This window comes from Nocardia asteroides, assembly GCA_019930625.1.
In the GTDB taxonomy this organism is placed as follows: domain Bacteria; phylum Actinomycetota; class Actinomycetes; order Mycobacteriales; family Mycobacteriaceae; genus Nocardia; species Nocardia sputi.
The window spans coordinates 2,300,018-2,356,767 of the sequence record CP082844.1; the positions used below are offsets into that span (position 1 = coordinate 2,300,018).

Consider the following 56,750-nt stretch of genomic DNA (forward strand, 5'->3'; position numbering starts at 1 on the left):
TTGCCGCGATTGGCCCGTCCGGGCAGCGCGAGCCGCAACGGGTAGCGCGCGCTCTCCGGGGCGACCAGATCGTCCCCGTCGAGCCACCAATCCGGTTCGGGGCGTTGGAAGTCTGCACCGGTACTGCGCCAGTGCGCGCCCTCCCAGATGATCGGCTCGCCGCTGCGCGGGCAGCTGGTCGCGTCCATCGCCCAGCCGCTGCCCGCCGACACCCACACCACGTTGGGATGGTCGTAGGCGATCGAGGTGACGAGCACGTCGTCACAGTTGGCGATCACGACGGTCGCCGGGTGCTTCGCCAAGCCCGCGCGCAACTTGCGCTCGATCATGTTGATCTCGCCGACCCGGTCGAGCTGGTCGCGGCTGAGGTTCAGCAGGATCACCGCCGAGGGGTTCAACGAATCGGTGACGTGCGGCAGGTGCAGTTCGTCCACCTCGATCGCGGCCAGCGGCGCGCGCCGGTGCGCGTTGAGCGCGGCGACGATGCCGGCGTCCATATTCGCGCCGTCGGCCTGGGTCGCGACCGCGCCCAGCGTGCTGAGCGCGGCGGTGGTCATCCGCGTGGTGGTGGACTTGCCGTTCGTGCCGGTCACCAGCACGGTGCGCCGCCGGCGTCCCAGCTGGTCCATCACGGTCGGATCGATCTTCAACGCGATCAGGCCGCCGATCATCGAGCCCTTGCCGCGACCCGCCTTCTGCGAGGCCCAGGACGCCGCGGCGGCCGCCGCGAGCGCGAGCCGTCCGCGCACCGATATGTCTGCCACGTCGCGAGTCTATGTTCGCCCCGCGATCCGGGCGCGCCGCGGTCGGGTGGCGTGGGCCACGCGGCTCAGTCGCGGTAGAGCTTGGCCTCGTAGTTCTCCGGCGAGTAGTAGCGCTCCAGCTCCTCCACCGTCTCGGTGACGTTCGTATATACCTCTTTGACCAGGCAGGCAGCGCTCGGCAAGGTGTCCTGCGGCCACTGTTCGGGCTCCCACAGGTGGCTGCGTATGAACGCCTTGGCGCAATGGAAGAAGATCTGGTCGATGTCCACCTCGACCGCGAGGATCGGGCGGTGACCGCGCACTACCATGTCGTCGAAGTACGGCGCGTCGCGCACCAAGCGGGCGCGGCCGTTGATCCGCAGCGTCTCCCGGCGGCCCGGGATCACGAACAGCAGGCCGACGTGCGGGTTGGCCAGGATGTTGAGGTAGCCGTCGGCGCGCCGGTTACCGGGGCGCTCCGGGATGGCGAGGGTGGTGTCGTCGAGTACCCGCACGAACCCCGCCGGATCGCCTTTCGGGGAGGCGTCGCAGTTGCCGTTCGCGTCGCTGGTGCTCATCACCAGGAACGGAGAGGTCGCGATCCACTCCCGGTCCCTGGCATGCAGTGCGGTCCGCTCCTTGGTGGCGGCGCGCGGCGCCACCTCGCCGAGCAATTCCCGCAGGTCTGCCGCGTCGGTGATCTCGTTCGGGACGGTGCTCTCGCGCATATCTCGATTCAAGCATCGTCCCGGGCCGTTGGCGATCGAATTCGATTCGGGCGAAGAGAGTTCGACCACGTGCCGTTCACGCAGGGGCGTCGAACATGTTCGGCTGTCCGGCCGCGTAGCGGTCGGCGTCGATCCGGCGCAGCGGTTCCAGTTCGGGCGCGCGGTAGAGGGTGTACATCCGGCAGCGCTCCGCGTTGGAGCCGGCCACGTCCAGCAGCGCGTTCACCGCGGCTCGCGCGGACTCGTTGGCGCCCTCCATGGTGGCCAAGTCCACATTCGTGCGCACGTAATCACCCGCCAGAAACAGGTTTTCCAATGTTCCGTGCGCCTGCGGACGGTACTCCCACGACCCGGCGGTGTTGATCAGCAGCGGGTCGGCGTTGGCGTTGCGCCGCTGCCCCTCCTGCCAGGTGATGCCCGGGTCGAGGAACCAGGAGTGCAGGTCGGCGTCGCTCAGCACCTCGCCGCGATCGTCCAGGTGGACCCTGATCTGGGCCCACGCTACGCGAGCGATCTCCTCGTGGGTGCACTCCTTGGCCGGTTTGCCGAACAAGATGCCGGGGGTGTTCCAGTCGGAGATGTCCACCGACAGGCAGTCCTGCACACTGCCGTCGCCGAACTCGGTCAGCTTGCGGCGCCACAGCTGGTTCTGGGTGATCGAGGTGAGCGACCAAGGCGCGTCGATGTAGGCGGTGTGGCCGCGCGAGATGTCTGCCGGTCTGCGCAGATAGAACTGGATGCCGTTCATCCAGTCGGTGGACAGGTTGTCCATTCCCGCCAGTTCGGGCCAGGCGGCGAGCACTTGCGGCGACCACAAGGTGCGCGCCCGTTCGGCGGGCAGCGCCACGACGAAGTAGTCGGCCTCGATCGTGCGCTGGACGCCGGTCTCGTCCACGACGCGCGCCGCGGTGATCCTGCGGTCGCGCACCTCCAGCTCGCGCACCTCGGCTCCGAGCACGAACTCCGCGCCCAGTTCGCGGATCCGCCGCATCCACGGGTCGATCCAGACCGCGTTGGTCGGGCCGTTCAGTACGCGGTCCAGGCCGCCGTCGTTGCCGATCCCCAAGGGATTGCCGAGGAACTGCTCGCCCATCGTGCCGATGGTGCGCACGCTGGCCACGTTCTCCTTCGCGGCGACCATGATGCTGGTCAGCGTGCGCGAGAGCAGTGCGCGGAACTCGTGCGAGCGCACGTGGCCGCCGACGAAGTCGTGCCAGGAGGTGGCCTCCCACTGGCCGAGGCGGCGCGCGTCGCAGCTGGTGTTGAAGACCAGCAGCCGTCCGGCGAAGTAGACGCCCTCCGCCGGCGGCAATTTCAACGTGGTCGACAGCGCCGCGCCGAGCGTTTCACGGAAGCCATCGGGATCGAATGCCGTGCGGGCGCGCGGACCCAGCGGAACGCGGAAGTCGTCACCGCCGCGCCGGGCGAAGCGCGCTTCCGGCACCGCGACGAGGTTGTCCCAGACGCCGTTGGCATTGTTCGGGAACGGGATTCGGCGCATCGTGTCCGGCACGTGCTGGTAGAAGCCGGGGAAGAAGCGGAAGCCGTGTTCCCCGGGCAGGTCCGGGCGCCCGTTCGCTCCGGTGCCCGGCACGCCGACGCTGCGGGCTTTACCGCCCCACGCGCGTTTTTCGTAGACGGTGACCCGGAATCCGCGTTCGGCCAGTTCATGCGCCGCGGTCAGGCCCGCGACACCGCCACCGAGTACCGCGACTCGTCTGCCGCCGTGATCCGCCGCGGCCGGCGTCGGCCGCAGCGCACCCGCCGCCAGTACCCCCGCCGTCGCCACCCCCGCTGCGACCGTGTTACGAAGCAATGCTCTTCGCGATACGGTCCACTGATTGTCTGCCATGCGCCGCTCTGCTGCCTAGCCTAGGGACCAACTTCCACGCCGGGCACTACCTTAAAGCGGCAAACCGATCACCGAGCACCGACCCCGTGAAGCGCCCGTGCGGATCGCGGCGACTGTGCGGTCGAGCACCCGGCGGGGAGGTGTGACCGCCCGCTCAGGCCGGTTGCCCGGTGATAGCGACCGTTCTCGGTGTCTCGAGGCAGGCGTCCGCCGTGACCGCACGCGGCCTGCTCGACGTGGCCGCGAACGCGCCCGCCAGCACCACTACTCCACCGACCAGCGACAACGGGGTCGGGGTCTCGCCCAGGAAAGTCCACGCCGCCGCGATCCCGACGATCGGAACGAGCAGGGAGAACGGCGCGACCAAGCCGGCCGGATAGCGACCGAGCAGGTAGGTCCACAACCCCGTCCCCACCACGGTGGCGAGGACCGCGATGTAGGCGAGTGCCAGCAGGGCGGGCCTGCCCGCCGGTGCGAACGCCTCGACCAGGGCGCGAGCCCCCGTGGTCGGCCCCTCCACGAGCGCGGAGAGCGCGAACAGCGGCACCGGCGGGATCGCGGTGGTCCACAGCATCAGGTGCAGCGGGTTGACACCAGGGGTCTCGGTCCCGGCCAGGCGCGCGCCGATATTGCCGAAGGCCCAGCCCAGGCCGCCCGCCAGCGTCAGTAGCACCGGCAGCAGTGTGGCGTGTGCCAGCCGGTCCCAGCCGATCACCGCCATGCCCGCCACCGCGACGGCGATGCCCGCGACCTGGGCCGGGTGCATCCGCTCACCCAGCAGCAGCGTGCCGAGCAGCACGGTGAACGGCGCGGAGGATTGCAGCACCAGCGAGGCCAGTCCGGTCGGCATGCCCACCCGCATGGCGGTGAACAGGAACGCGAACTGCAGGATGCCGAAACCGGTGCCGTACAGCAGAATCCAGCGCATCCGCACCGGAGGGCGCGGAATGAACAGCAGCGCGGGAACCGCGAGCACCGCGAAGCGCAGCGCCGCGAAGAAGAACGGTGGGAAGTGGTCGAGCCCCACCCGGATGGCGAGGAAGTTCAACCCCCAGAGCAGGACGACGGTCAAGCCGAGCAGGCGGTCACGGTTGGTCACGCCATTCATCGTGCGGCCCGCTAACAATCAGAACAATCGAATAATTATGGATCAATGATGTAGCTTTTCTTAATGGAGTTGGAAGATGCAACCGCCGCGCCCGGCCCGCCCATGGCTCTGGAAAGACTGCGTGTGCTGCGTGAGCTCGCCGACCGCGGCACCGTCGCCGCCGTGGCCGCGGCGCTGTCCATGACGCCCTCCGCCGTCTCCCAACAGCTCAAGGTGCTGGCCAGGGAAGCGGGCGTGGCCCTGCTCGAACCCGACGGCAGGCGGGTCCGGCTGACCGACGCGGGCCGCGCCCTGGTGGTGCGCGCCGACGAGGTGCTCGCGGCCATGGATCGCGCGGTCGCCGAGATGGCCTACTACCGCGGCTCGCCGCGCGGGCGGGTCCGCGTCGCGGTGTTCCCCTCGGGCGGTGCGTTGCTGCTGCCGCACGTGTTGCCCGGCATGGTGGACAGCGGTGTCGAGGTGATCGCGCGGGACGAGGACGTGCCACCCTCGGAAGTGGCGCGACTGCTCGCCGACTACGACGTGGTCCTGACCCACCGCGACGAACGCGCCGCGCCGATCACCGACCCGCGCGTCGCGACCCAGGTGCTCATGCGCGAGCCCATCGATGTCGTGGCCGCACCGACCCATCGTCTCGCGGGCCGCTCGTCGGTCGCACCGGAGGAATTGGCCGACGAGACCTGGCTGAGTGTGCGGGGCGGTTTCCCCGTCGACGACGTGCTGCGCTCCATCGCCACGGTGACCGGTGTGCAGCCGCGCATCGCGCAGCGGCTCAACGATTTTCGCGTCATCGAGACGTTGGTCGCCACCGGCTACGGCGTTGCGCTCATGCCGCGCTACGCCGTCGGCCACCCCGCGCTGGCGGTGCTGCGGCTGTCCGGCGTGCGTGCCGCCCGGTTGTACGAACTGGCCACCCGTCCGCGGGCCGACGCCCGTCCGGCGATCGCGGCCGTGCTCGCGGCGTTCGAGTCCGCCGCCGCGCTGGCGACCGCCGACCCTGAGACGAGGAACGGAAAGGACACCGCCACACGAGGATGATCACCGGCGGCGGTGCCGAGCCGATCAGAACCCGTGCGGTGGCTGATTCCGGTAGGGGTGCTGGGCCTGCGCGCTGACGTAGCCGAAGTCGTCGGCGACCATCGCCGCCAATTCCAGCAGCGCCCGCCGCGTCGGCTTGCTCACCAGTTCCAGATCGATCTCCGCGCCTTCGGCGAGGTGGTCGTCGAACGGCACCACCTGCACCGCGCGGGTGCGGTCGAGGAACAGCTTGCGCAGCTGGTCGAGATCGACGGTGGACGCGCCGCGCCGGGAGGCGTTGACCACCACCACCGTTCGCTCCACCAGCTTGCCGTAGCCGTGGTGGTCGAGCCAGTCCAGCGTGGCCGACGCGCTGCGCGCGCCGTCGATGGCAGGCGAGGTGACCAGCACCAGCGAGCTCGCCATATCCAGCACGCCCGCCATCGCGGAGTGCATCAAGCCGGTACCGCAGTCGGTCAGGATGATGTTGTAGAACGACTGCAGGATGCTGATCGCCTTGCGGTAGTCCGCTTCGCTGAAGGCCTCGGAGACCGCCGGATCCTGTTCACTGGCAAGCACTTCCAAGCGGCTCGGCGCCTGCGAGGTGTGCGCCCGCACGTCGGAGTACCTGGTGATGTGCTGATCCTCGAGCAGATTGCGCACGGTGGAGCGGGTCTGCCGCGGCACCCGGTGCGCGAGCGTGCCCAGATCGGGATTGGCGTCGATCGCGATCACCCGGTCACCGCGCTGCGAGGCGAAGGTGGAGCCGAGACCGACCGTGGTGGTGGTTTTTCCGACGCCGCCTTTCAGCGAGAGGATCGCGATCCGGTAGTCGCCGCGCACCGGCTGGTTCACCCGGTCGACGAGGTCCTGGTAGACGATGTCGGCCGCCGACTCGCCCGGGTTGATCATGCCGCCGGACGCCTTGTGCACCGCACGGCGCCAACCACTGCGCGGCGCCCTGCGAGCCCGTCTGAGCAGATTCAGGTCGTTCACCGAATGTCCCGGCTGGCCGGGCTGCGGCACATGCTGCGGTTGGAACGGCGGTGCGGACTGATGCGGGGCAGGCCCGCCCTGCCAGCTCGGCACCTGCGGTTGCCCGATCGGGTGCGGCGGCGGTTGATGCTGGTAGGCAGGCGGCGGAGGCTGATGCGTCACCGGCGGGGGCGGCGGCGCCCAGCTGTAGATCGGGCCGCTGGGCTGATCGGGCTGCGGCGCAGCGGGTTCGGGCTGCGCGGAGTCCATGGGCACACGCCGGACCAAGCCGTCGCCGCCGATCTCCTGGCGGTACTCGCCGTAACCGGGATTGGGCCCGTCCGGCGGCGTGGCTACGGGGTGGTTACCGCTGTGACTCGACGGTGGCTGAAATGCGCCGGTAGGGAACGTCTCCCCGGGAAAGGGCGACGGTGGCGGGTACGCGCCAGGGCTCGGCGGGGCGTACGAACCGTAGGGTTCGGCAGGCCCGGCCTGCGGGGGAGCCCAGGACTGCGGCGGCACGGCCGCTTGCGGGTAGACCGTGGTCTGTTCCGTCGAGCCTTGCGGCTCCGGCTGTTCGGGCTGTGCGTCCGGCTGGGCCGGCCCATCCGCCACGTCGGGTTCCTTCGCTTCCGCGCCGCCGATCGCCTCGGCCGATGGGACGGTGGCCGATGACTCCGCGTCGCTGACTTCGGCCGTATCCACGGAATGACTCTGCAGCCAGGGCGGAGAGGTCGGATTGTGGTCGTTTGTTGTCACGGTTCCCCCATCTGCTCGGGAATTCGAGCAGAGAGCTCGGCGCTTGGAGTGCGAATCCAACGCTAGCACGGGGTTCGCTACGCCGCCCTGCGGTAGGCGTGCCGGACGTGGGGAGCGACCGGCCACCGACAAGTGGTCTGCGCCAGCACGATCGGGCGCCGCGCGGCAGAACCGTCACGACGCCCGATCGGATGTGTCGCCGAGGCGCTGTCAGTGCGCCCGATTCACCGCCGACACCACCGCGCGCAGCGACGCGGTCGTGATCGAGGTGGCGATGCCGACGCCCCACACCACCCGGTCGCCGATCGCGCACTCCACGTAGGCGGCGGCCTGCGCGTCGTCGCCCGCGGACATGGCGTGCTCGGAGTAGTCCAGCACCTCGACGTCGAAGCCGACCGTGGCGATCGCGTCGACGAACGCGGCGAGCGGCCCGTTGCCTTTGCCGGTGATCTCCTGTTCGACGCCCTCGACCTTCACCACGGCCACGATCGAGTCGACCCCGCCGTCGGTCTCCGACGCGGTGACCTTCTGGCGCATCCGCTCCAGCGGGCGGATCGGGCTCAGATACTCCTGGTGGAAGACATCCCACATCTCCTTGGGCGTCACCTCGCCGCCCTCGCCGTCGGTGATCTTCTGGATCGCCTGGGAGAACTCGATCTGCAGCCGGCGCGGCAACGCCAACCCGTGGTCGGTCTTCATGATGTAGGCGACCCCGCCCTTGCCGGACTGCGAGTTGACCCGGATGACCGCCTCGTAGGTGCGGCCGACGTCCTTCGGGTCGATCGGCAGGTAGGGCACCTCCCAGACGATGTCGTCGACATCGGACTCGGCGGCGTCGGCCGCCGTCTTCATCGCGTCCAGGCCCTTGTTGATGGCGTCCTGGTGGCTGCCGGAGAACGCGGTGTAGACCAGGTCGCCACCGTAGGGGTGACGCTCGTGGACCGGCAGCTGGTTGCAGTACTCGACGGTGCGGCGGATCTCATCGATATCGGAGAAGTTGATCTGTGGGTCGATGCCGCGGGAGAACATGTTCATCCCCAGCGTGACCAGGCAGACATTGCCGGTGCGCTCGCCGTTGCCGAACAGGCAGCCCTCGATCCGGTCGGCGCCGGCCTGGTAGCCCAGCTCGGCGGCGGCGACGGCGGTGCCGCGGTCGTTGTGCGGGTGCAGCGACAGCACGATCGAGTCCCGGCGGGCCAGATTGCGGCTCATCCACTCGATCGAGTCGGCGTACACGTTCGGGGTCGCCATCTCCACGGTGGCGGGCAGGTTGATGATCAGCGGCTTCTCCGGCGAAGGGGCGATGATCGCCGAGACCGCGTCGCAGACGTCCTTGGCGTATTCCAGCTCGGTGCCGGTGTAGGACTCCGGGCTGTACTCGTAACGCCAGTTGGTGTCCGGGTAGCGCTTCTCGATCTCCAGGCACAGCGTCGCGGCGTCGGTGGCGATCTTCTTCACCGATTCGCGGTCGGCGCGGAACACCACCTTCCGCTGCAGGATCGAGGTGGAGTTGTAGAAGTGCACGATGACGTTCTGCGCGCCCGCGCAGGCCTCGAAGGTCCGTTCGATCAGCTCCGGACGGCACTGGGTCAGTACCTGGATCGACACGTCGTCGGGGATCGCGCCGTCCTCGATGATCTCGCGGACGAAGTCGAAATCGGTCTGGCTCGCCGAGGGGAAGCCGACCTCGATCTCCTTGTAACCCATCCGCACCAGCAGATCGAACATGCGGCGCTTGCGGGCCGGGCTCATCGGGTCGATCAACGCTTGGTTGCCATCGCGCAGGTCGACCGCGCACCAGCCGGGCGCCCGGTCGATGACCTTGTCCGGCCAGGTGCGGTCGGGCAGCGTGATCGGCTCGACCTCCTCGGCGAACGGCCGATAGCGGAACGTCGGCATCGAGGAGTTCTTCTGCTTGTTCCAGCCGGGTTGATCGGCGGGGGCGGGTTTGCTCGGCGCGGTGATGGTGCGGGCGCCGGATACGAAGGCGTCAGCAGGGGACATGGGCGGTTCTCCCGAGGATGTCGTTTTTCCCAATGGGCTGGGTCGACCGGCGCGGCAATACCCCGCGACGGGAGCCGGTCCGATCAGACCCCGTCGCGGCGGTCGAGAAGAAGTGCCCGCTGCATGATGTCCGCGAGTTTACCGTGCCTCCCTACCGTCGGGAAGGGAGGTCCCGTCGTCGGGTGATCCGACGACACCACTACCGTCGGTCCGCAGTGGACAACGCTGGTACGGGCCTTGCCCTACGGGACGTCTAAGGATTGGTATGACCTGGCTGGAGCAACTGGCCGTCTTCGGTGCGGGTATCGCGGCGGGCGGCATCAACACCATCGTCGGCTCCGGCACACTGATCACGTTTCCCGCGCTCCTGGCGTTCGGCCTGCCGCCGGTGACCGCGAACGTCTCCAACACCATCGGGCTGGTCCCCGGCTCGATCAGCGGCGTCCACGGTTACCGCCGCGAACTAGCAGGTCAGCGCGACCGGCTGCTGCGCTTGGGCACCGCGTCACTGCTCGGGGGCATTACGGGTGCCGTGCTGCTGCTGGTATTGCCGGCCGGCGCGTTCAAGGCGATCGTGCCCATTCTGATCATCGTGGCGCTGGTGCTGGTCGTCGTGCAGCCGCGACTGGCGAGCTGGGTGAAGCGCCGCAGGGAGAACGACGGCGCTCCCGCGCCCGTGCACGGTGGCCCCATCCTGTTCGCCGCGATCTTCGCCGCCGGCGTCTACGGCGGCTACTTCGGCGCTGCCCAAGGCGTGCTGCTGATCGGGTTGCTCGGTGTTTTCGTGCACGACGACATCCAGCGCCTCAACGGGGCGAAGAACGCGCTCGCCCTGATCGTGAACGCGGTGTCGGCGCTGATCTTCATCGTCGTGGCGGAGGTGGACTGGCGCGCGGCGGCGCTGATCGCGCTCGGCTCGATCATCGGCGGACAGCTCGGCGCGCGGATGGGCAGGCGAATGCCGCCGACCGTGCTGCGCGCGGTCATCGTCGTGGTCGGCCTGATCGCGGTGACCCGCCTTCTGACGTCCTAGGAGGCCGCTCATGGCACCGGAAACGCGCACGCCGGAGTCGCGGGGGACGGCCCCGCGCGCATGTGCCCGTACCCATCGGGCTGACGCCGACTCTCGGTGGCGATGGCGCGGTGCGGGCGGTGGGACGCCGAATCGACGGCGGCTGCCCGGACTGTCGCGGTGAGCCGCGCCGCGATCTCAGGGTCGGATGTCAATCCTCAGGGTGACGACGCCCGCCCGCACGGGGGCACAGGATGAATGCCGTGCCTAGCTGGAAGATCGTCATCGTCGCCGTGCTCGCCGGGCTGCTTCCCGCGGTGAGCGGCTGCGGCGGACCGCCGAGCCGACACGAGTCAGCGGTCGCGGACCTGGTCGCGCAGGCCGACGCCGCGCCGACGCCGCGGCTGGACTGGGTGCCGTGCACCGAGCCGGGGATGAGCGGGTTCCAGTGCGCGACCGCGCAGGTGCCGGTGGACTACGCGCACCCCGACGGGCCGACCCTCGGGCTGGCGGTCGTGCGTCAGCAGGCTACCGACCCGCAACGGCGGATCGGCACTTTGTTCTCCGCCGTCGGCGGGCCGGGAGGTTCCGGACTGCGCTGGGCGGCGCAGGGGGAATTGCTCGGTGGCGAGCTCGCGCGCCGCTTCGACGTGATCACCTTCGATCAGCGCGGAGTCGGCCGCAGCGGGCAGGTGCGGTGTTTCCCGGACGCCGAGCGGCAGCGACGGTTCTGGTCCGGCGTGTTGCTGCCGCCGGTGAATCCGGAGCAGGAGCGTGTGGCCGACGCGGCGAGCCGAGAGCTGGCCGCCGGGTGCGCGGCGCACGGCGGCGCCCTGCTCGGGCACTTGACCACCGTCGACGTCGCGCGCGATCTCGACCTGCTGCGCCGCGCGGTCGACGACCCGCGGCTGACCTACACAGGCGGTTCCTACGCGAGCTATCTCGGTCAGGTATACGGCGCGCTGTTCGGCGATCGGGTGCGTGCGCTGCACCTGGCTTCGATGATCGACCCGGAGACCTACACCAACGACACTCGCAGCTCCATCGAGACCACCGCGGCCGGGACCGAAGAAGTACTCGGTGAATTCCTGCGGCTGTGCGCGGAGGCGGGCCGGGCGCGCTGCGCCTTCGCGGCGGACGGCCGGAGCGATGCCGTGGTGCGGCGCGCTGCGGACGACCCCGTCCGCCCTGACGATCTGCGGGCTCGCAATGATGCTGTGCTACAACGGCTTCGCGCGCAGCCGGTGGTGGTGGGGACCGGCGAGCGGGCGCGTACGGTCACCTACGCCGAGGTGGTGTCGTCGCACGCGCTGTTGCTGTACGACCCGGAACAGGGCTGGCCCGCCCTGGCCCAACTGCTCGCCGAACTGGAGCGCGGACCCGCGGGCGACCCGGACGCCGTTGGCGAGATCCTCTCGGCCACCGAGGAACCGTACGACTTCCTGGAGTCGTTCATCGCGATTTCCTGCGCGGACAACACCTTCCCGCGCGATCCGGGTCAATGGTCCGCGCTGGCAAGGGAACTCGCGGGCATCAGTCCGGCTTACGGCCCTTTCTGGCTGTCGCTGCGCCAGCCGTGCGCTTCCTGGCCGTCGCCGCCCGAGGGCTATGCCCAGCGCTATACCGGGCCGTGGATCCTGCGGTCGGACACCCCAGCTCTGTTGGTCAACAATCGATTCGACCCGGTTACCCCGCTCAGCGCCGCGCGGCGCGCGCAGCAGGAACTGGTCAACGCCCGGTTGGTCGTCGTCGACGACGGCTACGGGCACACACCGCTCGGCGACTGCGCCCGGAAGCTGCGCGAGCGTTATCTCATCGACTTGCAGTTACCTGCTCCCGGCGCGACCTGCCGCGTGGATGAGCTGCCGTTCGACTGATAGCAAAAACGGATATCTATTCACAAATCGGGAATACCGGTAATCTGCGCACGCTAAGCCTGATGATGGAAGGTGACCGGTGCGTAGACGTGCCCTGTTCAAGGCGGCAGGCACGGCCGCCCTGCTCGGTGCTGTAGGAACGTTGGCGGGTAGGAGCGCGGCGTCCGCGGATCCGGCCTGGGAGGCCCTGTTCCGTACCTGGGTGCCGGAGATCTTCGCCCCGATCCCCGACCCGCCGGAGCACTCCCCAGCGATCGTCATCGGCTCGGGTTTCGGCGCCGCGGTGACCGCGTTGCGTCTGGCCGAGGCGGGGATCGGCACCACTGTGCTCGAACGTGGTTCGCGCTGGCCGAACGACCCGTGGCGGGAGATCTTCACCGGCGACGACCTGCCCGACGGCCGCGGCTTCTGGCACCGCACCCACTTCACCGGCGTCACCAAGGTGCCGATGCATTTCGCCAGTTTCGGCGGCGTGCTGGACTGCACCGAGTATCCGGGCATAGATGTCTGGCGCGCGGCCGCGGTCGGCGGCGGCTCGGTGATCTTCAGCGGAGCCATGATCGCCCCGGAACGCCGCTTCTTCGACCACGTCTTCGGCGGTACGGTCGAGTACGGCGAGATGGAGCGCGTCTACTACCCGCGCGTGCGGGAGATGCTGCGGCTGAGCCCGATGCCCGCGGACATCTACAACTCCTCGCCGTTCGCGCATTCCCGCGCCTGGGACGACCAGGTGCGCAAGGCCGGCTACCAGCCGAGGGCGAACGACTCGATCTTCAACTGGGACATCCTGCGCGGTGAACTCGCCGGCGCCACAAGGGCTTCGGCCACGGCGGCCAGGAGCAATCTGGGCAACTCCAACGGCGCCAAGTTCGACCTGAACCAGAATTACCTGGCGTACGCGCAGGGCACCGGCCGGTGCGGAGTCTTCCCCGGCCACCGGGTCGACGCCATCGCGCAGGAATCCGGCGGCCGCTACGCGGTCACCGTGACGAAGCTGTCGCCGACCGGTGACGTGCTGGCCACCCGGACCCTCACCTGTGATCGGCTCTTCCTCGGCGCGGGGTCGATCGGCACCTCCGAACTGCTGGTGCGCGCCCAGGCCACCGGTGCGTTGCCGAACCTGAACGAGCACATCGGCGACGGCTGGGGAACCAACGGTGACGTGGTGCTCGCCCGCGGCGCCAGCGCGGTGGCCGGTCAGGGCCAGGGCGTGCCGAGCGCGAGCCGGATCTTCGACGAGTCCGGCGTGCCGCTGACCCTGGAGAGCTGGTACATCCCGGGTATCCCGTTCGAAACCGGCGCGCTCGCCTCGCTCGGCATGGTGCTGGATCCGACCCGCACCCGGTTCGGCTACGACCGGGCTTCGAACCGGGTCGGGCTGAGCTGGTCGGTCAAGAACCGCGACGACACCGTGGCGGCGGCCAGGGCGGTCGACCGCCGGATCGCCGAGCGGGCGGACGCCCTCGTCGAGTACAGCGCTCTCGGCTACGACGCGAACGCGCTGTTCACCGCGCATCCGCTCGGGGGAGCGGTGCTGGGACGTGCCACCGACGGCCACGGCCGGGTACACGGCCACCCCGGCCTGTACGTGATGGACGGCGCGGCGATCCCTGGCAGCACCGGAACGGTCAACCCGTCGCTGACCATCGCCGCACTGGCCGAACGCAATATCGAGGCGATCGTCCGCGCCGGTCGCTGATTCGCGGGCGCCGGGCGGAGAGTTCCTCCGGCTCCGCTTCCGGGGTATCGCCAACCGTGCCGGGCATGCTCTGCGCGTACTAATGTCGGCGGCACCGTTCGGCGTCGAAGGGATCCGCAGTGTCCGCTCCCACCACCAGCTCGGGCAGCGAGAGTTCGCCCGTCGACAGATACGGTCTGCGGGAACCGGCGCAGCCGCAGGACTATCCGCGCAAGCCGCCGATGCTGTGGACCGACTTCCTGATGCTGGCGCTGGCCATCGTCTCCGTGGCGCTGGTGGCCTGGATCACCTTCTTCCCGGTGTCGGGGCACACCTACCGCGTGATCGTGGTCGTCGATTGGGCGTTGTGCGCGGTGTTCGCGGCCGAGTTCCTGTGGCGCTGGCGCCGCGCGGGCTGGCCGTGGACCTTCCCGCTGGTCTACTGGTACGAAGTCCTCGGCATGATCCCGGTGACCAGCCCGTTCTTCCGCGGCTTCCGGTTGTTGCGGATCGTGGTGATCCTCGTCCGGCTCGCCCGGGTGGCCGACCGCGTGTTCGGCGACCGGGTGACGGCCGCGGTGGTGAACCGGTTCGTGGCGACCATCGTCGACACCATTCGCCGTCCGATGACGATCGCGGTGATGGACGAGGTGGCGCATGTGCTGCGCACCGGCCACTACACCCGCAACATCGCGGCCGCGCTGGAGGAGAACCGCGCCGAACTCGACGAGATGATCCTCGAGTTGATCAAGAAGGACCCGCAGGCGGGCCGGGTGCGCTACATCCCGTTCCACGACGAGATCATCCGGTTGATCGCCGACACCACGTTCCGCATCGTGTTCCAGGTGCTGGAGGACCCGCGCACCGACGAACTCGTCGCGGACATGTTGCGGGAGAACATCGATCAGATCCGCGACGCGGTCCGCGACGGTGTCCGGGTGCCGCCGTCCGCGTACGGGCGGACACCCGACGAGGACTGCGTGCGCCACCACGTCACTCGGGTACCGCGTGCCTGATCTCGTCTCGTGGCTGCGCCAAACGCACGGTCTCCCAGGCGATCAGCGCGATCAGGACGGCGCACAGCAGGGACAGCGAAGCCAGCGCGGGCAGGGCGCAGGCCAACGGGATCAGCGCGAGCACCACCGCCACCGCGACGACCCGGGGCGCCGTGATGTGCCCCGTCGCGTAGTGCTTGAACCCCACCAGTGCGATCAGATAGAGGGCGACGCCGCCGTACAGGGCGTAGAGCGGAATTCCGTACAGCGCGTCCGTCAGGGTGTGATGTGAGGAGTCCCCGACGTAATAGAGAACCTTCTTCAGTCCCAGCGACAGCGCGATGATCCCGACGATCATCGGGAAATGCCAGAAGGTGTAGGAGGCCTGCGCGATCTCGATCTGCCGTTTGCCCTTGGCGCGGATGAGTTCGTGCTCCACCGCGAGGGCGGCGACGTCGAAATACGCCCACCACAGCAAGCCGGAAATGGCGAGGCCGAGCATGGAGCCGAGCGCGATCGGCCAGGAAATCGGGAGGCCGGCCACCCCGATGCCGATCGAGACGATCGATTCGCCGAGGGCGACGATGATGATCAGCCCGTATCGCTCGACGAAATGAGTGGCCGATTTCAACCGCCAATCGGTCCCCGCGAACAGCGTCCAGAGGTAGTCGCCCACGATCGCGGCGATCCACAGCGCGATCTGCACGCGACCGGTGGTCAGCGCCGCGACGACCAGTAGCGTCGTGCCGAGGGTGATCGAACCGAGCGCCCAGCGCAGCAGCTGGTTGCGCAATTGCGAGTCTCCGGAACTGGCCAGCCAGAACATGCCCAGGTGCACCAATCGCACGATCAGGTACGCGATGGCGAAGACCAGCGGGCCGAACCATCCGCCCGGCGCGTCCTGGAATGCCTCGGGGATGGTGAGCGCGGCGAGGAACGCCCCGCCCATCGCGGCGAACATCGCGACCCGTGCGATGCCCTCGTCGGCTCGGACCACATTGCCGAGCCAGGAATACGCGATCCACAGCCACCACATCACCGCGAGCACCAGCAGCGCACGCACCATGTTCTTCGCGCTGGTCTCCTCGGCGGCCGAGGCGGTGACCATGGTGAACGCGAAGACGAGCACCAAGTCGAAGAACAACTCGAGCTGGGTCACCGAGCCGCCTTCGGCCATCGGCTGGAAGCGCGCCCGTTTGGAACCGATCATGACGCTCATCGTCGCACCCCGGCCCGTCCGGCGCCGGGTGGCTGCGTCGCCCAGCCACCGGTTTCGCGCAGAGCGCAGCGTCGCGGTCGCCTATACGGGTTGATAGGTCTCCGTTTCGGGGAACCGCTCGGCGAAATCGATGAAGCACTCCACGACCACTTCGTTGGCCTTGCGGAAAGTGCGTTTGACGAGAAATCCGGGAACCGGGAGGGGCAGATAGAGTTCGACGTGGTACCAGACGTGCGTGCCGTCGACGCTGTCGGACACTTCGAAAAAGCCGCCGCCACGCACGCCCCTGGTGCTGTCGGCGACGATCCAGGAGGACCGGTCGTCGGTCCAATCGTATTCCAGCACTTGCAGATCCGAGCTGCCGAGCAGCTCCGCCTTGACGAAGACGCGCCTGGGCCTGCGAAGCGCGTCGCGTGTCGCGACCCGGACATCACTGTAGGAGGTCGACCATTCCGGGAGCGATTCGACGGCCGTCAGAGCGTCCATGACCTGTTCGGGATCGGTGTCGACGAAGAATCGGATATCCGTTTTGGTGCGCATGGCATACTCCCGACCCCCGGTTGGACAAGTCGGCCGATTGTCTCCGCGCTTTGACGGGTTCGTCAACCTGACTGTGCCAGACCGATTCTCGGCTAACCGGATAACGTGCCGTTATCAGGTCGAGATCGGGGATCGGCAACCGCGGGAACAACTTCCGAGTGGAAGGATGCGGCCGATCGGGGCTCGTGCGCCTACCATCGAGCCCTAATGGACGCCGGTTTCCGGCGTCCTCGGTCCGGGCGGGAGGTTGTGATGAAATACGCCGAACTGCTGGCACAGGCGCGGGATGTGATCACGGTGCGCCGGGTCTACGGAGACCCCTACGAATCCGGCGGGGCGATCGTCATTCCCGCCGCCTCGGTCCGGGGCGGCGGTGGTGGCGGTGGGGGCGGCTCGAACGGCGCGGACGGAGAGGGCGAAGGTGAAGGCGTGGGCTTCGGGGTGAGCGCCAAGCCCGTCGGCGCGTACGTGCTACGCGACGGTCAACTGACCTGGCACCCCGCCGTGGACGTCAACGCGATCATCGAAACGGCAGGCAAGGTGCTGGTCGCGGGGCTCATCGCCCTGGCGCTGACGCGCTTGGGCAGGCGACGCGCCTAGCGGGCGACCGGACGCCCGCGCCGGGCCGAGCGAAGGCAGCCGCCGACGCTCGGCCCGGCGCGACGTTCATCTCGGGGCGACGTTCATCTCGGGGCGGCGTTCATCTCAGGGCGCGTTCATTCCGACGTGGCGGGCTCGACGATGGCGTCGGGCCCTGGATACACCAGCGACTCGTGACCGTCCGAGTAACGCACCACGTAGGGTGGCGTCCCGTCCGGCCCGCGGACCTCGATGATCTCGGCCAGGTGATCCACTTCTCCCACCACGTGTCCGTGCACGCAGAGTCGATCTCCTACATGTGCCATCATCGCCCCATTATCGAACGCCAGTGGTGTGCGTCACAACCGTTCGCGCAAGGTGCGCCCGATCCGATTCAGTCCTCCGCGCCGATGACGCGCTCGACCGCGGCTTCGATCAATTCCAGGCCCTGTTCCTCGGTGAACACTCCAGGCAGTGTGAGCCGATCGACGATCAGCCAGTTCAGCGCGAGGTAGAGCAGCAACACCGATTTCTCGTCGCCGGGCAGCCCCGCCTCCAGGTGGTTGCGCACGTTGTACTCGATGTCCTCGCGCACCCGGGCGGTCAGCACCTCGCGCAACTCCGGTCGCCGGGTCGCCTCCAGGCGCAGTTCGAGCAGCGCCAGGTAGCCGGTGCGGAAGGCCTCGATGCGTCCGGCCGTCTCTTTCATCAATTCCAGGATGTTCGCCCGGGTCTTGGGACCCTCGGTCAGCTGGGCGATGGTCGCTTCGCTCGGCTGTAGCCGCTCGTAGAACCGCCTGCCCGCATGGGTGAGCAGGTCGTCGCGGTTGGCGAAGTAGTTGGATGCCGTGCCCACCGGTACCTGGGCCTCCTTGTCCACCGCGCGGAAGGTCAGTCCCCGTGCGCCGTCGCGCGCGAGGATTTCGATCGCGGCGTCGACGAGCGCCTGTCGTCGTTCCGGGTTGGTCCGCACTTGACACCACTCCATTCGTAGTACTACATTTCAGATCACTACGGACAGAGTACAACGAGTTAGGCGGTATGGGTATGCGAAAGCTTGTCTACTACATAGGTATGTCCGTGGACGGTTACATCGCCGGCCCTGCGGGGGAGTACGACTTCTATCCGTACGACGACGAGATGGCGGCCTGGATCAACGCCTCGTACCCGGAATTCGTGCCGAGCCATGTCCGCCCGCACGCGGGGATGCCGGTGGACGAACCGAACAAGCGCTGCGACAGCGTCGTGATGGGTCGCGGCACCTACGATCCGGCCTTGGCCATCGGCGTGACCAGCCCGTACGCGCACCTGAAGCAGTACGTGGTGTCCAGCACGCTCGGGCGGATCGATGACCCGGCCGTCGAGCTGGTCGACGGCGACCCCGTCGAGTTCGTGCGGGAGTTGAAGCGGGCCGAAGGCGGGGACATCTGGCTCGCGGGTGGCGGCAAACTCGCCGCCGGACTGCTCGGCGAGATCGATGAAATGATCCTCAAGTGCTACCCGGTCGTCGCGGGCGCCGGCGTACCTGTCTTCTCCGGCGCGTTCCGTCCTACCTTGTTCACCCCGGTGCAGCGCAAGGAGTTCGGCAACGGCGCGCAGGTCGTTCGGTTCACGCGGGCCTGACCCTCCGGCTTCCTATTCGATAAGGATTCTCATGCGAGAACTCGTCTACTTCGTCGGGCTCTCACTCGACGGCTATATCGCTGGGCCGAATGGTGAGGTCGACTTCTACCCGCTCGTCGATGACATGTGGGCGTGGCTGCGCGCGGAGTACCCCGAGACGCTGCCCACCCACGTGCGGCCGCATGTCGGCCTCGCCGTGGACGCGCCCAATCAGAAGTTCGACACGCTGGTCATGGGGCGCGGCACCTACGATCCGGCCTTGGCCATCGGTGTGACCAGCCGCTATGCCCACATGAAGCAGTACGTGGTGTCCAGCACGCTGGGCCGGATCGATGACCCGGCCGTCGAACTGGTCGAGCGCGACCCGCTGGGGCTGGTCCGCGAGCTGAAGCAACGGGACGGGATGGACATCTGGCTGGCGGGCGGCGGCAAACTCGCCGCCGCGCTGCTCGAGGAGATCGATGAACTCGTGATCAAGAGCTATCCGGTCGTCGCGGGCGCCGGTGTGCCCGGCTTCGCCGGCGAGTTCCATCCGACGACGTTCCGGCCGACCGAGCGCATCGAGTTCGGCAACGGTGTTCAGGTCAGCTGGCTGACCCGCGCCTGACGTCCGGGTGAATGCGGGGTGTCGGCCTCCGTGGTTGCACGGACACCGGTCGAGGTCAGCCCGCGTCGGAGAGGAACGACAGCCGCACCTGCCGGTCCGGGTTGTCGACATTGAGATCAACCAGCGCGATCGACTGCCAAGTGCCCAGGGCGAGCTTTCCGTCCAGGACGGGGACGGTGGCGTACGGCGCGATCAGGGCGGGCAGAACATGCGAGCGCCCGTGCCCACGCGAGCCGTGCGCGTGCCGCCAGCGGTCGTCGGCGGGCAGGAGATCGCGCAGTGCGGCCAGCAGGTCGTCGTCGCTGCGCGCGCCGAGTTCCATGACCGCGATCCCGGCGGTGGCGTGCGGTACGAAGACGTGCAGCAGCCCGTCGCCGCCCGCTGCGCGCGCGAAAGTCGCGCACTGCGGCGTGATGTCCTGTACCACTTCTCTGTGGCCCGTTCTCACCTCGAGCAGCGTGCTCTTCATGCGCCCATCGTCCCTCATCCGAGGCGGGCCGTGCGGGGCGACCGGGATGGGATGCGGCTGTGGGGTTTTCCACAAGCCGGGTAGGTAGCGGCAAAACTCCTGGCCCCGGGCCGGTAGTCTGAATGACTGTTACCAGTTTGTTGTCGATCTTGGAGGACCCTGTCGTGGCTCTCGTGGTTCAGAAGTACGGAGGATCCTCGGTGGCGACCGCCGAGCGTATCCGGCGCGTCGCTGAACGGATCGTGGAGACCAAGAAGCAGGGCCACGATGTGGTGGTCGTCTGCTCCGCCATGGGTGACACCACCGACGAGCTGCTCGATCTCGCTCAGCAGGTGGCGCCGTCGCCGCCAGCCCGCGAGATGGACATGCTGCTCACCTCCGGTGAACGCATCTCCAACGCGCTGGTCGCCATGGCCATCCATTCCCTCGGCGCCGAGGCCCGCTCGTTCACCGGCTCGCAGGCGGGCGTGATCACCACGGGCGCGCACGGCAACGCGAAGATCATCGACGTGACCCCCGGCCGCGTCCGCGCCGCCCTGGACGAGGGGCTGGTCGTGCTGGTCGCCGGTTTCCAGGGCGTGAGCCAGGACAGTAGGGACGTCACCACGCTGGGCCGTGGCGGCTCCGACACCACCGCAGTCGCGTTGGCCGCCGCCCTGCAGGCGGACGTCTGCGAGATCTACACCGACGTGGACGGCGTCTTCACCGCCGATCCGCGGATCGTGCCCGACGCGCAGCGGCTCGAGCAGGTCTCCTACGAGGAGATGCTGGAATTGGCGGCCTGCGGCGCCAAGGTGCTGATGCTGCGCTGCGTCGAATACGCCCGCCGCTACAACGTGCCCGTGCACGTGCGCTCGTCCTACACCGACAAGCAGGGCACCTACGTTTACGGATCGATGGAGGAGATCCCCTTGGAGCAAGCAATCCTCACTGGCGTCGCGCACGACCGCAGCGAGGCCAAGGTGACCGTGGTCGGGCTGCCGGACGAGCCGGGTTACGCGGCCAAGGTGTTCCGCGCCGTCGCCGACGCGGAGATCAACATCGACATGGTCCTGCAGAACATCTCGAAGGTCGAGACCGGCAAGACCGACATCACCTTCACGCTGCCCAAGACCGAGGGCGCCCGCGCGGTGGAGATGCTGACCAAGCGTCAGTCCGAGATCGGCTTCTCCCAGGTGCTCTACGACGACCACATCGGCAAGGTGTCGCTGGTCGGTGCGGGCATGAAGAGTCACCCGGGCGTCACCGCCACCTTCTGTGAGGCGCTGGCCGAGGCGGGCGTGAACATCGACTTGATCTCCACCTCGGAGATCCGGATCTCCGTCCTGGTCAAGGACACCGAACTGGACGAGGCGGTGCAGGTGCTGCACAAGGCATTCGACCTGGGCGGCGACGAGGTCGCGGTCGTCCACGCCGGAACGGGGCGATAAGTCATGGGAGTGCGCGTAGGAGTCGTCGGCGCGACCGGACAGGTCGGCGCCGTCATGCGGAAACTGCTGGACGAGCGCAATTTCCCGGCCGACGAGCTGCGGTTCTTCGCCTCCGCCCGTTCGGCGGGCAAGACGCTGCCGTGGCGCGGCCGCGAGATCGTGGTCGAGGACACCGAGACAGCCGATCCGTCCGGGCTGGACATCGCGTTGTTCTCGGCGGGCGCCACCATGTCGCGCGTGCAGGCGCCGCGGTTCGCCGCGGCGGGCGTCACGGTGATCGACAATTCCTCGGCGTGGCGCAAGGACCCCGAGGTTCCGCTTGTGGTGAGCGAGGTCAACCCGGAGCAGACCCGCAACTTGGTCAAGGGCATCATCGCCAATCCGAACTGCACCACCATGGCGGCCATGCCGGTGCTCAAGCCGCTGCACGACATCGCCGGCCTGCGCCGCCTGATCGTTTCCAGCTACCAGGCGGTCTCCGGCAGCGGCTTGGCCGGTGTCGAGGAGCTGGCCGGACAGGCCCGCGCGGTGATCGCGGACGCCGAGCAGTTGACCCACGACGGTCGCGCCGTCGACTTCCCCGCCCCGCACAAGTACGTCGCGCCGATCGCGTTCAACGTGCTTCCGCTGGCTGGTTCGCTGGTCGACGACGGCTCCGGAGAGACCGACGAGGATCAGAAGCTGCGCAACGAGAGCCGCAAGATCCTCGGCATCCCGGATCTGGCGGTGAGCGGCACCTGCGTGCGCGTACCGGTCTTCACCGGCCACTCGCTGTCGGTGAACGCCGAATTCGCCGAGCCGCTGTCGGTCGAGCACGCCAAGGAGATCCTGGCCAAGGCGCCCGGCGTGAAGCTGGTGGACGTGCCGACCCCGCTCGCCGCGGCGGGCATCGATGATTCGCTCGTCGGCCGCATCCGCCAAGACCCGGGTGTGCCGGACGGTCGCGGGCTCGCGCTGTTCATCTCGGGCGACAACCTGCGAAAAGGCGCTGCCCTCAATACCATCCAGATCGCCGAAGTGCTGCTCAGCGAGCGCTGAGAATTCCTCGATCGAACGGGCCGCGGGATTCCCGCGGCCCGTTCGTCGTCGTGGACCTGGTCGGCCGAACGGCGCTCGTGGCCGCTTCTGTCGCAGTAGACCTAGCAACAGTGGTACCATATTTCGTACTACTGGCCAGGAGGGATCATGGCTGCCGCGATTACCGCTAGTGAGGCGCGCAAGAATCTATTCCCCTTGATCAGGAAGGTCAACGAGGATCACGACACAATCGAGATCGTGTCCAAGGGGGGGAACGCCGTGTTGATATCCAAGGAAGACTACGACTCGCTGATGACGACCGTGGAGTTGTTGAGCGGGCGTGACGGGGCGCGGCTACGCCGATCGATTCAGGAACTCGAGGGTGGTGGCGGCGTCGTACGCGACCTCATCGAATGAAGGTCGTTTTCTCCGAGTCCGCTTGGGAGGAATATTCGGCGTGGCTGCAGCGCGACCGGCTTGTTTTGAAGAAGGTCAATGTGCTGATCAAAGCCATTCTGAGCGACCCCTTCGAAGGCATCGGTAAGCCCGAGCCGTTGAAGCACGACCTGTCGGGCTATTGGTCACGCCGGATCACGCAGGAGCATCGCATCGTCTACCGGGTCGTCGACGATGCGATATGGATTGCCAAGGTCGGCAAGCACTACGACTGACGCCTGTATGGTCCCCCCCGAAAACGTCTCGCTCGTCGCGTAGCGCGGCTGTTAGCCTGCGCCGATGGCTTACCCTCATCCTCACGTGTATCTCGGCGACCGGATTGTCGCGGCTGACGCGGCCACGGTCGGCGTCGCATCGTCGGCGGTGTTGTACGGACTCAGTGTCTACACCGTCTTCCCCGTGCACGTGGATGGGGCAGCGCGTACCGCCTTCCGACTGGACGATCACTTCCGTCGGCTCGAGGAATCCTGCAAGATCATCGGGATCGATCGGTTCGCGGCGGAGTGGGATTACGAGCGGTTCCGCGCGGCGGTTGTGGAGCTGATCGCGACCAACGCTCCCCGTGAGGACGTCTTCGTCCGGGCGACCGTCCACGTCGTCGAGTCCATTCCGGGCACGCGGGTGCGCGGGTGCGCGATTCGGATGAGCATGTTCGTCTACGACGCCGTGCCCATCGTCCCGCAGAACGGCATGCGGTTGAAGTCCAGTCCGTGGCGGCGCATTCCGGACAACGCGATTCCGTCCCGGGCGAAGGTCAACGGGGCATATGTGAATTCGGTTCTGGCCAAGCAGGACGCGATCGACAGCGGCTACGACGACTGCGTATTCCTCGATGGCAACGGACACGTCTGCGAACTCAGCGCGGCCAATATCTTCCTCGTCCGCGGCGGCACGCTGATCACCCCCGATGTCTCCTGCGACATTCTCGACGGCATCAATCGCAGGACCGTGCTCACTTTGGCGGCCGAAGACGGCATTCCGGTGGTGGAACGCACCGTCGATCTCACCGAGTTGTACATCGCCGACGAAGTCTTCGTCACCGGAACGTCGGCAGGCGCGGCGCCGGTCGTCGAGGTGGACGGCCGTGTGGTCGCGAACGGCGTGCCCGGCCCGATCTCCCAGGTGCTGCGCAAACGCCACCATGCGGCATTGCGCACCGACGAGATGCACGGCTGGGTCACGAGGATGTCCGCGGCCGGGTAGTCCACGGCGAGGCGGCTCAGCGAATGCCCGGGGTGCGCGGATCGGGTCCGAGACACACCAGGATGGCGCAGCCCGGCGGGGTGTTGGCGAACGGCGGGTCCAGCGGCTGATTCAGGCAGGCGAAGACGTTGCAGCCCGGATAGGCGGCGGGCCCGATGCCGAACACCGCGATCAAGATGTCCGTGTCGATGAAGCGGCGGGGATCGAGGCGCAGCGGCGGCTCGACGTAGGGGCCCGGGTCGGGCACGGGCCTCTCGTCGAACGCGTCGAACAACCTGCGGAAGAACTCGTAGGGCAGTTCCTGCGTGTTCTGCACGACGCCCGACAGGCCCTGGCTGCTGACGTTTCCGAAGACGCCGGTCCAGACCACCGTGAGATCGAGACTCGGGATGACGAAGACGTTCTGCATCCCCAGTCCCGCCATCGCGTACACATCGTCGGGCAGGAAGTCGGCGATCTCGGCGCAGCCCGCTCCGAGCCAGAACAGGTATCCGTAGCATTCGTTCGTGGGTGAGGGCGTGCGGGCCATGCGCAGATAGTCGGCGGAGACGATCCGCTCTTCGCCCCAGCGCCCGTCGTTGCCGACCAGGAGTCCGAGCTTGGCGAAGTCGTTCGGCGGAATCATCAGGTGCGCGTAGCCGTAGGTGTGCCCCGAGCGGTCCTTCGCCCAGAAGTAGTCGCCGCGGGGAATGCCGAGCGGATCGAACAGCTCCCGCTGCGCGAATTGTTGCAGTGGTTCGCCGACGGCCAGTTCCAGCACGTAGGCCAGCAGGTCGACGTTGCGCTGGCTGTAGGTGAAGACGGTGCCCGGCGGATTGTCCAGCGGCACACCGAGCGCCTGCACCGCGCTGTCCGGGTCGATCGGAATCACGCCGGTGATGCCCTCGGTCAGCACACCCACCCGCATGCCGGAGGTTTCGGTGAGCAGATCTTCGGCGGTGATCGACCGGTGCTCCGCGTCGCCGAGCCGCGCGGGGAGGTACCGGTCTATCGGTGCGTCGAGATCGAGTTTGCCCTGATCCCAGGCGATTCCGGCGAGCAGGGAGACGACGCTCTTGGTCGAGCTCCAGATGTTCCACGCCACATTGCCGGTCTGGGCGTTGGTCGGCCCCTCGCCGATGAGACAGTTGTGCCGGAACACCTGCACGTTGAATCGGTTTCGTCCGGCCGCGAACGTCATCGCGTCGCGCACCTTCGTGGAATCCAGCCCCACTTGTTCCGGTGCCGCGCGTTCCAGATCGCGTCCCGAGGTGACCGCGCACCGCACGTGGTCGTCAGGCGCGGCGACCGCGTTCGCGGCGAAGAGATTGCCCGCCACCAGCGAAACCGCCGCGATTCCCGCCAGGAATCCACCGAAACGCCCCATGCGCAAAAGGCTAGCGCTCTGCGGCGGATTCGCGCGGTCAACAGGCGGGGTTCGTGGCGGGAAACTGGACATCCGATTCGCGCATCGGTCCGGAAACGGACTCCATCGCCTGCCGATCGGCATGAGCGGTCAGGGGGATGATGGGGCTTCTCGACCGTAGCGCTTGCCCGATACGTACAACGCAGCGCCGATGACGAGCGCACCCAGACCGGAGAGGACGGAGCTGACGGGCAGTGAGAACCCGACCACGACGCAACCCACCGCGCCGACCGCTGGGATCCATCGGGGTGGGCGATTCTCCTCCACAGTCAGCGTGGCGGCGCAGATGTTGGCGATCAAGTAGTAGAACAGCACCGTGAACGAGGAAAAGCCGATTGCCGCGCGCAGATCGAAGAGCGCCGCGACCACGGCGACGATCGCGCCGACCACCAGCTCCGCGTGGTGTGGCACCCCGAATCGCGGATGCACGGCCGCGAGCGCACTCGGCAGATAACGGTCTCGTGCCATCGCGAGCACCGTGCGGGACACACCGAGGATCAACGCGAGCAGCGAACCGGCCGTCGCGAGCACCGCGCCGATCCGCACCACCGGTGCGGCCGCGGGAACGCCCGCCTCGCCGACCAGTCGTGCCAGCGGATCGGTTGCCTGTGCCAGGCCCGCGGAGCCGAGCACACTCAGCGCCGCCACCGCCACCAGCGCGTAGACCGCGAGGGCGAGTCCGAGCGCGATCATGACGGCGCGGGGAATCGTGCGCTCCGGTTCGCGCACCTCTTCACCGAGCGTGGCGATGCGGGCGTATCCCGCGAACGCGAAGAACAGCAGTCCCGCCGCCGTGAGGACGTCGCGGGGACCGATCCGGTCGGGCAACGCCGTTGCCGCCGAGTGCGTTCCGGACAGCCCGATCACGATCACCCCGGCGAGCACGGCGAGTACCGCCGCGACTATCACCCGAGTCGCGACCGCCGATTTCTGCACCCCCGTGTAGTTGAGGGCGGTAATCGCCACCACCGCGCCAACCGCCACGGCATGCGCCTGATCGGGCCATGCGTAGCTACCGACGGTCAGCGCCATCGCCGCACACGAGGCAGTCTTCCCCGCGACGAATCCCCAGCCCGCGAGATATCCCCAGAACGGTCCCAGCCGCTCCCGCCCATACACATACGTCCCCCCGGAGACGGGATACCGTGCAGCCAGCCGCGCCGACGACATCGCGTTGCAGTAGGCCAGCACCGCCGCCACCGCGAGCGCCACCAGCAACCAGCTCCCGGCCGAAGCCGCCGCCGGCGCCAGCGCCGCGAAGATACCCGCCCCGATCATCGACCCCAACCCGATGACCACCGAATCGGTGAGCCCGAGCCGCCGATGCAAGGTTCCATCCTGCGACGCCATGAGCAGCATCCTTCCGCATCACGCGCGCCACCGCAGAGCGAACTCGGCTCGATGAAGACCGCACCGTGCTCGGCCGAAACGAGTCGCCGCCGGGTGGTCTCGGCTCAGTACGCTCGTCGGATGATTGCGTGCGACGGTCTGTCCACTCGACCTCTCGACGCGAAAGAACTGCGCGAGTTCCTGCGGCGATGCTTCGCGGTCCCCGACTCGGAGATCTTCGTCAGCAGCGACGACCTCGTAGACGAGGCGCTCCGGAACGACCCCCGAGATGGCCCCTTCGCGGTCTTCTGCACTTATCGCCCGGTCGGCGGCGACTTCGCTGCGTCGTTCTCGATCAGTGCGGACCCCTCCACATCCGACCGGGCCGCGCTGGACAACTGGGAGCTGGTCGCCCTGCTCGCCGCACAACTCGGCAGCGAGATCCTGTGCGGCTTCGGCGACGAGCCGCAACCATGGTTGTGGACACTGACCCGATCCGACGGCGCCCGCGTGCTGGTCCACCTCGACGAAGACTCCGACGGCGCCCCTGCGTGCCCGTGCCGATACGTCCACCGCAGGGTCGAATCGCTCCACTCCTGACCCGCACATTCTTCCGGACGCGGCAGGCGCGACAAGCCCGTCACCGACCCACCAGCGGTTGTCGGCCAGCCTTCGAGTTCGGTGACCGGCGTGCGTGTCGATCGCCTTACGGTACGGCGATTTCCGTGGAGGCCGGGAGATTCGGCTTGTCGGTTCGCACGGTGAGCCGGACCCGTCCAGGGCCGGTGTCGGCGAGCACGATCGCCGGTGACAAGCGCTGGCCTGCCGGGATGAAGCGGCTGATGCTGCCGGTCTGGCCGGTGTCGAGGTTGTGCCAATCCACGATCGCCGTCACGTCGCAGGCGAGCAGCTGCGGTCCCCACTCGCCTACGGGTGAAAAGCCCTGCGTGATGCGCAATACCACCGAATGCACGGCCCCGGGGGCTTCGGAGTACTGGTAGAGGGGGCCGTCGAAGGCGGTCGCGCCCGTCGACAGGATGGCGGCGCACACGCCGTTCCCGAGTGTCAAGACCGGATTGAGGTTGAAGTCGGTCTTGGCGCAGGTGCGCGGTCCCACATTCGACCACCCCAGCTGGCATGGTTCACCGGCGTCGGCCGTGACGGGCGCCGCGACGGCCATACCCGCGCCGAGGAACGCGGCGACGGCGGTACTGAACAACGTGCGTTTCATGATCGATTCCCCTCATTGCCCATATATCGGTCATAGCCACTGTAGGAGTTCCTATGCGGCGGATCGGGTTCAGAGGCAGGCGTCGCATTCGAGCCGGCTTCGACCTCACTGACTGACGCGCGGCGGGCGAGATTTGACGAGTGTGCGGGATGCGAAGAAATGACAGCGCCGCCAGGTCCGAGAGGTCCTGGCGGCGCTGGAAGCTCGGACGCCGTCCGGCGTCACGATGGGCGTCGACATCCCACAAGCGCCTCTCGGCGGGTGGTCGCTCGTAGCGACGAAGGGGTGCGGCCCGGGGCTGTCCGGACGCCGACAGGGGGTTCAACCACGAGGTCTCCGAACCTATTCCAGTGCGAATTTGTGATGCTCGCCACTTCGCGTCGTCATCGTTCGAGGTTGCCCCTCCCGTTGCGGCCTGTCGGCGCGATCCGGGCTCCGCACTTTTCTTGAGTAGTTCCAGACTATTTTCTTGACTTATTACAGAAAAGGATCAGACTCGAAGCATGCACACCAACGGCGCCGCCCCACGCGAGTGGCTGCGCGCAGCGGGTTTGCGGGTCACCGCCCCGCGCTTGGCGGTACTGAACGTGGTCGCGCAGCGGCCGCATTCGGATGCCGACACGGTGGCTGCCACCGTCCGGGAAGCGCTGGGATCGGTCTCCACGCAGGCCGTCTACGACGTCTTGCACGCTTGCGTGCGCGCCGGGATCCTGCGGCGGATAGAGCCAGCGGGCTCGTCCGCGCTGTACGAGACCCGGATCGGTGACAACCACCACCATCTGGTGTGCCGAAGCTGCGGTGCGGTCGCCGACATCGACTGCGCCGTGGGATCAGCCCCATGTCTGGCCCCTTCGGACGCTAACGGATTCGTGATCGATGAAGCCGAGGTCGTGTTCTGGGGACTATGCCCGACCTGCCGTTCCGAGTAGCGGTCCACACCTTGACGCCCCGGGCAGCCCTCCCGGGACGATGTTCACCAGCCGAGGAGTCCGTATGACCAAGCCGACCACCACGAACACCGGAATTCCGGTGGAGAGCGACAACGAATCACTCACCGCGGGAGCGCAAGGCCCCATCCTGCTGCATGATCACTACCTCATCGAGAAGCTGGCACACTTCAACCGCGAGCGGGTGCCGGAGCGCATCGTGCACGCGAAGGGCTCGGGCGCCTACGGTGAGCTGGTCGTGACCAACGACGTCAGCCGGTACACCAAGGCCAAGCTGTTCCAGCCCGGTGCGCGCACGGAGTCGCTGGCGCGCTTCTCCACGGTGGCCGGTGAGCAGGGCAGCCCGGACACCTGGCGGGACCCGCGCGGTTTCGCGGTGAAGTTCTACACCGAGGACGGCAACTACGACCTCGTCGGCAACAACACCCCGATCTTCTTCATCAAAGACCCGATCAAGTTTCCCGACTTCATCCGGTCGCAGAAGCGCCTGCCCGGCAACGGTCTTCGCGACCACAACATGCAGTGGGATTTCTGGACCCTGCGTCCGGAGAGCGCCCACCAGGTCACCTGGCTGATGGGCGATCGCGGCATCCCGAAGACCTACCGGCACATGAACGGCTACGGTTCGCACACCTACCAGTGGATCAACGCCGCCGGTCAGCGCTTCTGGGTCAAGTACCACTTCAAAACCGACCAGGGCATCGAATTCCTGACCCAGGCCGACGCCGACCGGATCGCGGGCGAGGACGCCGACTACCACCGCAAGGATTTGTGGGAGGCGATCGAGCGCGGCGACTTCCCGAGCTGGACGGTGTACGTGCAGGTCATGCCGGTGGCGGAGGCCGAGGGTTACCGGTTCAACCCCTTCGACCTGACGAAGGTGTGGTCGCACAAGGATTACCCGCTGATCGAGGTCGGCAAGTGGACGCTGAACCGCAACCCGGCCAACTACTTCGTCGACATCGAGCAGGCCGCGTTCGAGCCGTCGAATGTCGTGCCGGGCATCGGTTTCTCGCCGGACAAGATGCTGCTCGGCCGGGTCTTCGCCTACGCCGACGCGCACCGTTACCGCATCGGCACCAATTACGCGCAGCTGCCGCCGAACCAGGCCAGGGCGGCGGAGGTTAACTCCTACTCCAAGGAGGGCGCCATGCGGTATCACTACAACGACCCGAATGTGCCGGTGTACGCGCCGAATTCGTTCGGCGGCCCGCACGCCGACCCCGAGCGCGCCCCCGACGGCGGCATCTGGGACTTCGATCCGACCATCGTGCGGGCGGGCTACATCCAGCACGCCGAGGACGGTGACTTCACCCAGGCGGGCACCCTCGTGCGCGAGGTGCTCGACGAGGCGCAGCGCGAGCGGCTGGTGAACAACATCGTCGGCCACGTACTCGGCGGTGTGCGGGAACCGGTGCTCAGCCGGGTCTTCGAATACTGGAAAAACGTGGACACCGACCTCGGCAAGCGCGTCGAGGAGGGCGTGCGCGCCGGGCTCGAGAGCTCGAAGGGCTGATCCATCCACCGAAGGCAGGTGCGCCGAAGCGTGCACCTGCCTTCGGCGTGTCCGGCCGGACCGGAGATAGCCGTAGACAGTCTCCGGTGAATCGCCCGACCGAAACCGCGACTCGGCGTCGCGCCCGCATCCGCCTTGCCGGATCGGGCCCAGCCGCGGTGTCACGCGTTGTGCGTGGGCGCCGCCAAGGCGGACTCGGACGCCTTGGCGACCTCCATGTCGATCTCCTGAATCTGGAGTGTCACGCCGTCCGGATCGACGACCCGCACGCTGCGACCGAAGTCCTCGTCATGGATCTCGTAGTCGTAGCCTCGATCGTGCAGGCGTTTCGCGACCACTTCCAGCTTCTCGTCGGTCGCGAATCCGAGTTCGACGGATCCGGCCGGTCGCCCCTTCGACACCCTGAAATCGTGCAACCCGACCGCGCCGGCGTCGCCCGAGAGTTCAGCCCAGACGTCGAGGCTCGCCTCCGGATCGAGCGCCAGTCCGAGACCGGCGTAGAACTTCCGACACGCTTCCACGTCCGCGACGTACCTGATGGGCAGGACCCTGAGCATCTTCACCACTCCTTCTCGGAACACTCGGGACCGAGTATGGAGCCACCCCCGTGCGTGTGGGCCTTGCTGTCGGGGAATACGCCGGGATCCGGCACGCAACGCGGTCGACATGACGGATTCCGTCACGGCGCGCAGTCGAGCGAGAATTTCTACGACCTTATGTAGTGGACCTGGCCGGACCGGCGGCCAGGTTCGCTCACCTACAGCAGGCCCCACCAGTAGAGCAGGCTGGCCAGAATCCAGACCACCACGGTTTCCATCGTCGCTCCCAATCTCCTTGGCGCACTTGTCACCATCATCCCGTGATCCGGGGCCGTGCGGTAGGCGTTGGGCGGGTCACCAGTTGGTAAAGCTCTCTCACCTGCGGATTTGATCTTGCAAGGTGTTTTTAAGTGCGCGCTAAGCCCGCGCCTGCATTGTTTGTCCCACGGGCGGGACAAGCCCAGCACCACAGGTGCGAACCGGGGAACGACCTGTCTCGAGGGGTGACAGGTCGGACTTCGGGGGCGGTGTCCGCCGGGCCGGTCTACGAGGGGTGGCCGGCCCGGCGGGCCCGGGTCGCGGAGCGGTCGCTCACGCCGGCTCTTCCTGGAGCTGACCGGCAACGAGTTGCCGCTGCCGAAGGTAACCCACGAGCGGGCGGCACCGGGTCCGAAGGGGTATGGAATCAGCTCGGCCGACTGGAGGGCATCGGCCCGGCCCATCTGAAACCTGTTCTAGACAGTTGTCGTATTTTGTCTTACTGTCGATACATGGTTAACGTGGCGTATCGGACGGCTCCGGTTTTCGAACTTCGTTCCGGACCCACCTGGGTATCGCCGTGGGAGATGTACGCGGCGCTGCGTGCGCACGATCCGGTGCAGCACGTGGTACCGGCCGCGCGACCGGAGAACGACTACTGGGTGCTCACCCGGCACGAGCACGTGTACGCGGCGGCGCGCGACAGCGAGACGTATTCCTCGCGCGACGGGCTGACGGTGGAATACGGCGAACTCGACGAACTCGGCCTGACCGACAATCCTCCGCTCGTGATGCAGGATCCGCCGCAGCACACCGACTTTCGCCGGTTGGTCGCTCGCGGGTTCACGCCGCGCCAGGTCGAGGAGGTGGAACCGGTCGTGCGCCGATTCGTCCGCGAACGGCTGGACGACATCGCGGCCCGAGGCGGCGGTGACATCGTCGAGCTGCTGTTCAAGCCGCTGCCGAGCATGGTGGTGGCCTACTACCTCGGAGTGCCCGAGCGGGATCGGGCGAGGTTCGACGGGTGGACCGACGCCGTCGTCGCAGGCAGCATCGAGCGGACGAACGCCACAGCGCAGGCGGCATCGGCGGAGATGATGGGTTACTTCGCCGAGCTGATCAAACGCAGGCGCGCCGAACCGGGCGAGGACACCGTGTCACTGCTGGTCCAGGCGGGGATGGCCGCCGACGACGAGGACGTGCGCGGGCTGGTGCAGATTCTCGCCTACACCTGGACCATGGTCGCGGGCGGAAACGACACCACGACCGGCTTGCTGGGCGGCGCCGTGCAACTGCTGCAGCAACATCCGGACCAGCGTGCCGCGCTCGCCGCGGAACCGGACCGGATTCGCGTCGCGGTGGAGGAGTTCGCCCGGCTCACATCGCCGGTGCAAGGGCTCGCGCGCACCGCGACGCGCGATGTCGAACTGGCCGGAAAGACGGTGCCCGCCGGGCGCAAGGTGCTGCTGGTGTTCGGGTCGGCCAACCGGGACGAAGAGGCGTTCGGCGCCGACGCCGCCCACCTGGACATCGATCGGAATCCGCAACGCATCCTCACCTTCGGGCACGGACCGCACCACTGTCTCGGCGCGGCCGCCGCGCGGATGCAGGCCCGGGTGGCATTGGAGGAACTGCTCGATCGGTTCCCCGAGTACGTGGTCGACATCGACGCGGTCGAGTACGCGAACGGCCCCTACGTTCGCAGGCCGACCACTGTGCCGTTCCGGTGCACGGCGTGACCACCCGCATGAGGGGCGATTGGCTGGCCGACGGCCGCGCCGAGTTGGCCGGTGAGCGCATCCTCGACGCGGTGCGCGCGTTGTTCATCGACAGGGGCGTCAGCGGAGTCGGCATGGCCGAAGTCGCCGACGCCGCGGGCTGTTCCAGGGCGACGCTGTATCGCTACTTCGAGAATCGGCAGGCGCTCTACCTGGCCTTCGCGGGCCGGGAGGCGCGTCAGCTGGTTGAGCGGGTGTGGCGCGCTCAGGCGGTCCCGACCAGCGCGGAGCCGGGGGAGCGGTTGCTCGACGTGTTGACCGCGCTGCTGGCAGAGGTTCGCAAGACGCCGCACTTGGCGGTCTGGTTCGAGCCGTCCAACGCGGGGATCGTGGCTCGGCTGGCGAATTCGCCTGGGGTGGTCGACGCGCTCGCCACGGACTTCGTCGCCGGGTTCCGTCCCGGGCTGCCCGCGCTCTCCGCCAGAAGGGTCGGTCAGTGGGTGGTGCGGGCGATGGTCTCGCTGCTGACGCTGCCCGGCGCGGGCGAGGACGAGGAACGAGCGATGCTGCGCAACTTCGTGCTGCCGTTCCTGCTGGATGAGCGGACCGTTGTCGACTGACCGGTCGCGCCGCACGATTCTCCGCTCCTGGGACTCGGACCTTCGCGTCCACGGTGTGGATCCCGGTAACGTCATCGACCGGAGCCGCGCGGAACTCCGGTCGAAACACGAGCCCGACGGCTCGCGGGACTCAGCTGCGTGCGGTCACCACCGCGTAGTCGGGCAGATCGTAGCTCTCGGTCTTGCTCAGCATTCGCATCATGACCGGTCGCATCGCCTTGGACATCATCAGCCTGCTGAGGGTGTAGCCCGCGCGAATGCCCAGGCGGGACTTGGGCGTCATCGCCCTCAGGCCGCCGGGCGGCAACTGCTGGGCCGTCGTCACGAAGGGGCGCAGCACCTCTTCGTAGCGTGCCAGGCCCGCTCCGGGATTGTCGGCGCGCGCGGCGAGTTCACCGGCGAGAACATACGCGCCCACCAGCGCCATCGCTGTTCCCTGCCCGGTGAGCGGTGAACCGCAGTATCCCGCGTCGCCGAGCAGGACCACCCGGCCACGGGACCAGCTCGGCATGTCGATCCGGGCCAGTTCGTCGAAGTAGAAGTCGGGCGCCTCGGACATCGCCGCCGCGATGCGAGCGGACTCCCAGCCGCCGCCGGCCAAGCGGTCGCGGATGAACCTCTGCTGGGCTGCGACGTCTCGGCGCAGCGCCGGGTTCGCCGCGGCGCGGATCACGACGAGAGCTTTGCAAGTGGCCGTGTCGGCGTCAGGGCGCATACCCACGCCGGTGGCCCCTAGCAGCGAATGCATCGTGAACCAGTGCGGCTCCAAATCCTCCGGCCGCGGCAGCGTGAAGAACGACATGTATCCGCCGAGATACGTCGAGAACTGCTCCTCGGGCCCGAAAACCATCCGGCGGGTGGCGGAGTGCAGACCGTCCGCGCCGATCACGACGTCGAACCGCTCGACGGCGCCGGAGGCGAATGTCACGTCGACACCCGCGTCGTCCTGCCGCAGCGCGGTGATCCACTCGCCGTACCGGTAGTCCACCCCGCCCTCGGCGGCGAGCAGGTCGAGCAGCACCTGGCTGAGATCCCCGCGGGTGATCTCGATTTCGGCGACCCCGCCTTTGCCCTCGAACAACTCGGCGGACATGCGGAGGATCTCGCGGCCCTCGTCGTCGACGTACCTCATGCCGCGCTCGTCGAGCTGATATCCGCGGATGCCGGGCATCATGCCCATCCGCTCGGCCACCTCCCGGCTCGGCCCGCGCAGGTCGACGGCCTGTCCACCGGGCCGCGGCGCAGCGGCCCGCTCCACCACGGTGGCCGTGATACCGGACCGGAGCAGTTGCAGCGCAACGGCATTGCCGCCGATGCCACCGCCTGCGACGAGCACGCGGAGCTGGCTGCTTACGGACTTGGGGCTCATGGCTTCCTCGACTCCCACTGGGTTGACCGAATGTCTCAGACATATGTCTAACATGAAACTGGCACAAATGTCTAGTACAAATGTCTAATCAGGCGGACCGAAAAATGGCCCATGGTGGCGAGGAAACTCCTCGCGCCCATGGGCCACGGCGAGGCGCGGAAACTACGCGCTCTGCCGCAAGTACCTCCGCCAGCTCGCGTAGTGGGTGATGTCGGTGGCGGCGCCGGCGGCATCGTGGGTGCAGGTGAAACCGACCACGTCGCGGCCGTCGGCGAGCTCGATGCTGGTCAGCGCCATGGGTGCGGGAAGCTCGGCGAGGAAGGCGCCCAATCCGGCGGTGGAGAGGCGGAAGAGTTCGCCCTCGATCGCAGCGCCCCGGCCCGGCCCGTGCCGCACCAGTCCGGGCTTGGGCGGGCTGGTGTCCAACGCGGTCAGGCGGTAGGCGTCGGTGGTTCGGATGCCGCCGAGGAAGCGGGCCCCGAGTCGCTCGAGCTGCCAGTGCAGTGGCTGCCCCCTCAAGTGCGCCCCGAAGACGGCCAGGTCGACGCCCCGCTCGACCAGCAGCGGCGCGCTCTCGAGGCCCACCAGGCGGGCGGCGAGGTCGACGGCGACCTGATCGGCGAAGGCGGGGGTGACCACCATGACTCCGAACGGCGCGGCGTCGGCGGTCGGTGCGCCGGGCACGGCGACGGCGGCCATGTCCAGCAGATTGCAGAAGTTGGTATAGGTGCCCATCCGGCGGTTGATCCCGATCGGATCGGCTCGCACCGCGGCGATACTCGGATGCTCGGTGGTCGTCGGCAACAGCAGTGCGTCGAAGCCGTGCAGCAGTTCGGCCGCCGCCGCCTTCGCGCGGGCCAGCGTATCGAGGTCGGCGGCGAATGACGGGCCGGTCTTGTTCCGCGCCGCGCCGATGATGGCGGCAACCGTGGGATCGGCTTCCGCGGGTCCGGTATCCAGGAACGCGCCGACCGCGGCGTAGCGTTCGGCGACGATCGCGCCGTCGTAGAGCAGCAGCGCCGCATCGAGCAGGACGGAGATGTCGATTTCCTCGGCTTTCGCGCCGGTGTCGGCTACCGCGGCGACGGTGCGGGCGAACGCATCCCGATACGGCGCGCTGAGCGTGACCAGATCGTCGGCACGCGGTACGGCGATGCGCGGCGCGAGCGGGGCGGCCAGCAGGACGTCGGCGGGCCAGGTCCGGCTGCGCGGGTCGCGCGGTTCCGGTCCCACCATCACCGCGGCCGCGGCCACTGCCAGGTCGAGATCGGCCGCGAAGACTGTCACGGCGTCGAAATCCGCACAGGCGGGCACGGTTCCGTGCGCGGGGATCACCCCCAGCGTGGCCTTGATGCCGACTATCCCGTGCAATGCGGCCGGCACGCGGCCGGAACCCGCCGTGTCGGTGCCGATTCCGATGTCGGCGACGCCGAGCGCCACCGCCGCGGCGGAACCGGAACTCGACCCGCCCGACACCAGTTCCGGGTCGAGGGCGTTGCGAACCGCGCCGTACGGGCTGCGCGTGCCGACCAGCCCGGTGGCGAACTGGTCCAGGTTCGTCTTGCCCAGCACCAGAGCGCCCGCCGCGGTCAGCCGTTCGATCGCCGCCGCGGTGACCTCCGGCAGGTAGGCGAACTCCGGGCAGGCCGCGGTGGTGGGCAGGCCTGCCACATCGATGTTGTCCTTGACCGCCACCAGGAGTCCGGCCAGCGGCAAGGAATCTCCGGCGGCGAGCCGCCGGGCGAGGGCGGCCGCTTCGGCGGCGACCTCGGCTTGCGGTCGCAGCGTGATCCACACCTCCGGCCGATCGACTTCGGCGATCCGCCGATAGGCGGCCGCGACGCGTGCGACGGGGTCGGTTGACGTGCTGCCCAGGACGCCTGCGGCCATTCAGTCGACTCCGATCACTACTAGTGGCGTCCCCGGCTCCACCTTGGCCCCGGGGGCGGTCAAAACCTTCAGCACGGTGCCCGCGCGGGGACTGTGCACTGGTAGTTCGAGTTTCATCGCCTCCAGGACCGCGACCGGCGCACCGGCCGTGACCTTTTGCCCCGGCCGCACTTCCACCCGCCAGACATTGCCGATCATCGGCGCGGTCACCACGGTCGCGTCGGCGGGCAGGTCGGCCAAAGGCTCATCGATCGGTGCGGCGACGGGTGCGACGGTGGTGCGTTCGAATTCTCCCGCTGCCCGCCACGCGGCCTTCTCCGCCTCGAACGCGGCGGCCTGCCTGGTCTCGAACTCGGCGATGGAGTCGGCCTCGTTCCGCAGCAGCCGCATATGGTCGGCGAGCGCGAAATTGCCCTCGCTCACCTCGGCGTCGAACCTGCCCGCCTCGGCCGCCGCGCGATATTCGAGTAACTGATCCGCGCCGACCGGCTCCCATACGACGCGATCGAAGAATCGGAACAGCCAGGGCGTGCCCGCTTCGAACGGCGCGGACTGCCGGTAGCTGGACCAGATCGGCACCGTGCGGCCGATCAGCTGGTAACCGCCCGGGGAGGCCATGCCGTAGACGCACAGGTACTTGCCGCCGATGCCGACGGCGTCGGACGGGGTCCAGGTGCGCGCCGGGTTGTATTTCGTGGTGACCAGGCGGTGTCGCGGATCGAGTGGAACCGCCAGCGGCGCACCGAGATACACGTCACCCAGTCCCAGCACCAGATATTCGGCGTCGAACACGGCGGTACGCACGTCCTCGACGCTGTCGAGCCCGTTGACGCGCCGGATGAATTCGATGTTGGACGGCAGCCAGGGCGCCGTGTCGCGCACACCGCTGCGGTAGCGGTCGATCGCTTCGGCGATGGACGGGTCGTCGAACGACAGCGGTAGCCGGATGGTGCGGCTCGGCACCACCAGATCGGTCGTGGCGGGCAGCGCGAGTTCGAGTTCGGCCAACGCACCGAGCAAGCGATACCGCGGCAGCACCTCGGGGTCGAAGTGGATGTGCAGGGAGCGGACGCCGGGGGTCAAGTCGAGTATGCCGGGCAGCCGGGCGCCCGCGAGGGCTTCGGCCAGCGCGTGCACCCGCATGCGCAGCCCGAGATCGAGCACCATCTCGCCGTATTCGACCAGGATGTTGTCGTCCCCGCCGCGCAGGTACCGCACCTGCGGACGGTCCTGTCGCGCTTCCACGCCGCCGAGAATGCCTCGGTCACGCAGGGCCGCGCGGGAGTCGGTGACCAGATCCGGCACGCGGCTGCTGCCGGACGCCCGCAACGCCGCCGCCTTCTCGTCGTCGACCGGTACGAAGCGCACCGAGTCGCCGGGACGCAACTGGCCCATCCGCCAGCGATGCGCGGACACCACGGTCAGCGGGCAGGCGAAGCCACCGAGGCTGGGGCCGTCGGGTCCGAGCAGGATGGGCGTGTCGCCGGAGACGTTCAGCGCGCCCACGCTGTAGGGGTTGTCGTGCAGATTGGACGGGTGCAGCCCGGCTTCGCCGCCGTCGGTGCGCGACCAGGCCGGCTTCGGGCCTTCCAGCCGGATGCCGGTGCGGTTGGCATGGCTGCCGACCCGCCACGGGTGCGTGCAGAACTGAGTCATGTCGGCGTCGGTGAAGTACGCGGGCGAGGTCTGCGGACCGACACCGACCGCCAGCTGCCAGTCGTGGGTGAATCGCGGCCGGTCACCCGGCGGCACGGCGGCGGGAGTGCCGAGTGCGTCGGTCGGGGCGATGCCGAGTACGTCGCCGGTGGCCACCGCTTTGCCGGTCACACCGCCGAAGCCGCCGAGGGTGAAGGTGGCCGCACTGCCGTGATAGAGCGGCGCATCGATGCCGCCGCGCACCGCCAGATAGGTGCGCAGACCGGTGTCGGTGGGTGCGCCGATATCCAGCACCGCGCCCGCGGCCACGGTGACGGGCTCCCACATGGCCACCGGATGGCCGTCCACCGTGACGGGCGTCGGCGCACCGGTGACGCACACGACGGTGGTGTCGGAAAAGTGCAATCGCGGCCCCTGCAGAGTGCATTCGAGTGCTGGGACACCGATCGGATTGCCGACCGCGCTGTTGGCGAGGGTGAAGGAGAGATCGTCCATCGGACCGGACGGCGGAATGCCGACCTGCCACAGTCCGATTCGGCCGGGGTAGTCCTGCACCGTGGTCATGGTCCCGCCGCGGAGCACGTCGATGCGGCGGCCGACCGGGCGGATGTCGGCGAGTGTGGTGGTGGTGTGCTCGATACGCAGCACCCGGCCGTCGCGGGCGGCTCGGCGCAGTTGCGGCAGATTCGTCTGCACGCCGTAGACACGGGTCGCGGTGAGCGCGGTGCGCAACGCCGCGAAGGCGTCCGCGCGGCTCGCGCCGGAGCTGATCACCTTGGCCAGGAGCGGATCGTAATACGGACCGACATCCGAGCCGGTGGCGATCCACGTGTCGACCCGGACGTCGTCCGGGAACCGCGCTGCCGTGACCAGACCCGCGCTCGGGCGGTAATCGTGGCCGGGATCTTCCGCGTAGACGCGCGCCTCCACGGCATGGCCGGTGATCGGCGGCCCGCTGTCGGGCTGTTCGTCCACCATCGAAGTGTCGCCACCGGCCAGGCGCAGCATCCATTCCACCAGGTCGACGCCGGTGACCGCCTCGGTGACCGGGTGCTCGACCTGAAGGCGGGTGTTCATTTCCAGGAACGACGCGGTGCCGTCGTCGGCGTCGTAGACGAACTCCACCGTTCCGGCCGAGCGGTACCCGACCGAACGGGCGAGTTCCCGGGACACGGAGAGCAGGCGCTCGGACAGTTCCGCGGGCAGTCCCGGCGCGGGCGCCTCCTCGATCACCTTCTGGTTGCGGCGTTGCAGCGAGCAGTCCCGGGTGCCGAGGCTGATGACGCGGCCGTGCCCGTCGCCGAACAGTTGCACCTCGACGTGTCTGGCCCGTGCGACGAAACGTTCCAGGAAGACACCGGTCGAACCGAAGTTGGCCGCCGCGATGCGCCGCACGCGCTCGTAGGCCGCGCGCACCTCGTCCGCGCCGAAGCACGCCCGCATACCGATGCCGCCACCGCCGCCGACCGCCTTGAGCATCACCGGGAACCCGATCCGATGCGCCTGCGCCACCGCGTGATCGGCCGAATCGAGCAGGTCGCTGCCCGGCACCAGCGGCACGCCGACGGCGCGTGCGGCCGCTCGGGCGGTGTGCTTGTCACCGAAAACGCGCAGTTGCTCGGGCGTCGGTCCGACGAACGCGATTCCCGCGCCGGACACCGCGGTGGCGAAATCCGCGTTCTCCGAGAGGAAACCGTAGCCGGGGTGAATGGCGCCCGCTCCGGTCGCCAGCGCCGCCTCGACCACCAGGTCGGCCCGCAGATAGGACTCCGCCGCCGGGCCCGGACCCAGATGCACCGCGACGTCGGCCATTTCGACGTGCGCGCCACCGACGTCGGCATCGGAGTACACGGCGACCGTCTTCAGGCCGAGCGCCTGGGCCGTCCGCATGACGCGGCAGGCGATCTCGCCGCGGTTGGCGACGAGCACCGTATCGAAGCTGAGCCCCACAACCGCTCCTTGCTAGTCCGTGGCCAGCGACATGGCCGCGATCGCGCGGGTGACCCGTTCGAGCACCACATCCAGCGATTCACCGATGTGCGTGTGCAGCAGCCGATAGGCGAGCGGGAGGTCGTCGGCCAGAACGGCCTCCAGGATGCCCAGATGCTCGGCGATGGTGGTCTCGATCCGGTTGTTGACCATGAAGTCGTACATGCGCACGTGACGAATGCGGGAGTTCACCGCTTTCAGCGCCCGCACCATCTCGGTGTTGCCCGCCGCGGTGAGCAGCGTGACGTGGAATTCCTCGTCGCGAACCACGAAACCGGGCTCCTGTTCGGGCGGGTCGGCGCGCAGCTCGAGCCACGCGGCGCGCTCGGACTCCAGCAGCTCCCGATCGTGCGTGACCGCGGGATTGGTCATCACGCGCTGAAGACCGCCCAGCTCCAACGTGATTCGCAGCTCGTACAGGTCGCGGATCAGTGGAATGCTGGGCCGCACGGGGCTGAAGCCGTATTCTTCTCGCTGTAGTAGTCCATCCGAGCACAGGACGGTCAGCGCTTCGCGGATCGGCGTGCGCGAGATGCCGAATCTGGCCGAGAGTTTCGGCTCGGTCAGCCGCTCACCGAACTTGATGTCCCCGTTCATGAGCTCGCTGCGCAGGGCCGCGTACACCACGTCGCGCAGCGGTCTGCCCGCCGCGTCCGCCAGAGTGGCTATCCGTGTCGACATGGCTGTATACGCTATTGACCTCGAATTTCGGTGACGTGTCCGGAGGTTATCGCCGCGTTAGGGTCTGCTCACCGCGCAGGTCGCAGCGCTGTGCCCGGCGGGGCGGGGCGCCGCGAAACGGAATCCGGTGCCGGACCGACAGAGTTGTCGAACCGGTCATCGATCAGTGAAGCACCAAGGAGACGGTATGAAGCGCAGCACGAAGTTCGCCGGAGCACTCGCCGCCGTGGCAGTCGCGCCGGTCATCGCGGCCGGTAACGCGCAAGCCGACCCCGGCACGGTCTACTTCGCTACGGGCAGCACGAACTGCGCCATTTTCGGGAACGGCTCCGTCGGGTGTGATTTCGGTTATCCCCTGCACCTGAGCTACTACGTCGGCAACACCTACATTCCGGTGCCGGTGCGCGTCAGCGAGATGGTGATCGACCAGCCCTGGCTGCCCGCGCATCCCACCTTCGACCCGGGCACGCCCTACACGCTGCCGGGCGGCAATCCCAGCATCCACGACGTGAAGACCGGCTCGGGGCAGTGGGGTCCGATCATCGAGCACGCGGGAGTGTCCTGCCAGGTCGGCTTCCACGGGAGCTTCGGCTGTACGGCGATGGGCCGCGGGTTCACTTCCTACGGCGGTACGGTCACGGCGTGATCGTGTGCCTACGCGCCCGCTGTCGGCGGCGGGCGCGTAGGCGGGGGTCTATCGCGGCGAGCCGGTCTCGTTGATCCGGATGACTTGCGCGTTCACGGTGCTCGCCCCGTCTCCGGCCAGGTAGGCGACCACCGCCGCCGGATCGGCCGGGCTCAGCGCGGCGAGTGCGGTCTCGAGTTCCGCGTTGTCGGTCGTGCCGACGCCGTAGCTGACCGTGTTGACGGTGATCCGCCGCGGCACGAAGTCCGGGGCCACGGCCTGGCCGAGTTGCTCGACCGCGCCGCGCGTCGCGTCGTGCACCGCGCCGCCCGGGTCAGCGGGATCACAGACGTTGATGATCCGGCCTTCGTCGGCCAGGTGCTGCGAGGCCAGCTGCAAGCCGTGGAACACGCCCTTCACCGTCGCCGCGAAGCCGCTGTCGAATGCTTCCGAGGTGAGCTTCGGGAACGGCTCGGACTCCGGCACCGCCGCGGTGTTGACCAGCACGTGCCAGCCGCCGCATTCATCGAGCAGCGCCTGCACCAGCTCCTCGTACTCGCCGCGATCGGCGACGTCCGCCGCGAGGGCCAGCGCCTTGCCGCCGGCTTCGGTGATCTCGCCGACCACCTCCGCGGCAGGCTCCGGGAAGTGTGGATGGTGAATCACTACCACAGCGCCTTGCGCGGCAAGCGTTTTCGCGATCGACCTGCCGATTCCGGTGTAGGCCGCCGTAACCAGCGCGGTTTTCCCGGACAGCGGTTTGTCCGCGGGCAGGCTATCGACGGGCTTGCTCATCTGCCGACCTTTCGTCGATTGCGGGGAATCCTGTTTCAGCGATGGTATTCCCGCTCACGGACCGATGACCCCTCCGGACGACCATTGATCCTCTTCGTGTCGTCGGTACTTTATCGGCTTCGAGAGCAGAACCGGCGGCCGCGATCGCCGCCGTATTGCCTACGCGTCGACGAAAAGGTCGTTGGCCAGCGCACCGTCACCGGGAACCACGCGGTAACGGTCCAGATCGGTGATGCCGTTGGCAGTGAGGACGTCCTCATCGAGCAGAAGCTGACCGGTATGTGTCGCGGCGGGGCTGGTCACCATGAGCAGGGCGGCGTCGGCGCAGATGTGGGCGGTGCGGGACGCGGCGACGGCTTCCTCGCCGCCGAGCAGGTTGCGCACCGCGGCGGTGTCGATCTTCGTGCGTGGCCACAGCGAGTTGACGGCGATGCCGTATGGCCGGAATTCCTGCGCCAAACCAATGGTGGCGATGCTGACACCGTATTTGGAGACGGTGTAGGCGACGCCGTTGCCGACCCATTCGGGATTCATGTTGAGCGGCGGGGAGAGCGTGACGATATGCGGGTTCCGACCGGCCCCGGCCGAGACGCGCAGATGCGGGAGAGCCAGCTTCGACAGCAGGAACGGGGCGCGAAGGTTCACGGCTTGCATGTGGTCGTAGCGCTGCATGCCGATCTGCTCGGCGTTGGTCAGATCGACCGATCCGGCGTTGTTGACCAGGATGTCGATGCCGCCGAACCGGTCGACGACCTGGTCGACCACCTCGGTCATCGCCCTGTCGTCGCGGACGTCCGCCACCAGCGGCAGTACGTCGCCGCCGGCGGCCTCGACCCGAGCCGCGGCGGTGTGGATGGTGCCGGGCAGTTTTGGGTGCGGCTCCTGCGTGCGGGCGACCATCGCGACGTTCGCGCCCTCCGCCGCGAACCTGAGCGCGATCGCCAGGCCGATACCTCGGCTGGCGCCGGTGATCACGGCGGTCTTGCCGGTGAGCAGACCCTCGACTGCGGCGGATGGACGGCTGGGTCCGTTCATAGCTGTTGCTGCCCTTCGGTTCTGGGTCGATCGTGCTCCGAGGCTAACCGGCGTTCAAGGGAAGCGGGAGCGGTTCGGCGGCCACAGCGGCGGCCGGTCTGCACCGGTCGATCCACGCCGCGCGGAGTGCCGCGAGTTCGCTGCCTCCGGACCGTCCGTCCACAGAAGGGCTCCGATGGCGTCCTGGTGAGCTGATTCCGGGCTGATGCTGCCTTTTCGCTCCCTACCGGCATCGGCATCACTCCGGGGGTCCCTGGCAACGGAGAGGCCCCTGACCATGCGTACTGGTCAGGGGCCTTCCCGTCGTCTCAACCACGAGTCGGGGTGACAGGATTTGAACCTGCGACCTCTTCGTCCCGAACGAAGCGCGCTACCAAGCTGCGCCACACCCCGTGATGCGAACCTGGAGTAGCTTACAACAGGGGGACGCGAGACGTTAAACCGGCAGGTCAGTCAGCCTGCGAGGGGGCGGATGCTGGTGAAGATGCGCTTGGCGGTCTCGGCGTCGAGTGCGTTCGGGACGCCGGTGTCGGCGGCGATCACCATGACGAAGGTGCCGTTGTCGTTGGGGAACGCGGCGGTGTAGACGGAGTACGCCTTCGCGCAACCCGGCTTGGCGTCGGCGACGGTGCCTTTGGTTTCCACGAACATGCCGTGCTGGGATCCGTCCAGCGACGCCAACGGCATGGGCAGGCCCGGTGTGCCGCCGGGCGTGGCCTTGTAGGCGAGCGTGGCGGTCCGCGTGCCGAGCTCGGTTGCCGCTCGACCCGGGTCGGAGGTGTCGGAGCCGGTGAGGAAAGCGACGGTTCGCGTGGAGCCGGGGCAGTAGCCCTTGCCTTCGCTGGCCAAGCCCTTACCCACGACGGCGTTCGGCGGTTCACCGAAGCCGCCGATGGTGTTCTGCGGGGCGATCGTCCAGTCGGCGGGCACGTCGTAGGCAGCGCCGCTGTCGGGCGCTCGTACGACCTGGTAGCCGGGTATGAGCGGGGTTTTGTCGCCTTGCCCCCGCGCGGTCGTCGTCGGGGCTGGTTTGGTCGTCGTCGTCCGGGCGGGCGAGTTCGCCGTAGTGGTGAGCGCGTTCACCATCGAGGGCGAGCCGGCCTGTGCGGGATCGTCTGTCTTCATAGTGGTCAAGGCCACCGCGCCGGCGACGAGACCCGCCACCAGCAGTACGGCCAGACCGGCCGACAGAACGATCTTCCCCTTGCCGCTCCCGCCCGTACGGTTCGGCTGTGGCGGCGGTCCGCCGGAGCCGTCATGGGGGCCGTAGGGCTGATACCGACCACCTGGCGCGGCGCCGTACTGCCCCGGTCCTCCCGGTGGTTGCCACTGCAAGGTCTGCGCCGGTCGGCCGAACCGGTCGGCGCTCGGATAGCCGAGCAGGGTCGGCGCGGCGTCGCCGGGACTCGGCCCCTGCCCCCCGAACGGAGCGGGCTGGTCGAGCGCGCCGAGCGGCTGCCCGAGCATGGTCGGATCGTCGCGCCCGGGCGCGACGGGAGTCGGCTCGGACTGCGGCGGCCACTGCCCGGCCGGTCGGAGAGACGGGCGGAGCACGGTCGGGTCGTCGCGTCCGGGCTGCGGGCCGTCCAGGTACTGGGAGAGCATGGTCGGATCGGCCTGTCCGGAAGTGTTCGACGCCGGACCACCTGCCCATGACGTGGCGGGGTCACTCTGCCCGCCGGGTCGCCACTGAAGGGTGGGCGCGGTCTCGTCGTTCGGTGGCCACTGCATGGTGGGGTCGGGCTGCCGAGGATGAGACGGCGCGCCTCCGGCTTCCGGCTGCCACCGGGACGTCGGGGCATGCTCGTTCGGATCCATAGGACGCTGCCCCGCATCATGGCCGGAGGATTGTTCCTGCCCACCACGCTGCCAGGGCGTGACAGCGGGGTGCGGGGGTTCGTCGTACCCGCCCGGCTGCCACTGCGACGACGGTGGCGGGACGTCGGATCGGTCCGGTGCGATCGGAGGCGTCACGAGGTTCGGCCGCCACGTGGCATCGGCGTCGTCCGGGGTGGGTACGGGCACGAGATGCGGGCGGTCGATGGGTTGCTGCCCTGCCGTGGGTGGCCCGGCGGGCCGCCCCGGGTCCGTCGGGCCGCGCCGGTCGTCGAATCCACTCACAGTTGTCCCCTACCTGCCACACGTCTCGGCAGGGGACCTTAGCGGGCCACGGCCTCCGATGCCGACACACCGTGGCCCGTGTCGGCCACCGGCCGCTTCGGAGGCGCGGCCACCAGCGTCAACAAGGTCGCCTCCGGGCGGCAGCAGAATCGGTACGGCGCCCACGGGGAGGTGCCGACGCCCGCGGAGACGTGCAGCTGGGTGTGCGCACCCCACTTCGACGGACCCTTCACCCGGGACCGGTCGATCCCGCAGTTGGTGACCAGTGCGCCGTAGCCGGGCAGGCACAGCTGGCCGCCGTGGGTGTGCCCGGCCAGCACCAGGTCGTAGCCGTCCTCGGCGAAGCGATCCAGCACTCGGGGCTCGGGGGAGTGGGTGAGGCCGATCCGCAGATCGGCCAGCGGGTTCGGGGCGCCCGCGACGGTGTCGTAGCGGTCGCGTTGCAAGTGCGGATCATCGACACCGGCGGTGGCGATGCGGATGCCCGCCACCTCCAGATCGCGGCGCACGTGCGTGAGATCGAGCCAACCGCGCTCGGTGAAGGCCGCGCGCAGGTCTTTCCAGGGCAGCGGCGCGCCGTAGGTGCGGCGGTGATCCTTCTTGAAGTACTTCAGCGGGTTCTTCGCCACCGGCGCGAAGTAATCGTTGCTGCCGAAAACGAAAAGGCCTGGGCGGGAGAGCAATCCGCCGAGGGCCTGGACCACCGCGGGCACCGACTTCTGGTGCGAGAGGTTGTCGCCGGTGTTGACCACCAGGTCGGGTTCCAGCCGGTCCAGCTCCCGCAGCCACTGCTGCTTGAGCTTCTGCCCCGGCATCATGTGCAGGTCACTGAGGTGGAGCATCCGCAGCGACGACGACCCCGGCGCCAGCACGGGCATGGTCGCCTCCCGTAGGACGAAGGCGTTGCGTTCGACCAGCGAGGCGTAGCCGATTCCGGCCACCGCGGCCCCGGCGGCTCCCAGCGCGGTCGTGCGGACAGCAGAGGTCGAGATCACGGGCATTTGCCCAGCATAGGTGACCTCACGCGGGAGCGCCGAGTGTGTTTACGCACAAGCGCCCCGTTCGCGGCGGGAATTCGCGCGACGCGGCAAATGTAGTGGGACCGCCGCGCCGCAGCGGCTACCGTGAGCGGCATGTCGGAACTCAAATCGCAGCTGCGCGCGGACTTGACCGCCGCGATGAAAGCCAAGGACACGCTGCGCCTTTCCACATTGCGGATGCTGCTGTCGGCGATCCAGACCGCTGAGGTCGCCGGCGCTCAGGCGCGTGAACTCACCGACGCCGAGGTCGTCTCCGTGCTGCAGAAGGAGGCGAAGAAGCGCAACGAATCCGCCGAGGTCTACACGCAGGCCGGGCGCGGCGAACTGGCGGCGAACGAGCATGCCGAGTCGCGCATCATCGAAGAGTATCTGCCCACCCAGCTGACCGACGCCGAGGTGGCCGATCTCGCCGACACCGCCATCGCGCAGGTCGCCGAGGAGATCGGTGAGCGTCCCGGGATGCGCCAGATGGGCCAGGTCATGAAGATCGCCACCGGGCTCGCCGCGGGCAAGGCCGACGGCTCACGCGTTTCGGCCGCAGTGAAAGCGCGGCTGTAGGACAACAGCGAGAAAGGGGCCGCGAACCATGTGGTTCGCGGCCCCTTTCTCATGCTCAGCGCGGAATCGGGATCGGGATCGGGATCGGTGGCAGCCGCGGCGGTAGCGGCAGCCCCGGCAATCCCGGCGGCGGTGGCGGCGGGCCCGGCGGCGGCGCGGCCCGGACGGTGCCGTCGCTGATGTACAGCGTGATCACCGAGCCGGGAATCGCCGACCCGTTCGGCGCGGTACCCATCACGGTGCCCTTGGGACGATCGCCCGCGCCGGTCACCGGCGACACCTGGAAGCCCGCCGCGACCAGCTTGGCGGTCGCCTCACCCTGGGGCATGCCGACGACGTCGGGCACCTGGGCGTTGTTCGCGCCGCGCACGTACTTGTCGTCCAGCGGCGGCAGTGCGGGCGGCGGGAACAGCGGTATCACCGGTTTGACCGCGTTGAACCAGGTGCGCGCCGGTTCGTTACCGCCGAACAGGTTGCCGTCGCCGCAGTTGCGCAGCGGGAAGGAGCAGATCTCACCGGGAGTCGGGCTGTCACCGTAGACGTACACCGCGGCGGCGAGGGAGTTGGTGAACCCGAGGAAGGCCGAGGAGCGGTGACTCTCGGTGGTACCGGTCTTGCCCGCCATCGGAAGGTTCCAGCCCACCGACTGGGCCGCGGCCGCCGCCGTACCCGAGGTGTCGTCCTTGCTCATGGCGTTGGCGAGGGTGTTCGCCAGACCGGGCTCGACGACCTGTTCGCAAGCCTGCTGCGTCAGCGGCACCTGCTTGCCCTGGCGGTCGATGACCTCCTTGATCGGGTTCGGCGGGCACCATCGGCCGCCGGAACCCAGCGTCGCGGCGACGTTGGACAGCTCGAGCGGGTTGATCGCGACCGGGCCCAGGGTGAACGAGCCGAGGTTCTGGTCCTTGATCATGTCGGCCAGGCTCTGGTTGCCGTGGCCCGAGCTGCCCGCTTCGGTGAACGAGCGCATACCGAGCCGGACCGCCATGTCCACGGTCGGGGTGACGCCGACGGCCTGGATCAGCTTGACGAAGGCGGTGTTCGGCGAGGTGGCCAGCGCTTCGGTCACCGACATGGGCGACTTGTACCGGCCCGCGTTCTCGACGCAGTAGGTGGCGGGCGGGCATCCGCGCGCACCACCGTTACCCATGCCCTTGGCCTCGAACCGGCCGGGCACCTCCAGCTGGGCGTCGATGCCGAGCCCTTTTTCCATGGCCGCGGCGGTCGTGAACACCTTGAAGATCGAGCCCGCGCCGTCACCGACCATCGAGTACGGCTGCGGCTGTACGGTCTCGCTCGCGTCCCGGTTGAGGCCGTAGGTGCGACTGCTGGCCATCGCGAGCACCGGATGCGAGTCCTGCCCCGGCGCGACCACGGACATGACCTCGGCGATGTTGTCCAGATCGGGGTTCGCCGCGTCGGTCACCGCTCGCTTCACCGAGTCCTGCACGGCCGGGTCGAGGGTCGTCCTGATCAGGTAGCCGCCCTTTTCGATCTGCTCGCGACTGATGCCCGAATTGGCCAGATACTGCAGCGCGTAGTCGCAGAAGAAGCCACGGTCGTTGGCCGCGATGCAGCCGCGCGGCAGGCCCTTGGGCTCCGGCAGCACGCCCAGCGGCTTGGTCTTGGCCTCGCGGAACTCCTCGGCGCGGCTGGGGATGTTCTGGATCATCGTGTCCAGCACCGTGTTGCGCCTGGCCAGCACGCCGTCCGGGTTGGTGTAGGGATTGAGCTTGGACGAGCTCTGCACCATGCCCGCCAGCATCGCGGCCTGCGACACGTTCAGCTCGGCCGCGTCGATGCCGAAGTAGGTCTTCGCGGCGTCCTGGATGCCGTAGGAGGAGTTACCGAACGGGACCAGGTTGAGGTACCTGGTCAAGATCTCGTCCTTGGTCAGCTCGCGGTCCAGCGTCAGGGCCATCCGGATCTCCCGGATCTTGCGGGCCGGAGTGGTCTCGATGGCGGCCCGGCGCTCGGCGTCGGTCTTGGCGACCACCAGCAGCTGGAAATTCTTCACATACTGCTGATCCAGTGTCGAGGCGCCTTGCTGGACCTCGCCGCTGGTGGTGTTGGTGAGGAATGCGCGCAGCGTGCCCTGCCAGTCGACGCCCTCGTGCTCGGCGAAGCGGCGGTCCTCGATGGACACGATCGCCAGTTTCATGTCGTTGGAGATCCGGTCGCTGGGGACCTCGAATCGGCGCTGCTCGTACAGCCAGGCGATCGGATTGCCCGCCGCGTCGACCATGGTCGAGACCGCGGGCACCGTTCCCTCGACCAGCTCCGCGGAGACGTTGTCGACGGCGTCGGCGGCACGGTTGGAGACGAACCCGAAGCCGCCGGCGAGCGGGAACAACAACCCGGCGACGAGCACGGAGGCCAGCACGCAGCTGCCGGCCAGCCGCGCGAGCGTATGTGTGATCGGCACGAAACAAGACTACGGGTTGCCATTCGAGCGTTCTTGGCGGCGTTTGTCCGGAGCCCGGAACTGCTTGTTCGCGAACCGGAATGGGCGTGTCGCGCGATCGCGCTCGGCGTGTCGCACGACGGCCCGTGGGCAATCTGCCTGCCCGTCCAGTGCGGGCCCGGCTTTGCAGGGACGGACGTACCAAAAAATCTCGAGGTGGTCTTGCGCAAGCGCCATACCTTTACCTAGATTGAGAACCCAGTGTGATAGAGCTAACACTCAAAGTGGAATGTGGTGCACTTCGCAGCGGGGTTTGGGTGCTGCGTGGTGACAACGCGATTCTGGAGCGCCGTTGACCCGGTGTTCGGACTGCAAAGGGGCACACCAAATGCACATGACAACCCCCATCGCTCGATTGGACGTGGAGCAGGCCGAAGCAAGGATCGCCTGGGTAGCCCAGGCCCGATGCAAGGAAGTGGATCCCGATCAGTTGTTCGTCCGCGGCGCGGCGCAGCGCAAAGCGGCGACGATCTGCAGGCACTGCCCAGTGCTCATGCAGTGCGGTGCCGACGCGCTCGACAACCGCGTCGAGTTCGGTGTGTGGGGCGGCATGACGGAGCGGCAGCGCCGCGCCCTGTTGAAGCAGCATCCGGAAGTGACCTCGTGGGCCGATTTCTTCCAGGCCCAGCGTCAGCATCAAGTGGCGATGTAGGTCGATGGAGGTCGATGTAGACCGGCAAAACCGAAACGGAGCCCGCGCGAGCGGGCTCAGTTTCGTTTCAGGACCACTATTTTCGTTCGGAGCAATAGCGGATTCGCCTAAGTATCAGGCGGTCGCGCGGGTCGTGCCGGTGAGCTGATCGCCGACGACGCGTAGCGCGTCGAGGTCGGACACCTCGAACGGAAGCGCGGTGACCGAGACGATCGGCACGCGCGGGTGCGCGCCCGTGAAGCGGTGGAGCAGGTGTTGCTCCCGCTTGTCGGTGGCGACCCGGCGGGCGTGCACACGCAGCACCGCCGCGGTGAGCGGATCGGAGTCCGCCACCTGGTCGGCGGCGGTGAGGGCGTGATCGGCCGGCAGCGTGCTCAGCACCGGATGCGTGCGGTTGAGCACCAGACCCGCCAGCGGCATTCTCTCGGTCGAGAGGCGATCGACGAAGAACGAGGCCTCCCGCAGCGCGTCCGGTTCCGGCGCCGCCACCACGAGAAAGTGCGTGCCCGGCTTCGACAGCATCGCGAAGGTCCGCTCCGCCCGTTCCTGGAAGCCACCGAACAGCGACTCCAGCGATTGCAGGAAGTTGGACGCGTCCTTGAGCATCTGACCACCGACGACGGTGGACACACCACGCACCGCCAAGCTCATCGCGCCGGTCACCAACCGGGTGACGCCGCGGCCGGGAGCCATGATCACCCGGATCATCCGGCCGTTGAGGAAATTGCCCAGTCGCTTGGGAGCGTCCAGGAAGTCGAGGGCATTGCGCGAGGGCGGGGTGTCGACCACGATCAGGTCCCACTCGCCTCGGTGGGCCAGCTGGCCCAGCTTCTCCATCGCCATGTATTCCTGTGTGCCGCCGAAGGAGGAAGCGACCGTCTGATAGAAGGGGTTGGCGAAGATCTGCTCCGCCTTCTCCCCGCTGGTGTGCTCGAGCACCATGTCGTCGAACGTGCGGCGCATGTTGAGCATCATCGCGTACAACTCGCCCTCGGCCTCGGGACCCAGCGCCACCCGTTGGGGGTTGTTGCCCAGGTCGGCGACGCCCAGTGACTGGGCCAGCCTGCGCGCGGGGTCGATGGTGAGCACCACGACCTTGCGTCCCTGCTCGGCGGCGCGCAGCGCGATGGCGGCGGCGGTGGTCGTCTTGCCGACGCCACCGGAGCCGCAGCAGACCACCACGCGGGCGGAGGGGTCGGCCAGGATCCGCGAAACATCGAGCGAGGCAGCCGGGGGGTGGGTCGGCGTGCTCATCGGACTCCCTGTGCGGTGAGGCGTTCGGCTAGTTCGTAGAGTCCGCCCAGATCCATTCCGTCGGGAAGGGCGGGCAGGTAGAGCCGGGAGATGTCGACCTTGGCCAGTTCCTCGGCGCTGTCGTCCTGTGCTTGCAGAGTGGCGGAGTGCTCGAACGTCTCGGTGAGCAGGCCCTGGAAATCGCTGTCGGAGAGGTCGATCCCCGCGGCGGCCAAGCCCGCGCGGACGGCGTCGGCGTCCAGCTCACCCCGAGCGGCCCGGGCGCGCAGGTCCGCTGGGAGCTGGCCTTCGGTCGCCCGGTTCACGATGACGGTGCCGATGCGTAGGTCGGCGGCGGTGAGCTCGGCGATGGCGTCCGTGGTTTCCTGCACCGGCAGCGCTTCCAGCAGCGTGACCAGATGAATCATGGTCTGGTCGGAGTGCAGCAGTTTGGACACGCCCTCGGCCTGCGAGGCGATCGGCCCGCCTTTGGCTACTTCGGCCATCGCCTTGGTGACGTCGAGGAACCCGGCGATCCGGCCGGTGGGCGGGGCGTCGACCACGATTTCGTCGTAGACCCGCCTGCCGGACTTGTCCACGCGAACCGCGCATTCCTTGATCTTGCCGGTCAGGATGACGTCGCGTAGACCGGGCGCGATCGTGGTGACGAACTCGATGGCGCCCATCCTGCGCATCGCCCGCCCCGCGAAGCCGAGGTTGTAGAACATGTCGAGGTATTCGAGAAACGCGTGCTCGATGTCCAGCGCCAGTGCGACCACCTCACCGCCGCCGTCCGCGGTGGCGATTCGTGTCTCGGTCGGTGGCAGCGGCGGCAGGTCGAACAGCTGCGCGATCGATTGTCTGCTCTCCACCTCGACCAACAGCACGCGCCGTCCGCCCGCGGCGAGCGCCAGGGCCAGGGCCCCGGCCACCGTCGACTTGCCCGTGCCTCCCTTGCCGGAGACGTAGTGCAAGCGGGCCTGCTCAGCGCGCTTCGGCCACCTTGTGTCCAGTCCCGGCTCCGCCGAAAGCGGCACTGCTGTTGGTACTCCCACGATCGCGAGCCTATAACTCGTTACCCGATGCCGTCCGAGGGCTCCAGCTACTCCCCGGTCCCGGCGCGCCGCTGTACCAGACAGAATCCGGCTCCCACCTGTGCCTCCTGCCACACGAGGGCCGCGAACACGCCGCGACGCAGTCGCCGCAATTCAACAGAGCTACGCTCTCGCACATGAGTGATACGACCTTGTGGGAGTACGCGACCGTGCCGCTGCTGACGCACGCGACGAAGCAGATCCTCGACCAGTGGGGAGCCGACGGCTGGGAGCTGGTCACGGTGCTGCCCGGCCCGACCGGTGAGCAGCATGTCGCCTACCTCAAGCGGCCCAAGTAGAGAAGGAGGGTGACGCAGTGATCCAGTGGGAGAAAAATCTCGCCGAGCTCGGACTCACCCTGCCTCCGGTCGTGGCCCCGGTCGCGGCCTACATTCCCGCGATCCGTACCGGGTCGCTCGTCTACACCTCCGGCCAGCTGCCGTTCGTAGACGGTCGATTGTCCGCGGTCGGCAAGGTCGGCGCGGAGGTTTCGGTCGAGGCGGCCAAGGAGGCCGCGCGGTTGTGCGCGCTGAACGCGCTGGCGGCGGTGCACGACCTGGTCGGGCTGGACGCGGTGGTGCGGATCGTGAAGGTGGTCGGGTTCGTCGCATCGGCGCCGGGCTTCGGCGATCAGCCGGTGGTGATCAACGGCGCGTCGGAGTTCCTGGGGCAGGTCTTCGGTGACGCGGGCAAGCACGCGCGCTCGGCCGTCGGCGTCGCCGAACTTCCGCGCGACACCCCGGTCGAAGTCGAACTCATCGCCGAGGTGCGCTAGACCGGAACTACCGGCTCCATCTCTATCCGAGGTTTGCGATGACGTTGACACACCCCGCCTACGGGCAGCTCCGGCAGGTCACCGAAACGGCGGCGGTGCTGCTCGCCGACAATCCGGGGCGGATGACCCTGGAGGGAACCAACACCTGGATCCTTCGCGCCCCCGGACGGTCGGATTGTGTGGTCGTGGACCCGGGGCCGAAAGACAAAGCGCACAACGCCGCGATCACCGACGCCACCGGTGGCCGGATCGCCCTCACCTTGATCACCCACCGCCATCACGATCACACCGGCGGTATAGATCGGCTGGTCTCGCTGACCGGCACGCCGGTGCGAGCCAAGGATCCCGCCTTCCTGCGGGGCTCGGACGCCCGCCTCGAGGACGGTGAGGTGATCGAGGCGGCGGGCTTGCGGATCACCGTGCTGCACACGCCGGGCCACACCGCCGACTCGGTGAGTTTCCTCCTCGACGACGCGGTGCTGACCGGCGATACCATGCTCGGCGCGGGAACCACCGTGCTGGACTCCAGCGACGGTACCCTGGCCGACTATCTGTCCTCGCTGGACCGGCTGGTCGAGGCGGGCAAGGGCAAGGCGTTGCTGCCCGCCCACGGTCCGGATCACCCGGATCTGGAGCCGGTCGCCCGCTACTACATCGCTCATCGGCACGAGCGCCTCGATCAGGTGCGGGAGGCGCTGCGGACGCTCGGCCCGGATGCGGGTGCGATGGCGGTGGTGCGGCGGGTGTACTCGGACGTGGACAAGCGGCTGTGGCCTGCCGCGCGCAGTTCGGTGCAGGCTCAGCTGAATTACCTGCGCGCGCAGGGATAGCAGAACGACAGAACGCCGGGTTCAGTGGAGCGCTGAACCCGGCGTCGCCGTATAGGTTCCGTGCGTTACCGTGCGCGGCGCGCGAGGCGCTCGGAGTCGGAGATGAGCACGCTCTTGCCCTCCAGACGCAGCCAGCCGCGATGCGCGAAGTCGGCGAGCGCCTTGTTCACGGTCTCGCGGGAGGCGCCCACCAGTTGGGCGATCTCCTCCTGGGTCAGGTCGTGGGTGACCCGCAGCGCACCCGCCTCCTGGGTGCCGAAGCGCTGCGCGAGCTGCAGCAGCGCCTTGGCGACCCGGCCCGGGACGTCGGTGAAGATCAGGTCGGCCAGGTTGTTGTTGGTGCGGCGCAGGCGGCGGGCGAGAACGCGCAGCAGTTGCTCGGCGATCTCGGGCCGCTGATCGATCCAGGTCTTGAGGGCGTCGCGGTCCATCGTCACCGCGCGCACCTCGGTCACCGTGGTGGCGGTGGAGGTACGCGGGCCCGGGTCGAAGATCGACAGCTCGCCGAACATGTCGGACGGGCCCATGATGGTCAGCAGGTTCTCGCGGCCATCCGGCGAGCGGCGTCCGATCTTCACCTTGCCCGCCGTGATGATGTACAGCCGGTCGCCCGGCTCGCCCTCGTTGAAGATGACGTGGCCGCGCGGGAAATCCACCGGCTGAAGTTGCTTGGCGAGGGCGGCCACCGCAGTGGGCTCGACGCCCTGGAAGATGCCTGCTCTGGCGAGGGCCTCGTCCACGAATGTGCTCCTTATGGGAAATGGCTCTGTACTGGACCGAAGCGACTCGGCCAACAGCGCAGTCTACGCGGCGTCACTACAGCGTAGTGACGGACACCACGTAACGAGTGGATTGCGCGACGCTCGCGCCACGTCAGCTCGCGCGGGCCACGTCCAGCTCCTCGCCGCGAGAGCGACGCTTGCGCATCCGCGCCACAGCGGCAGGCAAACCGAGCTTCGTCAGCTCCTTCACCTCGGCATTGCTTGCCTTGTCCAGGTACTGCTGAACCTCTTCGTCGGGTTCGAGAAGCTTGCGGAGCCGGTTCTCGACCCGCTCCATACCCAGTGCGAACAGCATCAGCACCACTGGGAAGAGCACCACAGCGAGTCCTTGCATGACGAGCAGTAAACACCGTCGAGGTCTCAGATGGAACACGGCAACTGAACTGGAAGGGCAACGTTGTCCGGCGGTTCCGTATGGTGGACGCGTGCGCGTCTCCCCCTCCACCGCCGCCGGGAACGGGCTTCCGCCCGGCTCCGAGCCCTCCGAAACGCCGCCGGCCACCGCCGCGGCTCCGAAACGGAAAATCAGGGCGCGACAGGCGGAAACCCGGCTCGGGCTGGTCCGCCGCGCGCGCCGGATGAACCGCGAACTGGCGACCGCTTTCCCCGACGCGCACTGTGAGCTGGATTTCACCACACCGCTCGAATTGGCGGTGGCGACAATACTTTCCGCCCAGTGCACCGACGAGCGCGTGAATCTCACCACGCCCGCGTTGTTCGCCCGCTACCCGGACGCCCGCGCATACGCCGAGGCAAACCGCGCGGAGCTGGAGGAATACATCCGGCCCACCGGGTTCTTCCGGAACAAGGCCGCCTCGCTGATCGGCCTCGGCCAAGCACTGCTGGAGCAGTACGACGGTGAATTGCCTCACACCCTGACCGAGCTGGTGCGGTTGCCGGGCATCGGGCGCAAGACGGCCAACGTCATCCTCGGCAACGCGTTCGGGGTGCCCGGCATCACGGTCGACACTCATTTCGGCCGCCTGGTGCGCCGCTGGGGATGGACCGACGAGGAAGATCCGGTGAAGGTCGAGCACATCGTCGGCGCGCTGATCGAGCGCAAGGAATGGACGATGCTCTCCCACCGGGTGATCTTCCACGGCAGGCGCGTGTGCCATTCCCGCAAGCCCGCGTGCGGCGCGTGCGTCCTGGCCAAAGACTGCCCGTCGTTCGGGATCGGGCCGACCGATCCGGATGCGGCGGCCAAGCTGGTGAAAGGGCCGGAGCGGGAGCATCTGCTCGAGCTGGTGGGCCGGTGAGCCCGGAGCCCTCGGGCCGAAGGAGTGCGGGGCATGCGTGGCGGTGGGCACTGGCCGGTCTGATCGTGGTGGTGGCGCTGGCGGTCGCGGTGTGGCCGCGCGGCGACGACGACGAGACGACGGGGCGGCAGTCGCCTCCCAGCACCTCCGGCGTTTCCGATGACGTGCGCGCCGCTGCCGGTCTGCCCGCCTGCCCGAGCGGCGCCGCCACCGGAACCGGTCCGCTGGCCGGGATGACTCTGGACTGCCTGGCGGACGGCAGGCCCGTAGACCTGGCCGCCGCGCTGGCGGGCAAGCCCGCCCTGCTGAACCTGTGGGCCTACTGGTGCGCACCGTGCGCTGAGGAGTTGCCGTATTTGCAGCAATACGCGCGACGCGCCGGGAACGCGATTACCGTGCTGACCGTGCACAGCGACCCTGATGAGGCCAAGGCACTGTCGCGGCTGCG

54 protein-coding genes and 1 tRNA gene (2 of these 55 running past the window's edge) are annotated in these 56,750 nt (G+C 68.2%); 26 read left to right on the forward strand and 29 right to left on the reverse strand.

Annotation, left to right across the window (positions count from 1 at the left end; genetic code table 11):
* From K8O92_10400 to K8O92_10415, 4 genes are all read right to left on the reverse strand, one after another.
* On the reverse strand, positions 1–764 hold the 5' portion of the coding sequence (locus K8O92_10400; protein UAK34236.1) for a MurT ligase domain-containing protein. The gene continues 475 nt to the left of window position 1, outside the view; 764 of the gene's 1,239 nt are visible here — the first part of the coding sequence; its start codon is at positions 762–764; the stop codon falls past the left edge of the window.
* A gap of 65 nt (positions 765–829) precedes the next feature.
* Positions 830–1,471: a pyridoxamine 5'-phosphate oxidase family protein gene (locus tag K8O92_10405; GenBank protein UAK34237.1), complete on the reverse strand. Its 642-nt coding sequence runs from the start codon at positions 1,469–1,471 to the stop codon at positions 830–832.
* A 76-nt stretch (positions 1,472–1,547) separates the two neighbouring features.
* Positions 1,548–3,323, reverse strand: coding sequence for an FAD-dependent oxidoreductase (locus tag K8O92_10410; GenBank protein ID UAK34238.1), 1,776 nt, complete (start codon positions 3,321–3,323; stop codon positions 1,548–1,550).
* A gap of 154 nt (positions 3,324–3,477) precedes the next feature.
* Positions 3,478–4,422, reverse strand: coding sequence for an EamA family transporter (locus K8O92_10415; protein ID UAK34239.1), 945 nt, complete (start codon positions 4,420–4,422; stop codon positions 3,478–3,480).
* Positions 4,423–4,533: 111 nt separating this feature from the next.
* Between K8O92_10415 and K8O92_10420 the strand changes: the two genes are divergently transcribed.
* Positions 4,534–5,469, forward strand: coding sequence for a LysR family transcriptional regulator (locus tag K8O92_10420; GenBank protein UAK35596.1), 936 nt, complete (start codon positions 4,534–4,536; stop codon positions 5,467–5,469).
* Positions 5,470–5,493: 24 nt separating this feature from the next.
* On the opposite strand, the gene K8O92_10425 is transcribed toward K8O92_10420, so the two are convergent.
* Positions 5,494–7,128: an AAA family ATPase gene (locus K8O92_10425; protein ID UAK34240.1), complete on the reverse strand. Its 1,635-nt coding sequence runs from the start codon at positions 7,126–7,128 to the stop codon at positions 5,494–5,496.
* Between the two features lie 264 nt (positions 7,129–7,392).
* Positions 7,393–9,186: a 2-isopropylmalate synthase gene (gene leuA / locus K8O92_10430; protein ID UAK34241.1), complete on the reverse strand. Its 1,794-nt coding sequence runs from the start codon at positions 9,184–9,186 to the stop codon at positions 7,393–7,395.
* Between the two features lie 265 nt (positions 9,187–9,451).
* Between leuA and K8O92_10435 the strand changes: the two genes are divergently transcribed.
* From K8O92_10435 to K8O92_10450, 4 genes are all read left to right on the forward strand, one after another.
* On the forward strand, positions 9,452–10,219 hold the full coding sequence (locus tag K8O92_10435) for a sulfite exporter TauE/SafE family protein (GenBank protein UAK34242.1): 768 nt from the start codon (positions 9,452–9,454) through the stop codon (positions 10,217–10,219).
* 233 nt (positions 10,220–10,452) lie between these two features.
* The gene (locus K8O92_10440; GenBank protein ID UAK34243.1) at positions 10,453–12,075 is read left to right on the forward strand and encodes an alpha/beta hydrolase; all 1,623 of its coding nucleotides are present in this window, start codon (positions 10,453–10,455) and stop codon (positions 12,073–12,075) included.
* A 79-nt stretch (positions 12,076–12,154) separates the two neighbouring features.
* Positions 12,155–13,774: a GMC family oxidoreductase gene (locus K8O92_10445; GenBank protein ID UAK34244.1), complete on the forward strand. Its 1,620-nt coding sequence runs from the start codon at positions 12,155–12,157 to the stop codon at positions 13,772–13,774.
* Between the two features lie 176 nt (positions 13,775–13,950).
* On the forward strand, positions 13,951–14,769 hold the full coding sequence (locus K8O92_10450) for an ion transporter (protein UAK35598.1): 819 nt from the start codon (positions 13,951–13,953) through the stop codon (positions 14,767–14,769).
* Here K8O92_10450 and K8O92_10455 read toward each other — a convergent pair.
* Positions 14,747–15,958, reverse strand: a complete 1,212-nt coding sequence (locus K8O92_10455; GenBank protein ID UAK35597.1) for a low temperature requirement protein A — start codon at positions 15,956–15,958, stop codon at positions 14,747–14,749. The two genes, K8O92_10450 and K8O92_10455, sit on opposite strands and share 23 nt — an antisense overlap.
* A gap of 90 nt (positions 15,959–16,048) precedes the next feature.
* The gene (locus K8O92_10460; GenBank protein ID UAK34245.1) at positions 16,049–16,507 is read right to left on the reverse strand and encodes an SRPBCC family protein; all 459 of its coding nucleotides are present in this window, start codon (positions 16,505–16,507) and stop codon (positions 16,049–16,051) included.
* Positions 16,508–16,759: 252 nt separating this feature from the next.
* Between K8O92_10460 and K8O92_10465 the strand changes: the two genes are divergently transcribed.
* Positions 16,760–17,107 (forward strand): sporulation protein, encoded by a 348-nt coding sequence (locus K8O92_10465; GenBank protein UAK34246.1) that lies wholly within the window; start codon positions 16,760–16,762, stop codon positions 17,105–17,107.
* Positions 17,108–17,223: 116 nt separating this feature from the next.
* On the opposite strand, the gene K8O92_10470 is transcribed toward K8O92_10465, so the two are convergent.
* Complete coding sequence (locus K8O92_10470) at positions 17,224–17,415, reverse strand: DUF1918 domain-containing protein (protein ID UAK34247.1); 192 nt, start codon at positions 17,413–17,415, stop codon at positions 17,224–17,226.
* A gap of 65 nt (positions 17,416–17,480) precedes the next feature.
* Positions 17,481–18,074, reverse strand: coding sequence for a TetR family transcriptional regulator (locus K8O92_10475; GenBank protein UAK34248.1), 594 nt, complete (start codon positions 18,072–18,074; stop codon positions 17,481–17,483).
* Positions 18,075–18,133: 59 nt separating this feature from the next.
* On the opposite strand from K8O92_10475, the gene K8O92_10480 reads away from it, so the two are divergent.
* Both K8O92_10480 and K8O92_10485 read left to right on the forward strand, forming a co-directional pair.
* Complete coding sequence (locus K8O92_10480; protein UAK34249.1) at positions 18,134–18,709, forward strand: dihydrofolate reductase family protein; 576 nt, start codon at positions 18,134–18,136, stop codon at positions 18,707–18,709.
* Between the two features lie 31 nt (positions 18,710–18,740).
* Complete coding sequence (locus tag K8O92_10485) at positions 18,741–19,316, forward strand: dihydrofolate reductase family protein (protein UAK34250.1); 576 nt, start codon at positions 18,741–18,743, stop codon at positions 19,314–19,316.
* A gap of 55 nt (positions 19,317–19,371) precedes the next feature.
* On the opposite strand, the gene K8O92_10490 is transcribed toward K8O92_10485, so the two are convergent.
* A complete protein-coding gene (locus tag K8O92_10490) occupies positions 19,372–19,785 on the reverse strand; it encodes a secondary thiamine-phosphate synthase enzyme YjbQ (GenBank protein UAK34251.1) in 414 nt (137 codons plus the stop codon).
* Between the two features lie 164 nt (positions 19,786–19,949).
* On the opposite strand from K8O92_10490, the gene K8O92_10495 reads away from it, so the two are divergent.
* The 5 genes from K8O92_10495 to K8O92_10515 all read left to right on the forward strand — a co-directional run bounded on the left by K8O92_10495 (position 19,950) and on the right by K8O92_10515 (position 23,891).
* Entirely contained in the window at positions 19,950–21,215 is a 1,266-nt protein-coding gene (locus K8O92_10495) for an aspartate kinase (protein UAK34252.1), read from the forward strand.
* A 3-nt stretch (positions 21,216–21,218) separates the two neighbouring features.
* Positions 21,219–22,253 (forward strand): aspartate-semialdehyde dehydrogenase, encoded by a 1,035-nt coding sequence (locus K8O92_10500; GenBank protein UAK34253.1) that lies wholly within the window; start codon positions 21,219–21,221, stop codon positions 22,251–22,253.
* A 147-nt stretch (positions 22,254–22,400) separates the two neighbouring features.
* A complete protein-coding gene (locus tag K8O92_10505; GenBank protein ID UAK34254.1) occupies positions 22,401–22,649 on the forward strand; it encodes a type II toxin-antitoxin system prevent-host-death family antitoxin in 249 nt (82 codons plus the stop codon).
* The gene (locus tag K8O92_10510) at positions 22,646–22,903 is read left to right on the forward strand and encodes a Txe/YoeB family addiction module toxin (protein UAK34255.1); all 258 of its coding nucleotides are present in this window, start codon (positions 22,646–22,648) and stop codon (positions 22,901–22,903) included. Before K8O92_10505 ends, K8O92_10510 begins: the two co-directional genes overlap by 4 nt.
* A gap of 64 nt (positions 22,904–22,967) precedes the next feature.
* Positions 22,968–23,891 carry an aminotransferase class IV gene (locus tag K8O92_10515; protein UAK34256.1) on the forward strand — a complete coding sequence of 308 codons (924 nt, stop codon included), beginning with the start codon at positions 22,968–22,970 and terminating at the stop codon, positions 23,889–23,891.
* 16 nt (positions 23,892–23,907) lie between these two features.
* Here the strand turns inward: K8O92_10515 and K8O92_10520 are convergent, their stop codons facing one another.
* Positions 23,908–25,257 carry a beta-lactamase family protein gene (locus tag K8O92_10520; protein UAK34257.1) on the reverse strand — a complete coding sequence of 450 codons (1,350 nt, stop codon included), beginning with the start codon at positions 25,255–25,257 and terminating at the stop codon, positions 23,908–23,910.
* A gap of 129 nt (positions 25,258–25,386) precedes the next feature.
* Positions 25,387–26,646: an APC family permease gene (locus K8O92_10525; protein UAK34258.1), complete on the reverse strand. Its 1,260-nt coding sequence runs from the start codon at positions 26,644–26,646 to the stop codon at positions 25,387–25,389.
* A gap of 120 nt (positions 26,647–26,766) precedes the next feature.
* Here K8O92_10525 and K8O92_10530 point away from each other — a divergent pair, with 120 nt between their 5' ends.
* Positions 26,767–27,225 carry a hypothetical protein gene (locus tag K8O92_10530; protein UAK34259.1) on the forward strand — a complete coding sequence of 153 codons (459 nt, stop codon included), beginning with the start codon at positions 26,767–26,769 and terminating at the stop codon, positions 27,223–27,225.
* Positions 27,226–27,331: 106 nt separating this feature from the next.
* Here K8O92_10530 and K8O92_10535 read toward each other — a convergent pair whose 3' ends face one another.
* A complete protein-coding gene (locus K8O92_10535) occupies positions 27,332–27,742 on the reverse strand; it encodes a hypothetical protein (protein UAK35599.1) in 411 nt (136 codons plus the stop codon).
* Positions 27,743–28,359: 617 nt separating this feature from the next.
* On the opposite strand from K8O92_10535, the gene K8O92_10540 reads away from it, so the two are divergent.
* Positions 28,360–28,785, forward strand: coding sequence for a transcriptional repressor (locus K8O92_10540; GenBank protein UAK34260.1), 426 nt, complete (start codon positions 28,360–28,362; stop codon positions 28,783–28,785).
* Between the two features lie 64 nt (positions 28,786–28,849).
* Positions 28,850–30,319 (forward strand): catalase, encoded by a 1,470-nt coding sequence (locus K8O92_10545; protein UAK34261.1) that lies wholly within the window; start codon positions 28,850–28,852, stop codon positions 30,317–30,319.
* Positions 30,320–30,480: 161 nt separating this feature from the next.
* On the opposite strand, the gene K8O92_10550 is transcribed toward K8O92_10545, so the two are convergent.
* Positions 30,481–30,876 (reverse strand): hypothetical protein, encoded by a 396-nt coding sequence (locus K8O92_10550; GenBank protein UAK34262.1) that lies wholly within the window; start codon positions 30,874–30,876, stop codon positions 30,481–30,483.
* A gap of 752 nt (positions 30,877–31,628) precedes the next feature.
* Between K8O92_10550 and K8O92_10555 the strand changes: the two genes are divergently transcribed.
* Both K8O92_10555 and K8O92_10560 read left to right on the forward strand, forming a co-directional pair.
* Positions 31,629–32,855 (forward strand): cytochrome P450, encoded by a 1,227-nt coding sequence (locus tag K8O92_10555; GenBank protein UAK34263.1) that lies wholly within the window; start codon positions 31,629–31,631, stop codon positions 32,853–32,855.
* Positions 32,856–32,863: 8 nt separating this feature from the next.
* Positions 32,864–33,454, forward strand: a complete 591-nt coding sequence (locus K8O92_10560; protein UAK35600.1) for a TetR/AcrR family transcriptional regulator — start codon at positions 32,864–32,866, stop codon at positions 33,452–33,454.
* Between the two features lie 130 nt (positions 33,455–33,584).
* On the opposite strand, the gene K8O92_10565 is transcribed toward K8O92_10560, so the two are convergent.
* From K8O92_10565 to K8O92_10580, 4 genes are all read right to left on the reverse strand, one after another.
* Positions 33,585–34,823 (reverse strand): FAD-dependent monooxygenase, encoded by a 1,239-nt coding sequence (locus K8O92_10565; GenBank protein ID UAK34264.1) that lies wholly within the window; start codon positions 34,821–34,823, stop codon positions 33,585–33,587.
* Positions 34,824–34,985: 162 nt separating this feature from the next.
* Positions 34,986–36,713 carry an allophanate hydrolase gene (atzF, locus tag K8O92_10570; GenBank protein UAK34265.1) on the reverse strand — a complete coding sequence of 576 codons (1,728 nt, stop codon included), beginning with the start codon at positions 36,711–36,713 and terminating at the stop codon, positions 34,986–34,988.
* Positions 36,714–40,319, reverse strand: coding sequence for an urea carboxylase (gene uca / locus K8O92_10575; GenBank protein ID UAK34266.1), 3,606 nt, complete (start codon positions 40,317–40,319; stop codon positions 36,714–36,716).
* 12 nt (positions 40,320–40,331) lie between these two features.
* Positions 40,332–41,039: a GntR family transcriptional regulator gene (locus K8O92_10580; protein ID UAK34267.1), complete on the reverse strand. Its 708-nt coding sequence runs from the start codon at positions 41,037–41,039 to the stop codon at positions 40,332–40,334.
* 187 nt (positions 41,040–41,226) lie between these two features.
* Between K8O92_10580 and K8O92_10585 the strand changes: the two genes are divergently transcribed.
* Positions 41,227–41,685 (forward strand): hypothetical protein, encoded by a 459-nt coding sequence (locus tag K8O92_10585; protein ID UAK34268.1) that lies wholly within the window; start codon positions 41,227–41,229, stop codon positions 41,683–41,685.
* 48 nt (positions 41,686–41,733) lie between these two features.
* Here K8O92_10585 and K8O92_10590 read toward each other — a convergent pair whose 3' ends face one another.
* The 5 genes from K8O92_10590 to K8O92_10610 form a co-directional block, all read right to left on the reverse strand.
* Positions 41,734–42,459 carry an SDR family NAD(P)-dependent oxidoreductase gene (locus K8O92_10590; GenBank protein ID UAK34269.1) on the reverse strand — a complete coding sequence of 242 codons (726 nt, stop codon included), beginning with the start codon at positions 42,457–42,459 and terminating at the stop codon, positions 41,734–41,736.
* Between the two features lie 159 nt (positions 42,460–42,618).
* The gene (locus K8O92_10595; protein UAK34270.1) at positions 42,619–43,494 is read right to left on the reverse strand and encodes an NAD(P)-dependent oxidoreductase; all 876 of its coding nucleotides are present in this window, start codon (positions 43,492–43,494) and stop codon (positions 42,619–42,621) included.
* Between the two features lie 319 nt (positions 43,495–43,813).
* Positions 43,814–43,887: transfer RNA gene (locus K8O92_10600), tRNA-Pro, on the reverse strand.
* A gap of 60 nt (positions 43,888–43,947) precedes the next feature.
* On the reverse strand, positions 43,948–45,615 hold the full coding sequence (locus K8O92_10605; GenBank protein UAK34271.1) for a hypothetical protein: 1,668 nt from the start codon (positions 45,613–45,615) through the stop codon (positions 43,948–43,950).
* 38 nt (positions 45,616–45,653) lie between these two features.
* Positions 45,654–46,616 carry a metallophosphoesterase gene (locus K8O92_10610; GenBank protein UAK34272.1) on the reverse strand — a complete coding sequence of 321 codons (963 nt, stop codon included), beginning with the start codon at positions 46,614–46,616 and terminating at the stop codon, positions 45,654–45,656.
* 132 nt (positions 46,617–46,748) lie between these two features.
* Here K8O92_10610 and K8O92_10615 point away from each other — a divergent pair, with 132 nt between their 5' ends.
* Complete coding sequence (locus K8O92_10615) at positions 46,749–47,213, forward strand: GatB/YqeY domain-containing protein (GenBank protein UAK34273.1); 465 nt, start codon at positions 46,749–46,751, stop codon at positions 47,211–47,213.
* A gap of 55 nt (positions 47,214–47,268) precedes the next feature.
* On the opposite strand, the gene K8O92_10620 is transcribed toward K8O92_10615, so the two are convergent.
* Entirely contained in the window at positions 47,269–49,638 is a 2,370-nt protein-coding gene (locus tag K8O92_10620; GenBank protein ID UAK34274.1) for a penicillin-binding protein, read from the reverse strand.
* 367 nt (positions 49,639–50,005) lie between these two features.
* Between K8O92_10620 and K8O92_10625 the strand changes: the two genes are divergently transcribed.
* Positions 50,006–50,329: a WhiB family transcriptional regulator gene (locus K8O92_10625; protein UAK34275.1), complete on the forward strand. Its 324-nt coding sequence runs from the start codon at positions 50,006–50,008 to the stop codon at positions 50,327–50,329.
* Positions 50,330–50,443: 114 nt separating this feature from the next.
* Here K8O92_10625 and K8O92_10630 read toward each other — a convergent pair whose 3' ends face one another.
* Positions 50,444–51,583: an ArsA family ATPase gene (locus K8O92_10630; protein UAK34276.1), complete on the reverse strand. Its 1,140-nt coding sequence runs from the start codon at positions 51,581–51,583 to the stop codon at positions 50,444–50,446.
* Positions 51,580–52,599: an ATPase gene (locus K8O92_10635; protein UAK35601.1), complete on the reverse strand. Its 1,020-nt coding sequence runs from the start codon at positions 52,597–52,599 to the stop codon at positions 51,580–51,582. The genes K8O92_10630 and K8O92_10635 overlap by 4 nt, the downstream gene beginning before the upstream one ends.
* Before the next feature lie 194 nt (positions 52,600–52,793).
* On the opposite strand from K8O92_10635, the gene K8O92_10640 reads away from it, so the two are divergent.
* Genes K8O92_10640 through K8O92_10650 form a run of 3 tightly spaced genes read left to right on the forward strand, consistent with a single transcriptional unit; the run spans position 52,794 to position 54,261 of the window.
* Complete coding sequence (locus tag K8O92_10640; GenBank protein ID UAK34277.1) at positions 52,794–52,955, forward strand: DUF4177 domain-containing protein; 162 nt, start codon at positions 52,794–52,796, stop codon at positions 52,953–52,955.
* Positions 52,956–52,972: 17 nt separating this feature from the next.
* Positions 52,973–53,431, forward strand: coding sequence for a RidA family protein (locus K8O92_10645; protein UAK34278.1), 459 nt, complete (start codon positions 52,973–52,975; stop codon positions 53,429–53,431).
* 38 nt (positions 53,432–53,469) lie between these two features.
* Positions 53,470–54,261, forward strand: coding sequence for an MBL fold metallo-hydrolase (locus tag K8O92_10650; GenBank protein UAK34279.1), 792 nt, complete (start codon positions 53,470–53,472; stop codon positions 54,259–54,261).
* A 65-nt stretch (positions 54,262–54,326) separates the two neighbouring features.
* Here the strand turns inward: K8O92_10650 and K8O92_10655 are convergent, their stop codons facing one another.
* Together K8O92_10655 and K8O92_10660 are read right to left on the reverse strand one after the other, a co-directional pair.
* Entirely contained in the window at positions 54,327–55,001 is a 675-nt protein-coding gene (locus K8O92_10655) for a Crp/Fnr family transcriptional regulator (GenBank protein UAK34280.1), read from the reverse strand.
* Positions 55,002–55,134: 133 nt separating this feature from the next.
* Positions 55,135–55,362 carry a hypothetical protein gene (locus K8O92_10660; protein ID UAK35602.1) on the reverse strand — a complete coding sequence of 76 codons (228 nt, stop codon included), beginning with the start codon at positions 55,360–55,362 and terminating at the stop codon, positions 55,135–55,137.
* A 259-nt stretch (positions 55,363–55,621) separates the two neighbouring features.
* Between K8O92_10660 and nth the strand changes: the two genes are divergently transcribed.
* Positions 55,622–56,302, forward strand: a complete 681-nt coding sequence (gene nth, locus K8O92_10665; GenBank protein UAK35603.1) for an endonuclease III — start codon at positions 55,622–55,624, stop codon at positions 56,300–56,302.
* A 68-nt stretch (positions 56,303–56,370) separates the two neighbouring features.
* On the forward strand, positions 56,371–56,750 hold the 5' portion of the coding sequence (locus K8O92_10670) for a TlpA family protein disulfide reductase (GenBank protein UAK35604.1). The gene runs 196 nt beyond the window's last position; 380 of the gene's 576 nt are visible here — the first part of the coding sequence; it begins with the start codon at positions 56,371–56,373; the stop codon falls past the right edge of the window.

Coding starts and splice junctions, on each gene's coding strand:
- K8O92_10405 (UAK34237.1), bottom strand. CDS start 1,471: ATGCGCGAGAGCACCGTCCCGAACGAGATCACCGACGCGGCAGACCTG.
- K8O92_10410 (UAK34238.1), bottom strand. CDS start 3,323: ATGGCAGACAATCAGTGGACCGTATCGCGAAGAGCATTGCTTCGTAAC.
- K8O92_10420 (UAK35596.1), top strand. CDS start 4,534: ATGGCTCTGGAAAGACTGCGTGTGCTGCGTGAGCTCGCCGACCGCGGC.
- leuA (UAK34241.1), bottom strand. CDS start 9,186: ATGTCCCCTGCTGACGCCTTCGTATCCGGCGCCCGCACCATCACCGCG.
- K8O92_10435 (UAK34242.1), top strand. CDS start 9,452: ATGACCTGGCTGGAGCAACTGGCCGTCTTCGGTGCGGGTATCGCGGCG.
- K8O92_10440 (UAK34243.1), top strand. CDS start 10,453: ATGAATGCCGTGCCTAGCTGGAAGATCGTCATCGTCGCCGTGCTCGCC.
- K8O92_10455 (UAK35597.1), bottom strand. CDS start 15,958: ATGATCGGTTCCAAACGGGCGCGCTTCCAGCCGATGGCCGAAGGCGGC.
- K8O92_10460 (UAK34245.1), bottom strand. CDS start 16,507: ATGCGCACCAAAACGGATATCCGATTCTTCGTCGACACCGATCCCGAA.
- K8O92_10465 (UAK34246.1), top strand. CDS start 16,760: ATGAAATACGCCGAACTGCTGGCACAGGCGCGGGATGTGATCACGGTG.
- K8O92_10470 (UAK34247.1), bottom strand. CDS start 17,415: ATGATGGCACATGTAGGAGATCGACTCTGCGTGCACGGACACGTGGTG.
- K8O92_10475 (UAK34248.1), bottom strand. CDS start 18,074: ATGGAGTGGTGTCAAGTGCGGACCAACCCGGAACGACGACAGGCGCTC.
- K8O92_10480 (UAK34249.1), top strand. CDS start 18,134: ATGCGAAAGCTTGTCTACTACATAGGTATGTCCGTGGACGGTTACATC.
- K8O92_10485 (UAK34250.1), top strand. CDS start 18,741: ATGCGAGAACTCGTCTACTTCGTCGGGCTCTCACTCGACGGCTATATC.
- K8O92_10490 (UAK34251.1), bottom strand. CDS start 19,785: ATGAAGAGCACGCTGCTCGAGGTGAGAACGGGCCACAGAGAAGTGGTA.
- K8O92_10500 (UAK34253.1), top strand. CDS start 21,219: ATGGGAGTGCGCGTAGGAGTCGTCGGCGCGACCGGACAGGTCGGCGCC.
- K8O92_10505 (UAK34254.1), top strand. CDS start 22,401: ATGGCTGCCGCGATTACCGCTAGTGAGGCGCGCAAGAATCTATTCCCC.
- K8O92_10510 (UAK34255.1), top strand. CDS start 22,646: ATGAAGGTCGTTTTCTCCGAGTCCGCTTGGGAGGAATATTCGGCGTGG.
- K8O92_10515 (UAK34256.1), top strand. CDS start 22,968: ATGGCTTACCCTCATCCTCACGTGTATCTCGGCGACCGGATTGTCGCG.
- K8O92_10520 (UAK34257.1), bottom strand. CDS start 25,257: ATGGGGCGTTTCGGTGGATTCCTGGCGGGAATCGCGGCGGTTTCGCTG.
- K8O92_10525 (UAK34258.1), bottom strand. CDS start 26,646: ATGGCGTCGCAGGATGGAACCTTGCATCGGCGGCTCGGGCTCACCGAT.
- K8O92_10530 (UAK34259.1), top strand. CDS start 26,767: ATGATTGCGTGCGACGGTCTGTCCACTCGACCTCTCGACGCGAAAGAA.
- K8O92_10540 (UAK34260.1), top strand. CDS start 28,360: ATGCACACCAACGGCGCCGCCCCACGCGAGTGGCTGCGCGCAGCGGGT.
- K8O92_10545 (UAK34261.1), top strand. CDS start 28,850: ATGACCAAGCCGACCACCACGAACACCGGAATTCCGGTGGAGAGCGAC.
- K8O92_10550 (UAK34262.1), bottom strand. CDS start 30,876: ATGCTCAGGGTCCTGCCCATCAGGTACGTCGCGGACGTGGAAGCGTGT.
- K8O92_10555 (UAK34263.1), top strand. CDS start 31,629: ATGGTTAACGTGGCGTATCGGACGGCTCCGGTTTTCGAACTTCGTTCC.
- K8O92_10560 (UAK35600.1), top strand. CDS start 32,864: ATGAGGGGCGATTGGCTGGCCGACGGCCGCGCCGAGTTGGCCGGTGAG.
- K8O92_10565 (UAK34264.1), bottom strand. CDS start 34,823: ATGAGCCCCAAGTCCGTAAGCAGCCAGCTCCGCGTGCTCGTCGCAGGC.
- atzF (UAK34265.1), bottom strand. CDS start 36,713: ATGGCCGCAGGCGTCCTGGGCAGCACGTCAACCGACCCCGTCGCACGC.
- K8O92_10580 (UAK34267.1), bottom strand. CDS start 41,039: ATGTCGACACGGATAGCCACTCTGGCGGACGCGGCGGGCAGACCGCTG.
- K8O92_10585 (UAK34268.1), top strand. CDS start 41,227: ATGAAGCGCAGCACGAAGTTCGCCGGAGCACTCGCCGCCGTGGCAGTC.
- K8O92_10590 (UAK34269.1), bottom strand. CDS start 42,459: ATGAGCAAGCCCGTCGATAGCCTGCCCGCGGACAAACCGCTGTCCGGG.
- K8O92_10595 (UAK34270.1), bottom strand. CDS start 43,494: ATGAACGGACCCAGCCGTCCATCCGCCGCAGTCGAGGGTCTGCTCACC.
- K8O92_10610 (UAK34272.1), bottom strand. CDS start 46,616: ATGCCCGTGATCTCGACCTCTGCTGTCCGCACGACCGCGCTGGGAGCC.
- K8O92_10615 (UAK34273.1), top strand. CDS start 46,749: ATGTCGGAACTCAAATCGCAGCTGCGCGCGGACTTGACCGCCGCGATG.
- K8O92_10625 (UAK34275.1), top strand. CDS start 50,006: ATGCACATGACAACCCCCATCGCTCGATTGGACGTGGAGCAGGCCGAA.
- K8O92_10630 (UAK34276.1), bottom strand. CDS start 51,583: ATGAGCACGCCGACCCACCCCCCGGCTGCCTCGCTCGATGTTTCGCGG.
- K8O92_10640 (UAK34277.1), top strand. CDS start 52,794: ATGAGTGATACGACCTTGTGGGAGTACGCGACCGTGCCGCTGCTGACG.
- K8O92_10650 (UAK34279.1), top strand. CDS start 53,470: ATGACGTTGACACACCCCGCCTACGGGCAGCTCCGGCAGGTCACCGAA.
- nth (UAK35603.1), top strand. CDS start 55,622: ATGAACCGCGAACTGGCGACCGCTTTCCCCGACGCGCACTGTGAGCTG.